Source organism: Limimaricola cinnabarinus (assembly GCF_047631075.1).
Taxonomy (GTDB): domain Bacteria; phylum Pseudomonadota; class Alphaproteobacteria; order Rhodobacterales; family Rhodobacteraceae; genus Limimaricola; species Limimaricola cinnabarinus.
This window is the reverse complement of sequence record NZ_JBLHYX010000003.1, coordinates 168,294-222,182: the sequence shown is the minus strand read 5'-3', so window position 1 is coordinate 222,182 and position 53,889 is coordinate 168,294. Positions and strand designations below refer to the sequence as shown.

The window sequence follows — 53,889 nt, the reverse complement described above, 5'->3', positions numbered from 1 at the left end:
GACCGTGTCGTCCTTTTCGTTGGTCACCCAGATTTCGCCCTGACCTTGGGCGAAAGCGGGCGCGGCCATGAGGGCGAAGACGATGGCGTGTCTCATGCGGTATCCTCGAAAGCGGTGCAGGTGGTTTCGGGCGCATCGGTGCCGAGCGTGTCCATCTCGCTCGACGGGTGCAGGAAGCCTTCGAGCGGGGCCATGGCGACGACCGCCCGCTCGGTGACGAGTGGGATAGGCTGGCGCATCTGACCGTCCCAGGCACGAAAGCTGAGCGGACTTCCCAGAAAGCCGCCGAGTTCGAAGGCAGGCCCCAGCAGGAAGGCCCGCAGAATGGCGGGATCGGCAGAGCCGGTCCGGGTCACGGCCTCGCCGATGGCGCGCATCGCGGCCCAGGCGGCAAAGTCGCGCGGGCGCATCTCGCGGTCAGACTGCGCGCGGAACCGCGATTGCAGCTGTGCTGCGCCCCACGCCTCGACCACCGGGGCCCAGGCGACGGGGCGCAACCCTTCCGAGCCCGCGAGCGGGCGCGGCGTCCACGTGTTATAGGCGACGTAGCGCGCGAAATCCCCCGCCTCGTCGGCCACCAGAAGCACGTCGTGTTCGGGCAGGGCTTGGGTGAAGACGGGCACCTCCTGCCCGGCGTTGCGGCGGATATCGGCATCCGCCAGCCACGGCGCTTCGGTGCGCAGCTTCAGCCCGAACTTGGTGAGCGATCCGCGCAGGCTCTCGGCGAAATCCGCATCCTCGGACCGCGCGCCCGTGACCATCGCCAGATCGTCCCAGCGCCGCTGCAGCAGGAACTGCGCGAGGGCGTCGGTGCGCATCGCGGTCGAGGGCAAGGTATGCAGCACGGCGGCGCGGCAATCCACGCCGCGCAGCCGCGCCTCGGGCGCGGCGGTGTTGAAGATGAGCGCGCCGCGCGCCTCCGGCAGATCGGCCACCGCCAGCATCGCTTCGGCGGGCATGTCGAGGATCAGCGGACCGCCGCGCGCAAGCGCGGCTTTCGCGGCCTCCATGAGGTCTCCGCCCGGCGGCACCGAAAGGGTGTGGAGCCTATAGTCATGCCCGAGAAAGCGCCCGGTGGTCGCGTTGTCCGCAAGGCCGAGCGCCGCGCCTGCGCGGCCCTCGTCCTCGGGCCACGTGTCGAGGTTCGAGCGCACCGGAGGGCGGTCGATCTCGGCCCGAAGCCATGTCACCGGCACCTCGATGCCGGCCTGCGCCGTCCCGGCCCAAAGGCCCAGCGCCAAGATGCGTGCCGCGTGACGGATCATCGGTATCCTCCCAACCCCGAGGCTAGCAGCGCCCACGCCCGCCTTCGAATACGACCATGGTCGCGGCCCCGCCGAAGGTCGCATATGCCCCCCCGCGCCGGACGGCTAAGGCTGGAGACGACATTCGCAGGAGGACCCACCATGCCCCGCAAGACCCGCATTCTCGCGACGCTTGGCGCCATCGCCGCCGCCGTCAGCATCGCCCAGGCCGCCGGCCTGCCGCTCGATATCCAGGCGGTGAACACCGACGCGCTGCCCGAGCTCGAGGAGGAATGGCTGACCGTGAACCCCTACCGCGACCAGGGCGAAGAGGTCTGGCAGCAGGCGATCGAGATCGGAGCCTCGGGCTACAACCAGAACTGCGCGCGTTGCCACGGGCTCGGCGCGGTCTCGGGCGGGCTTGCCCCGGACCTGCGGTTCCTCGAGGCCGAGGAGTATGGCGACGAGTGGTACATGGAGCGGTTCCGGCATGGCTTCACCCAGAACGGCGTCACCCGGATGCCAGCCTTCGGCGAGCTTCTGGGCCAGAAGGCCGCATGGGCGATCCGCACCTATCTCGAAACCCGTCCCGACGAGGAAGCGGTGAGCGCGAAGTCCGCCGAGCTGAAGGCGCTTCGCGACACGCTCTCCGATGGCGGCGATCTCGACGCGGAGGCGATCCGGGCCGAGCTATCGGGCATCGCCGAGGAGATCGAGACGCTGTCCGGCGCGCCGATCGCCGATTCCATCGCCTACCGCGCCGCCCATGTCATCGACGGCACGCCCGAAAGCTACCACAAGGCGGCGGAGACGCTGACCGTGGGCCTTTCGGCGGCTCAGTGATGCGCCGCGCGGGCCGCGTGCTGGCCTTTGGCCTCGCCCTCACCTTCGGTGGCGGGTCCGCGCTCGCGCGTTGCGAAGATTACGTGCCGCAGCCCAAGCCCCAGAACGCCGACCGCGACTATATGGGCCAGACCCTCGACGAGATCCTCGATCGGGGCTTCGTCGAATTCGCGGTCTATGCGGATTTCCCGCCATGGTCCTTCGCCGAGGGCGACACCGCCGCGGGGGTCGACGTGGAGATCGGGCGGCTGATCGCCGATGGCATGGGCGTCGAGGCGCGGTTCCGGCTGGTGGCCGCGGCCGAGGACCTCGCCGCCGATCTGCGCAACTGGGTCTGGAAAGGCCCGCTGGTGGGCGGCGGCGTCGCCAACGTGATGCTGCACGTCCCCTATGACAGCGATTTCACCTGCCGCATCGAGCAGGTGATGTTCACCGGTCTTTACGATGTCGAGACCCTCGCCATCGCCTATGACGGGGCGGTGTTTCCCGACGATGCCCCCCTGCCCGCCTATTTCCGGATGCACCGGGTCGGGGTCGAGAACGACTCGATCTCGGATTTCTACCTCTCCGCCATGGCGGGCGGGCAACTCGGTCCTAACATCTCGCGATTTGCGACGCTGGAGGGCGCGATGGCGGCGCTGGCGGCGGGCGAGGTGACGGCGCTGATGGGGCCGCGCGCGCAACTCGAGGCCGGTCTCGGCGGCGCCTTGCTGCATGTGCCGCCCTTTCCCGGCCTGATGAAGCCCGACTGGCCGATCGGCCTCGCGGTGCATCACAGCCACCGGGATCTGGGCTACATGATCGAGGGCATCGTCGCCGAGGCCGTGGCCGACGGGCGGATCGGTGCGATCTTCGAGGCCCGTGGGCTGAGTTGGACCGCGCCCGAGTGGTGAGCACCTAGAGCGTCACCATGTCGCCCGCGCGGTCCACCAGCCTGACCTTGCGCAGCCCCTCGACGCGCAGGCCCTCAATCTCTTCGCGCGGCATCAGGCACATCGCGGTCGACAGCGCGTCGGCCAGCGCAGCCGTATCGGCCTCGACGCTGACGCTCGACCACAGCGGCTGCGCGAGACTGCCGCTCAGCGGGTCGAGGATGTGGCTCGCGTCACCCGGAAGGAGAAGCGCATCGGGGCTGGAGGTGGCGATGGCCCCGCCCGAGAGGCTCACCTGCCCCATGAGCCCTTGCGCGTGGTCCTCGATCCCGATGCGCCACGGCCCGCCCAGCGCCCGCATCTCGCCGATATCGACCAGCGCGCGGCTGAACCCCACCGCTGCCAGCCCCTCGGCCACGCGGTCGCTGGCGAAACCCTGCGCGATGCCGTTGAGCGTCAACGCCTGACCTCTCCCGAGCCGGATGCCGGGCGCGGTCGTCACCCGGCCCCAGCCAATGCGCGCGGCAGCGTCGCGCGCGTCTCCGCCCTCGGCCAGGGCGCGCCACAGCGGCTGCACCGTCGGGTCGAACCGCCCGCCCGTCGCCGCGACGGCCCGGTCGCACAGCGCCATCAAGTTCGTGAAATCGGCGTCGGGCGCCTCGATCCGCCCCGTGGCGTTGAGCCGCGACAGCGCGCTGTCCTCGCGGTAGAGGCTGAACAGCGCCTCCATCCGCTCCAGCGTCTCGCGCGCCGCCGCAAGAGCGGGTTCGACCCGGTGGCGCGGCCCCAAAAGCGTGATCGCGGCGGTGGCCCCCAGCGCGGTGCCGCGCCATGTGGCGGCATGGCCCGCACCGGGGGCCGCGATGGCTGCGGCGGCGATGGCGAGAAAGCGGCGACGGCTCGGCATGGCGGTCCTCATTCGGCGATGAGCGGGGCGGCGGAACGGGCGCGGGACGGGCGGCGCGCATCGAGCACCAGCGGCACGCAGCGCGCCGGATCGTCGTGGATCGACACGCAATCGAGGCATCCGAAGCATTCGGAATAGTTGACGTGGCCTGACTTTTCGATCGCCCCATAGGCGCATTTCACCCGGCACAGCTGGCACGGCGATCCGCATGGCGCCCGCCGCGCGATCCAGTCACGCCCGCGCAGCAGGCCGCCGATCGCCATCACCGCGCCGAGCGGACAGAGATAGCGGCAGAACCCTTTGAACAGCACCGTGCCGAGCAGCAGCCAGAAGGCCGCATAGGCGACGTAATACCATTCGCGCAGGAAGAAGGTGGTGATCGCGGTTTTGAAGGGTTCGATCTCGGCGGCCTTGTCGACGTGATCGGGCGCGAGGATCACCAGCAGGACGAGGCCCGCGAGAGCGATGTATTTCAGCGATTTGAGCCGCCGATCCCAAGTAGCGGAGGGCCGGATCTGCGGCAGGCGCAAAAGCCGCCCCGCATGATGCGCGAACTCCTGCAGCGCGCCGAAGGGGCACAGCCAGCCGCAAAACAGCGCCCGCCCCCAGATCACGAAGCCGAGGATGGCGGCGCCCCAGACCGCAAGGCCGAAGGGGTCGTAGAGCAGAAAGGCGAAACTGCCGCCCTCGATGGCGGTGCGGATCACGCCGAGCACGGTGACGATCGACAGCTGCCCTTGCCCCCACCAGCCGACGAACCCCGTGACCAGCACCAGCGCCGAAAGACGAAACGGCGTCAGCACCTCGGCCGAGGCCGTCCGCCGCAGCCCTGGCCAGAGCGCCGCGAAGAGCGTGGCAAGCAGCAGAGCCAGCAGGCCCAGATCGGCGGTACGCGCGCGCAACGCCTCGCGCCACGGCGATTGGGGCACGGGCTGGGCGGGTCGCTCGAAGAAACGTTCCGGCGTGGCATGGGCGATCTCGAAGCTGGCCGAGCCGATCTCGGGGCGCAGCATCCCATGTTCGCGCAGCGCCAGCACGTTCAGCGTCCATTCCGCCGAAGGGTCGAAACCGAGCCGCCGGTCGGCGCGCAGGATCATCGCGCGGCCCTCCGGCATGCCCGGCGCCAGTTCCACGAAGATGTCGCTGTCGCGCAGCGCCACCGGCAGGCCGCCTTGATGCGCCGAAAGGAGGTCGGGCGCGGTGTTGCGCACGAAATCCTCGCCCACCAGCCCGTGCCGGGCGGATTCGATCAGCAGGATCGGCTCGTCATGCGGCGCGATCTCCGCGAACCGTGCCAGTTCGGCCAATGTTTCCTCGGAGAGCGCCGCGTGGGCGATCGAGGGCGGGCCGAGATCGACCATCCAAAGGTCGAGAAACGCCGCGTCGGGGGCGGCGCGCGCCTCCGGGTCGTCATGGCTCCAGATCGTGCCGGCAAAGCGCGCGTCGAGCTCGGCGTTGCGCACCACGGCATGAGTGGCGATGTCCTGCGCCACGAGGTCGTCCCATGTCAGCGCCTCGACATGGTCGGGGTCGGGCCGCGACGGCGGGGCCGAGGCGATGCCCTGCATCTTCTCGCGTGCCACCTTCAGCGCGGCGGCGAGGATCGACTCGTGGGCGATCCGCACGCTCGCCGTCGCCTTGGTCACCCCGTCGAGATAGACCAGCGAAGAGCCCGCCCCCGCTGCCCCGTAAGGCGTGCCGACCACCAGGCTGTCGGCGATGGACAGCCCGCCATATTGCTCGAGAAACCCGCGCAGCGGCGCTTCGCCCAGACCCGAGACGAAGATCGGCTCGTTCTGCGAGACCAGCCGCACGTCGATGAAGCGCCCTGCGAGATCGAGCGTCACCAGCATGTCGATCGGCGCACCCGAAAACCCCGGCAGCGGCGCGAGAGGCTCGGTCTGGAACACGTAGCCCGCCTGCGTCCCGCCCGAGTTCAGCAGGCTCCAGACGCCGTCCTCGCCGATCGGATCACCCAGAGAATAGGGCGGCACGATCATCTCGGCCAGCGCCTCGCGCGGCAGCGTGCCGAGACGATGCGTATCGGGCGCAGCGAGGCCCGGCACGGCAAGGGCGGGCGCGAGGAGAAGTTGCAGGAGTACGAGAACGAGGCGCATGTCCAACTGCTACGCCCGGCGACCGCGCCGCGACATTCGACCTTGGTGCCGGAGCGCGGTCATGAGACCTTTGGCCTATGTCTGGTCCGCGCGCAGCCTGATAGCCTGACCGGGACGCACCAACGGAGCGGGATCATGGCGCAGGAGAAGCTACAGGCCGAGACGGCGTTCCGCCACGCGCTGGTAATCGACGACCATCCGCTGTTCTGCGACGCGCTCGGACTGACGCTGCGCCATTTCGCCGGGATCGAGCGGATCGACACCGCCGACCGGCTCGAGGCGGCGCTGGCGCGGCTCGGCGCGGGCGAAAAGCCCGATGTGATCCTGCTCGACCTGCACCTGCCCGACGTGTCGGGGCTCGACGGGCTGGTGCGGCTGCGCCGGGTCGCGGGGTCCGCGCCGATCGTCGTGGTCTCGTCTCTCGCCGACCGGCAGGTGGTCTCGGCGGCGATCCGCGCCGGGGCACGCGGCTTCGTGCCCAAGCACAGCGACCGCGAAATGTTCCTGACCGCGTTCCGGATCATCGCGGCGGGCGGGCTCTACCTGCCCGAAGGGATGGACCTGCCCGACGCGCCGGGGCGCGGTTACGAGGACGCGCTCGACCGGCTGGCGCAGCTGACGCCGCAGCAGGCGACGATCCTGCACAGGATCTGCTGCGGCGCGATGAACAAGCAGATCGCCTACGACCTGTCGATCGCCGAAACCACGGTGAAGGCGCATGTCACCTCGATCATGCGCAAGCTGGGCGTCCAGACCCGGACGCAGGCGGTGCTGCTCGCCAAGGAGGCGAGCTTTGGAAACATGTTGCCTGACCCACCGCTGCGGCAGTAGCCTCCGGCCGAGGGAGGACGAGGGATGGAGCTTTGCGCCACCGCGCCCGGGGAGGGGCGCCTCGGCGACGCCACGGTGATGCGCACCGCCAGCGTCTCGGCCTTCGAGCCTGAGGCGGCGCAGGCGTTGATGCGCGCCCTTGGCCCCGGCCCCTTCGCATTGGTCATGATCTTTGCCGCGCCGCGCGCACCGCTCGAGGACATCGCCCGCGCCGCCCGCGCCTGGCCCGGGGCCAAATGCGTCATCGGCTGCACCACGGCGGGCGAGATCACCGGCGCGGGCTATGCCGAGGACGAGATCGTCGGCATCGGCCTGCCTGCCGAATTGTTCGAGGCCGAGATCATGGCGATCCCGGATCTCGCCCGGATCGGTGGACGCGACATGGTCGGCGACATGACCCAAATCCGTCAGAGGCTCGAGGGCCGCCGCCGCGACTGGCCTTCGGAATTTGCGATGCTGCTCGTCGACGGGCTGTCGCGGCGCGAGGATGCGCTCGCCGCCGCGCTGTCGGCGGGGATCGGGCGGGTGCCGCTGTTCGGCGGATCGGCCGGCGATGGAGAAGCCTTCGGCGAGACCCGGGTGCTGATCGACGGCGTCTGGCAGCAGGACGCCGCCGTGCTGGCCTTTGTGCGCACCGCCTGCGGCGCCTCGGTGTTCAACCTCGACCATTTCGACCCGACCGAGGAACGGATGATCGTCACCGAGGCCGACCCCGAGGCCCGCGTGGTGCGCCGTCTCAACGGCGAACCCGCCGCGCGCGAATACGCCCGTGTGCTGGGGTTCGACCACGCGCAGCTTTCGGCCTTCACCTTCGCGGCGCATCCTCTGGTGGTGCGCATCGGCGGGCGTCACCACGTCCGCGCGATCCAGCGGATCGGTGAGGCAGGTGAGCTGATCTTCTATGCCGCGATCGACGAGGGCATGGTGCTGTCTCTGGCCGAGCCACGCGACATCGCCCAGCATCTCGACGCCGCCTTTGAGGAGATGGCGCGCGAGGCCGGGCCGCCCGCCGCGATCCTCGCCTTCGACTGCATCCTGCGTAGGCTCGAAGCCACTGAAAAGCAGATGGGCGGCCAGATGAGCGCGGTGCTGCGCAAGCACCGCATCGTCGGCTTCTCGACCTATGGCGAACAGATGAACGGCCTTCACGTGAACCAGACGATGACGGGCGTGGCCCTCTACCGCCCGTGACGCAGGACGCGGCCGCCACCCATGCGTTCCTCGATCCCGAGGACAGCCTCGAGCGGCAGAACGAGAAGCTGATCCAGATCGTCGATGCGCTGGTGCGGCAAGTCGAGCGCGGCGGCTCGGGCTCGGGCGAGGCCTATGCCCAGTTCCGCCGCGCCGCCCTGCTCGAGGAGCAGGTGCAGGCGCGCACGGTCGAGCTTGAAAACGCGCTGGAGATGCTCAACCGTTCCAACGCCCGTCTGGCACAGGCGATGCGCGAGACCGAGGCCGCGCGGCGCGACCTGTCGACCGCGATCGAGACGGTGCAGGAGGGCTTCGCCATGTTCGACCTCTCCGGCGCCATGGTGATGTGCAATTCCCGCTTTGGCATGCACATGGAGGATCTGCGCGATACGCTGCGTCCCGGCTTGCGCTTCGACGACTACATCGCCCATGTCGCAGGCTCGCGTTCGCTGTCCCTGCCGCCCGGCGAGACGCCGCAGATGTGGCAGGCGCGGCGGCTGGCGCGGCACGACGACCGGCACGCGATCTTCAACGTCTCTCTGGCGGGCGACCACTGGGTGCAGGTGAGCCAGCACCGCACGCCCGGCGGCGGCACGGTGATCATGCAGACCGACGTGACCGACATGATCCGCGCCGAGCGGCAGGCGCGCGAGCGGATGCTCGACGACCAGTCGCGCATGGCGCGCGCCACGCTCGACCACATCAAGCAGGGGATCTGCATCTTCGACGGCAGGCTGCGGCTTGCGGGGTGGAACGACGGTCTGAGCCAGCTCATGGGCGTGCCGACGCCGCGGCTCAGGCGCGGACTGCAGTTTCCGGCGCTGTGGCGGATGATCGACCAGGATTTCGGCCTTGATGGAGACATGACGATGCAGCGGCTCACGACGTGGGTCGAGGCACCGGTGGCACGCCAGCCGCTGCGGTTCCGGATGCGCAGCGAAGACCAGCGTTTCATCGACGCGAGCGCCCAGCAGATGCCCGATGGCGGCTTCGTCTTCAGCTTTACCGACATCACCGCCGAACGCCGCGCGATCCGTGACCTCGCACGCACCAACGAGGCGCTGGAGGAGCGGGTCCGCGCGCGCACGCTTGAACTCGAGGACGCGCTGGAGCGGGCGGGACGCGCCAATGCCAGCCGCTCACGCTTTGTCGCCGCCACCAGCCACGACCTGCTGCAGCCTCTCTCGGCGGCGAACCTGTTCCTGTCGGCGCTGGCGTATGACGACCCGGCCAACCGCGAGGTGCTGGGCAAGGCGCATGACGCGCTGCACAGCGTCGAGGCGATCCTGCACGCGCTTCTCGACATCTCCAAGCTGGAGCTGGGCCACGCCTCGATGGATGTGGGCCCGGTGGCGCTCGGGCCGGTGCTGGCGCAGCTGCACGACCAGTTCGCGCTGCAGGCGCAGGCCAAGGGGCTCAGGCTCGACATCGTGCCCACCGGCCTCGTGGTGTCGAGCGATCGGACCTATCTCAAGCGGGTGCTGCAGAACCTGATCGGCAACGCGGTGCGCTATACCGGGACGGGCCGCGTCCTCGTCGGTGTGCGGCGGCGCGGCGGCGCGGCGGTGGTCGAGGTCTGGGACACCGGACCCGGCATCGCCGAAGAGGACATGCAGACGATCTTTCGCGAATTCTCGCGGCTCAATGCCCGCGCCAGCGCCTCCGAGGGCATGGGGCTGGGCCTCGCCATCGTCGAGCGCGCCTGCGCGATCCTCGGCCATCCGCTCGACTTGGCCTCCGAGCCGGGCCGCTTCACGCGGTTCAGCGTCGGCGTGCCCGTCACCATCGCCCGCGCCCCCGACGCCGAGGCCCCGGGCCGGGCGCTGTCGGAGACGGGCGGCGGGCCCGAGCAGGTGGCGCTTCTGGTCGAGAACGACGCCGAGGTGCGCCGTGCCATGTGCCACCTGCTGGAGCGCTGGGGTCTCACCGTGCTCGACGTCGAGAGCGGCGAGGCGGCGCTGATGCTGCTCGATGAGACCGGGGCCGAGCCGGATTTCCTGCTCGTGGACCAGCAGCTCGGTGCCGGGATGACCGGGCTCGACACCATCGCGGCGCTGCGCCTGCTCCTGCCCGACCGCCCCTTGCGCCTCGTCACCGCCGACCGCTCGCCCGAACTGCGGGACGCGGCGCGGCAGGCCGGGGTGACGATCCTGCCCAAGCCCGTCTCCACCCATGATCTGCGCCGCTTTCTGGGGCGCGGCGGCTAGGCCCACCTTGGTCGTACGACCATGGCCGCATTTCTGGATCGCACCGCTTTGGGCATCCTCGACCGCAGACGCCGCCCCCCGCACCGATGCGGGGTCCGGCGTTCCTGTAGGGAGGACATCATGAACATCCAGACGCAGACCGCCCCGAGCCGCCAGGTCAGCTCCGCGCTCGACACCAGCCATCTCGGCGTGCCGTTCCCGTTCAAGTCGCGTTACGGCAACTTCATCGGCGGCCGGTTCGTCGAGCCGCGCTCGGGCCGGTATTTCGAGAACCCGACCCCGATCACCGGCGAGGTGATCTGCGAGATCGCGCGCTCCAACTCCGACGACGTGGAGGCCGCGCTCGACGCCGCTCATGCCGCCTTCCCGACCTGGGGCAAGACCTCGCTGGGCGAGCGGTCGAACATCCTCAACAGGATTGCCAACGTCATGGAGGAGAACCTGCAACTCCTCGCCGCCGCCGAGACCATCGACAACGGCAAGCCGATCCGCGAGTCGGTCAACGCCGACCTCGCGCTGGCCGTCGATCACTTCCGCTATTTTGCGGGCGTCATCCGCGCCGAGGAAGGCTCGATCGCCGAGATCGACGCCAACACCTATGCCTACCACTTCAATGAGCCCTTGGGCGTGGTCGGCCAGATCATCCCGTGGAACTTCCCGCTCCTGATGGCGACGTGGAAGATCGCGCCCGCGCTGGCTGCGGGCAACTGCGTGGTGCTCAAGCCCGCCGAACAGACCCCCGCCTCGATCATGGTGCTGATGGAACTGATCGGCGAGCTGCTGCCGCCGGGCGTACTCAATATCGTGCAGGGCTTCGGGCTCGAGGCCGGCAAGCCGCTCGCGCAATCCGACCGGATCGCCAAGATCGCCTTCACCGGCGAGACCACGACCGGCCGGTTGATCATGCAATACGCCTCGCAGAACCTGATCCCGGTGACGCTGGAGCTCGGTGGCAAGTCGCCCAACGTCTTCTTCGAGGACGTGATGCAGGCCGATGACGCCTTCTTCGACAAGTGCCTCGAAGGCTTCACCATGTTCGCCCTCAATCAGGGCGAGGTCTGCACCTGCCCCTCGCGCGCGCTGATCCAGGAATCGATCTACGACGACTTCATCGCCCGGGCCATCGAGCGCGTTGGCAAGGTGGTGCAGGGCAACCCGCTCGACATGAACACGATGATCGGCGCGCAGGCCTCGACCGAGCAGATGGAGAAGATCGGCTCCTATCTGAAGCTCGGCCGCGACGAGGGGGCCGAGGCGCTGATCGGCGGCGAGGTGGCCAAGATGGGCGCGGGGCTCGAGAACGGCAACTACATCCAGCCCACGGTCTTTCGCGGCAACAACAAGATGCGGATCTTCCAGGAGGAGATCTTCGGGCCGGTGCTCTCGGTCACGACTTTCCGCGACGAAGCCGAGGCGCTCGAGATCGCCAACGACACGCTCTACGGCCTCGGCGCCGGTGTCTGGACGCGCGACGGCTCCCGCGCTTTCCGCATGGGCCGGGCGATTCAGGCGGGCCGGGTCTGGACCAACTGCTACCACCAGTACCCCGCCCACGCGGCCTTCGGCGGCTACAAGCAGTCGGGCATCGGGCGCGAGAACCACAAGATGATGCTCGACCACTACCGCCAGACCAAGAACCTTCTGGTCTCCTACGACCAGAATGCGCTGGGCTTCTTCTAGAGCTGGCTCCTCCCCCCGGACCGGCGAGCTCCCGCGTCGGTCCGGGCCCCTCCCCTTTTACCGGAGACGAGGCCCATGGCCGACACGACAGCGGAAACGAGCGGTGCGGGCCGCGCGATGGTGAGCGCCACCGACGCCGCGCTCGACCTTCTCGCCGAGATCAAATCGCGCCACGGCGACGACCTGCTGTTTCACCAATCGGGCGGTTGCTGTGACGGCAGCGCACCGATGTGCTTTGCCGCCTCGGACTACATGGTGGGGCCGCAGGACGTCTGCCTGGGGCGCATCGGCAGCGTGCCCTTCTACATGAACCGCGACCAGCACGACCGTTGGAAGCACACCACCCTGACTATCGACGCGGTCGCGGGCATGGGTGGCATGTTCTCTCTCGACAACGGCACGGGGCGGCGGTTTCTCACCCGCTCCGAGGTCTGTCTCTGATCCCCATTCCCGACCAAAGGATGACCCCGATGCGCCTGACCGCAGCCCTCGTGCTCGGCCTCTTCATGGCCACCCCTGCCCTCGCCGAGACCCATCTGGTCCAGATGCTCAACCGCAATGCAGCAGGCGACATGATGATATTCGAACCCGCCTATCTGGAGATCGCGCCGGGCGACAGCGTCACCTTCGTGCCGACCGAACGGTCGCATAACGCCGAAAGCGTGGACGACATGCTGCCCGAAGGGGCCGAAAGCTGGGTCGGCAAGCGCGACGAGGAGATCACGGTGAGCTTCGACCAGCCGGGCTACTACGGTTTCAAGTGCAAGCCGCACGAGGCGATGGGCATGGTCGGGCTGATCCGCGTCGGCGATCCCGACACGGTACCCGGGATCGGCAAGCTGCGCGGCAAGGGCGACGACCGGATGCAGGCGCTTCTGGCGCAGGCCGGGGGCTAGGTGCGCTTTGGCAATCCGTGCAGGCGGCACGTCTCGTAATCTCTGCCGCCTCACGCATGGCCGCCGAGGCCCCGGGTCGGCAGTCGCCAAGGCCCCCGCGGCAGGGCGGTGATGGCGTTCAGCGCGCGATATTCACTTGGGCGAGCTGCCAGATGCTCCGGGCGAAGGTCGCTTCGGTGCGATATTGCGCGCCGCGATCATAGGGATAGACAAGCCAGTAGGGTCCCTTGTCGCGCACCTGCATGGTTTCGCCGTTCACCCGGGTTGCCACCATGGGCGAGGTCGCGTCGATCTCGTCTATCGGAATCTCAATCCGGTAGTCATTGAGCGCGACCAGTTCGACCTGTTCGGCCTCCCCCGACTCGGTGCCGACGGATTCGATGAGCGCCGCCAGCGGCACGCCCGAAAAGCGCGTCTCGCCGTCGGTCCAGATCGTGCCGGTCACGAACTCCTCCTGCGGCAGCGCGTCGAGCGCCGCGAGGTCGAGTTCCACCACGGCCCGGTCCGGGCCGGTGACCCGCAGCGCCAGCGGCTGCGCAAAAGCGGTGCCGGCCAGCATCGAGAACACGGTGGCGGCCATGGCGGTTGCATGGGTTCTGATCATCACGAATCATCCCTCGGCTATGCTCGAAGCACCTTGGGACAGGTCCCGGATTCGAACCACATCGCTTCCGAACAGGAACCTATCCCATGAGATAGGGCTGCTCTCCGGTTGGTGAATCCGCTCTGATTTTAGAGAAAACCGGACCCTGACGCACCGTCATACGGCTTTGGCTGGCCTGGGAGCGCCGAAACTTCCCGAAACGGCAACGAATCTGGGGCATGATCGAAATGGCCTGTCAGGGCCTTGTGAGCAACAACCGGAGACCCCGATGCGTATCCTGATCGCGGATGACCATGACCTCGTGCGGGAAATGATGGCTGCCTATCTCGAACGGGATGGCGGCATGCAGGTGATGCAAGCCAACAGCTTGGAGGCGGCACTGCGCGAGATACGGCGCAGCGGACCGTTCGAACTGGTGCTGCTCGATTATCTGATGCCGGGCATGCGCGGCCTCGAAGGGTTGAGTGCCGCGCTCTCGGAAAGCGGCGGCAACCCGGTGGCGCTCGTCTCGGGCACCGCGGGGCGGGGCATCGCGGAGACGGCGCTCGCGGCGGGGGCCGCGGGGTTCCTGCCCAAGACGATGCCTGCTCGCTCGCTGGTCAACGCGGTCCGGTTCATGGCGATGGGCGAGACCTATGTTCCGCATGATTTCATGGTCGGCCGCGACGAGGAGAACCCGTCGCTGTCGCACCTAACCCCGCGCGAGAGGCAGGTGCTTGAAGGTCTCACGCAGGGCAAGTCGAACAAGGAGATCGCCATCGACCGCGAGATTCAGGAGGTGACGGTCAAGCTCCATGTCAAAACCCTGTGCCGCAAGCTGGGAGCCCGCAACCGCACCCAGGCCGCGATGATGGCCCGCGATCAGAGCCTGCTCTAGACCTCGGCCTCGCACTGGATCGGAAGGAGGGGGCATGGAAACCATCCGTCTTCCGGCATATCATGGTCGGGGCTTGGAAAGTCGGGATGTGGTTCGATGACAGCGGTCTTGCGCAACAACGTGGATGTGGACGGACCTGTCAGCGCCGGACCGATGGTGTTCGTGCATGGCTTCGGCTGCGATCGGTCGATGTGGCGCGACGTGGCGCCCGCTTTCGTGCAGACGCACCGCATCGTCACCTATGATCTCACCGGCATGGGCGGCTCGGATCTGTCGGCCTACGAGCCGCGGCGCTATGCCGATCTTCAGAGCCATGCCGACGATTTGCTGGAAATCCTCGAGGCGCTGTCGCTGCGGGACGTCTGCCTCGTCGGGCATTCGATCGGGGCTTCGATCGCGCTTCTGGCGGCCAACCGCGCGCCCGAACGGGTGTCGCGGCTGGTCATGGTGTCGCCCAGCCCGGCCTTTCTCGATGATGCCGAGGCCGGGTACCGGGGCGGCTTCGCCCGCGAGGAGATCGAGGGGCTGGTCGGACTTCTCGAGGAGAACCAACTCGGTTGGTCCATGCAGATGGCTCCGACCATCACCGGCCAACCCGTTGAGGCGCCATCGACCGAAACGCTCACGCAGAGCTTCTGCCGCACCGATCCCGAGATCGCGCGCCATTTCGGTCGGGTCACCTTCTTTTCCGACCGTCGCGCCGATTACGAGCGCGCGGCCTGTCCGGTCCTTATCCTGCATTGCAGCGACGACGCGCTCGTGCCCATGAATGTGGCCAGTTGGATGCGCGACCGGATGCCGGACGCCACGCTCGAAGTACTCGAGGCGAGCGGTCATTCCCCGCACATGACTGTGCCGGACAAGGTCGTGAAGACGATCCGCCAGCATCTTGGGACAACCTGATGTCCTTCGAAAGGGGGGACGGCCTCGATGTGGCGACGGAACTGATCGAGGACGCCCCCTGCGGCATCGCCGTCACGGACCCCGACGGACGCCTGCGCTATGTGAACAAGACCCTGACCCAATGGCTCGGGCTGCCGCCTGGGGGCGATCCCTCGCGCGCGACCTTTGCCTCGCTGCTCACCGGGCCGGGGCGGATATTCTACGACACCCACATGGCGCCGATGATGCGGCTTCAGGGCTTCGTGCGCGAGATATCCTGCACACTCGACGTGCAAGACGGCTCGCCCTTGCCGGTGATACTCAGCGGTGTCGCCCGGCGCGACGCCCAAGGGGTCTGCACAAGGTTCGACTACACCGTCTTCGACGCGCGTGAACGGCGCGCCTACGAGGAGGCGCTGCGCCGCGCCAAGCGCGAGGCGGGCGAGTTGGCGGCGATCGTCAGCAGCTCACCCAATGCCATCCTGCGCGTCGATTCCGGGGGATGCGTGCGCAGCTGGAACAACGGCGCGGTCCGGCTTCTGGGACGTTCGGCCGAGCAGGCGATGGGTCGGCCCGTCGCCGAGGCGATCCAGCTGCTGGACCGGCCCGACTGGTTCATGCGCGAGGCCCGCGCGCTTCGGGACGAGGCGGAGATCTCGTTCGAGGCCCGGCATGCCAGCGCGCGCGATTTCGAGGTCACTCTCGCGCCGATCGGCGAGCGCGGCCTGCCCGGTGCCTCCGAGGACTGGTCGGTGATCCTGCGCGACGTCACGCGCCGCAAGCAGGCCGAGCGCCGCCTGCAGGTGATCTTCGACGAGATGCGGCACCGCATGAAGAATACGCTCGGCGTCGTCGCGGGCATCGCGCGCCAGACCCTGCCGCGCCCGAGCGCCGAGCAGCTCGTCTCGCGGCTTCAGGCCCTGTCCTCGGCCCATGACGCCCTGATCCGGCCCGATGATGACATCGGATCAGAGCCAGTGGTCGAGATCGGCGCGCTGCTGGCGTTCTCCTGCAAGGCGGCGGGCGGATCCGCACGGTTCGTGATCCAAGGACCACGGGTGCGGCTTTCGGCCCGGCAGGCGACCTCGATGTCGATGGCGCTGCACGAGTTGGTCACCAACGCGCTGAAATACGGCGCTCTTTCGAGCGAACAGGGACAGGTGCGGGTCGATTACACCTTGGACGGCCCCGGCGAAACCGGGCCCTTCCGGTTGCGCTGGCGCGAGGTCGGGGGTCCGCCGGTGACGCCCCCGACGCGGCAAGGCTTCGGCTCCAAGATGATCGGCCTCGTGCTGCAGGCCGAACTGGGGGCCGAGGTCCGCTCCGAATTCGCCCCCGAGGGGTTTCGCTTCGAGGTGGCCTTCACGGCGGGCTGAAGGAACGCGGACGCCTCAGCCGAGCGCCGCCGCGATGTCCTCGCGGCTCGCCCCCTGCCCCAGCAGCACCGACAGCAGCAGACGCGCCTTGAGCCCCGACAGCGTGCCGGTCAGCAGTGCGCCCGCGGCAACCATCGTGGCACCGCCGCTATCGGCGCCATAGACCGCATGGGTGCGTCCCTCGACGCAGCGCGAGGCCAGCAGCACCGGCACCCCGGCCTGCGTGAGCCGTGCCACCACGGGCGCGAAACCGCGCGGGGCGTTGCCGCGGCCGAAACCTTCGACCACCACGCCGCGTGCGCCATTGGCCTCGCAGAACTCGAGAAAGGCCGGGGTCGTGCCAAGCGCGAGCTTGACCAACTCGACCTCCGCGACCAGCCCCGCATCTGCCAGCACCCGGCGCGGGCCGGGCTGGCGATAGACATGCACCTCGCCGAGATCCACCTCGCCCAGCTTGCCCAGCCCGGGGCTGCGGAAGGTGTCGGTGCGCGCGCTGTGCATCTTGGTCACATCGCGCGCGGCGTGAATCTCGCCCTCGAAGACGATCACCGCGCCGATGCCGCGCGCTACGGGAGACGCGGCGACGCGGATCGCATCGGCGATGTTGCGCGGCCCGTCGCTGTCGGGATCGCCCGCGTGGCGCTGCGCCCCGGTGAAGACGATGGGCTTGTCCCCCACCACGAGGAGGTCGGCAAGATAGGCACTCTCCTCCATCGTGTCGGTGCCGTGGGTAACGACGACGCCCGCGCAATCGGGCCGCTCCAGCGCCGCGCGGATCGCCGCCACGAGACCGTGGGCATCCGCGAGGGTAAGCGCGAAGCTGTTGAGTTCGCGATACGCCTCGACCCGGACCTCGATGCCGTTCAGCGGATCGTGCAGCATCTCCATCAGGGCCGCGCCGGGCAGAGAGGCGGTGACCGCGCCTTCGGCCTCGGAATGGCGCGAAGCGATGGTGCCGCCGGTGGAGATCAAGGTGACTCCGGTCATGATCCGTCCTTCAACTGCTTGAGACTTGGTGCCCGTGGCCGGACTCGAACCGGCACGCTCCGAAGGAGCAAGAGATTTTAAGTCTCGTGTGTCTACCATTTCACCACACGGGCCTGGGGCGAGACTTACGACGCCGTGCGCGGACGGTAAAGCACCGGGAGGAGATCGGTGGGGTCAGATGTCGGTACCCGGCGCTTCGATCAGCCCGCGTTCGGGCAGCCAGGGGTTGCGCGCCAGCGCGGCATCGAGGGCGCGGCGCGCCTCGGCGTCGCGGCCCAGCGCCATGAGCGCCAAGGCCCGTCCGGCCAGCGCTCCGACATGGCCCGGCTCGCGCGCCAGCGTCGCGTCGAGACCGGCAAGAGCCACCGCATGCGCGCCTTGCAGGTAATGAATGAAGGCGCGCTGGTTCCAACCTTCGGCATAATCCGGACACTCCTCGACGAGTTGGTCGAGCAGCGCCAGCGCCTCGTCGCCCTGTCCCGCCGCGCGCCGCTCCATCGCCCGGTCGAGCAAGTCCTGCGCGCGCGCATCGGGGGCATCGAACCACAGCGCCCAGAGCGCGTTCATCAGACGCTGCGCCTGCACCGGATCGCCCGCCCGCGCCAGCCGGTCGAGCAGGGCCGAAATTTCGGCCGCATGGTCGGGCGGCGGTGGACAGTCACGGCCCCATGCCGGAGCGGCGAGTATCAGGCCAAGCACCATGGCGGTCACGCGGATCATGCGCCATGCTGCGCCAGCGCCTCACCGCGCGTCAAGATCCGCAGCCGAGGCCCCGATGTTTCCGATCCGCGACCACAACCCTTCGACCGGCACGCCCTATGTCACATGGAGCCTGCTCGTGCTCAATGTCGCGATCTATCTGTGGATGGTGGTCGCGCTCGACACTGGCGACGATCTCGCGCGGCTTTACTTCGACTGGGCGATGATCCCGGCGCGGATCTCGGCGGCCGAGAACCCGGTCTCTGTCGTCAGCTCGCTGTTCTTGCATGCCGGCCTGTTCCATCTTGCGGGCAACATGCTGTTCCTGTTCATCTTCGGCGACAACATGGAGGAGCAGATGGGCCATGGCGTCTTCGCGGCCTTCTATCTGGCCTCCGGCGTCGCGGCCAACCTCGTGCAGTTTGCGGCCGAGCCGTTCTCACCGGTCCCCACCATCGGCGCCTCGGGCGCGATCGCGGGCGTGATGGGGGGCTATTTGCTCATGTTTCCGCGCGCGCGGATCGACATCCTGATCTTCCTGATCGTGTATATCCGGCTGGTGCCGGTGCCCGCCTGGCTGGTGCTGGCGGTCTGGTTCGGGTTGCAGGTGCTGGGCGGGCTCGGGGCCGATGCGAGCGTCGGCGGAGGCATCGCCTACTGGGCCCATGCGGGCGGCTTTGCGGTGGGGCTGGGACTGGCGCTGCCGGTCTGGCTCAGGCGCGGCGGCCCGGCTTTCTGGGCGCGCACCCACGGGGTGCCGCCACACGCCCCCGCGCCGCCCTTGGCGCGCAGCAACATCCCGACCGTGAGGAGACGCAGATGACGATCCCCGAGCCCCATCACCGGCTGACCTGCCACTGCGGCGCGGTCGAGCTGTGCGTGCATCTTGCCGAGGGGCTGGCCACCGCACGGCGTTGCGACTGCTCGTTCTGCCGCAGGCGCGGCGCGATCGCGGCGACGGTGCGTCTGGGAGAGCTGGAGGTGGTGCGCGGAGCCGACAGGCTCACGCTCTATCAGTGGGGCACCGGCACGGCGCAGCACTGGTTCTGTGCCACCTGCGGCATCTACACCCATCACCGCAGGCGGTCGAACCCGAACGAATACGGGGTGAATGTCGGCGCGCTGGAAGGGGTGAACCCCGCCCATCTGGGCGAGATCCCGTGGTCGGACGGGGTGAACCACCCCTCCGACCGCTAGGGGCCTCAGGCCTCGCGGGCGCGGACCAGCTTGGCGAACTTCTCGAAAATGTCGGCGTTGGCCGCGACCACATCGCCATGCTCGAGCGGATCGTGCCCGTCGCGGATGGCACCGACGAAACCGCCGGCCTCGGTGACGATGATCATACCCGCCGCCATGTCCCAGATCTTCAGCTCGCGCTCCCAATAGCCCTCGGTGCGGCCCGCCGCCACATAGGCCATGTTGAGCGCGGCCGAGCCGTATTGCCGGACACCGGACACTTCGGGGGCAATCCGGGCGAGATCCTGAATCATCGCCGGCAAGGTGCGGCGCCCGGCGCAGGGCACGCCGGTCGAGAAGATCGATTCGACAAGCCGGTGACGCCCCGAAACCCGCAACCGGCTTTCGTTGAGCCAGGCGCCTTCGCCCTTCTCGGCGTGGAACATCTCGTCCTTGACGGGATCGTAGATCACGCCGGCGACGATCTTGCCCTTGTGTTCGAGCGCGATGGAGATCGCCCAATGCGGCATGCCGTGCAGGAAGTTGGTGGTGCCGTCGAGCGGATCGACGATCCAGCGCCGGGTCGGGTCCTCGCCCTCGACCGGGCCGCCTTCTTCGCCCAAGAAACCATAGGAAGGCCGCGCTTCCATCAGCGCCTCGCGCACGGTCTGCTCGGCCTGACGGTCGGCACGGGTGACGAAGTCGCCCGGCCCCTTGGTCGAGACCTGCAGCTGCTCGACCTCGGCAAAGTCCTTGAGCAGCGCGCGACCGGCGCGGCGGGCGGTCTTCATCATCACGTTGAGATTGGCGGAACGGGCCATCGGGGCCTCCTCTGGCTTGGGCTGTCAGGCCCACGGGGCCCTGAGATGTCACGGATCAAGGGGCCATAGCCGCTCCGTGCCATCCGGGCAAGGGGCCAAGCGGCGCCGCCTAGCCCCTTTGCAGCTTCACCGCCTCCTGCCGCGCCAACCGGGTGAAATGGGCGATATAGGGCCACGCCGTGTCGTCCGAGCGGGTCGCGGCAAAGAGCCTGCGGGTCTTGCCCTCTGCCGTCAGCGGCCGGGTCACGAAATCGGCGTTGTGCCGCAGCTGTCGCACGACCCAATCGGGCAGCACCGCGACCCCGCGGTTCGAGGCCACGAGAAGCAGGATCACCGCCGTCAGCTCGACCTGCCGGATGGCGGCAGGCTCCACCTTCGCGGGGAGCAGAAGCTCGGTGAACACGTCGAGCCGGCCGCGCTCCACCGGATAGGTAATCAACGTCTGCTCCGCGAAATCGCGCGCCTCGACAAAGGGCTTCTCGGCCAGCGGGTTCATCGACGAGGCGACGAAGACCGGCTCGTAATCGAAAAGCGGCGTGAAATCGGTCTCGGGCAACTCTTCGGGATCGGAGGAGATCACCAGATCGACCATCTCGCGCCTGAGCGCGGGCAGCGCGTCGAAGGCGAGGCCGGGGCGGATGTCGACATCGACCTCGGGCCAGGCCTTGCGGAATTGTTCCAGCACCGGCAGCAGCCATTCGAAGCAGGCGTGGCATTCGATCGCGATATGCATGCGCCCAGACTTGCCCGCGACCAGCCCGGCAAACTCGGCCTCCAGATCGGCGACGCGCGGCAGGATGTCCTCGGCGGCGGCCAGAAGCTTCATCCCGGCGGCCGAGAGCTTGAGCGGCTTGGAGCGGCGCACGAAAAGCTCGACCCCGGCCTGATCCTCGATCCCCTTGATCTGATGCGACAGCGCCGATTGTGTTATGTTGAGCAAGTCGGCCGCCCGCGCCAGACCGCCGGTGTCATGGATCGCCTTGATCGTGCGCAGATGGCGGAACTCGATATGCAAGTGAAACTCATGATCGTGGTGAGGGTTATGAATTTGTCTCACACCACCTCATCTGCGACAAGGTCCACAGCCCATAGGAGACCGTCCATGACCCGCCCCGCCGTCAGTTTCGAATTCTTTCCGCCGAAGAACATCGAAGGCTCGTTCCGTCTTTGGGACACGGTTCAGGCGCTTGCGCCGATGGGGCCGGAGTTCGTCTCGGTCACATACGGCGCGGGCGGCACGACGCGGCAGCTCACCCACGAAGCGGTGGACGCGATCCACAAGAAGGCCGGTCTGCGCGTCGCGGCGCATCTGACCTGCGTGGAGGCGACGCGCGCCGAGACGCTCGACATCGTCAACGGCTATGCCAAGGCGGGCGTCGAGGAGATCGTGGCCCTCAGGGGCGATCCGCCGAAAGGGTCGGGCGGGTTCACGGCGCATCCGCAGGGCTTCTCGGGCTCCGTCGAGCTGATCGAGACGCTGGCCGCGATGGAGAAGTTCCGCATCCGCGTCGGCGCCTATCCCGAGCGCCATCCCGATGCCGCACACGAGCTTGCGGATGTCGAGCATCTCAAGCGCAAGTTCGACGCGGGCGCCCACAGCGCCATCACCCAGTTCTTCTTCGAGGCGGACACCTTTTTTCGGTTTCGCGACGCCTGCGAGAAGGCGGGCATCAAGGGCCAGATCATTCCCGGCATCCTGCCGATCGAGAATTGGAAGGGCGCGCGCAAGTTCGCCGCGATGTGCGGCACCTCGATCCCGCAAGTCGTGGCCGACGGCTTCGAACATGCCGCCGATCAAGCCGAGGCCGACATGCTGGCCACGGCGCTCGCCACCGAGCTATGCGACAAGCTGATCGCGGGCGGCGCGGAGCATCTGCACTTCTACACGCTCAACAAGCCGGATCTCACGCGCGACGTCTGTCATGCCTTGGGCATCACGCCGAAGGCCGCGCTCAGCGAAGTGGCCTGAGAGACCCCTCCCCGCGATCCATGATGAGGCCGGCGTCCCGACGAGGCGCGCCGCCTCCCGCACTTCACTCCCGAAATACTCACTACCCGGCCCTGTCCCCCGCGCTACCCTCGGGGTCATGAGCGATCTTCTGACATTCACCGATCGGGGCATCTATTGCGAAGCGGGCGATTTCCACATCGACCCGTGGCAACCCGTCGACCGCGCCCTCGTGACCCATGGCCATGCCGATCACGCGCATGAGGGCATGAACCACTACCTCGCCACCGACATCGCGGCCCCGGTGATGCGCCACCGCCTGGGCGACATCTCGCTCGACACGATCTGCTATGGCGAGACGCGCCGCATAGGCGACGTCACCGTGTCGTTCCATCCGGCAGGCCACGTGCCCGGCTCGGCGCAGATCCGCATCGAGCGCCGGGGCGAGGTCTGGGTCGCTTCGGGCGATTACAAGACCATCGATGACGGGCTTTCGACCCCGTTCGAGCCGGTGAAATGCGACGCCTTCATCACCGAGTCCACCTTCGGCCTGCCGGTGTTCAAATGGACCCCGCAGGACGAGCTGGCGCGCGATCTCAACGCGTGGTGGGCTGCCAACGCCGCCGAGGGGCGGTTTTCCCTGATCGGAGCCTATGCTCTGGGCAAGGCGCAGCGCATCCTGACGCTGGCCGACACCTCGATCGGCCCGATCCTCACCCATGGCGCGGTCGAGAACACCAACGCGGTGCTGCGCGCACAGGGCATAGCACTTCCCGATACGATCCGTGTGACGCCCGATATCGATCTCAAGGCCTATCCCGGCGCGCTTGTCGTCGCGACGCCGTCGGGGCTTGGCGGGCCTTGGTCGCGGCGGTTCGGCACGGCGGCCAATCCGGCCTCGACCGCCTTCGCCAGCGGCTGGATGGCGCTTCGGGGCGTGCGCCGCCGCCGTGCCGCCGACCGGGGCTTCATCATGTCGGACCACGCCGATTGGCCGGGGCTGAACGCCGCGATACGCGAGACGGGCGCGAGCCGTATCTTCGTCACCCATGGCTACACTTCCGTCTTTCGCCGCTGGCTGGAGAGCGAGGGCTATGACGCAGCGATCGTCTCGACCGAGTATTCGGGCGAGAATTTCGATGCCCCGGATGAGGGCGAAACCGGGGGCGAGGCCGCATGAAGCGCTTTGCCGAGTTGTTCCGCGCCGTCGACCAGACCACCCGCACCACCAAGAAGGTCGCGGCGATGGCGGAGTATTTCCGCGAGGCGCCCGACGCCGACAAGCTTTGGACCATCGCGCTCTTCTCTGGCCGCCGTCCGCGCCGGACCATTACTGCCACGGTACTGCGCGAATGGGCGGCCGAGAGGGCGGGCATCCCGCTTTGGCTGTTCGAGGAGGCCTACCCGATCGTCGGCGATCTGGCCGAAACCATCTCCCTCGTCTTGCCCCCCGCCGAGGCCGAGGAGGATCGCCCTCTCAGCCACTGGATCGCCGAGATCCGCACGCTTTCGAAGCAGGACGACGCTGCGCGCAAGTCTGGCATCCTCGCGGCGTGGGACGGACTCGGTCCGACCGAGCGGCTCCTGTTCACCAAGCTGCTGACGGGCAGCTTCCGCGTCGGGGTCAGCCAGAAGCTGATGACCCGGGCGCTGGCGCAGGCCACCGAGATCGACGAGGCCGAGCTGACGCATCGGCTCATGGGGTCGTGGACGCCCGACGACATCACTTGGCACAGTCTCGTGCATGCGCCCGACCCCACCGCCAGCCTGTCGCGCCCCTATCCTTTCTACCTTGCCTACCAGCTCGACGATCCCGAGGCCCTGGGCGATCCGGGCGACTGGATGGCCGAGCGCAAGTGGGACGGCATCCGCGGCCAGCTGATCCTGCGCGGCGGCGACCATCACCTGTGGTCGCGCGGCGAAGAGCTCATGACCGACCGGTTTCCCGAACTGGCGCGGATGAAGGATTTCCTGCCGATGGGTACGGTGATCGACGGCGAAGTGCTGGGCTGGGGCGACGAGGTGCCGCTGTCCTTCAACGCGCTGCAAAAGCGGATCGGCCGCAAGACGGTGCCCAAGAAGCTGCTCACCGAGGCGCCGGTGATCCTCATGGGCTACGACCTGCTGGAGCATGATGGTGAGGATATCCGCGCCCTGCCCTTCTTCGAACGCCGCGCCCGGCTCGATGCGCTGGGCCGCGATCTTCCGCCCGAAGCCCCCTTCCGCCTGTCGCCGCTCGTCCCGGTCGAGAGCCTCGACCAGCTTGCCGGGGAGAGGGCGAAATCGCGCGACCTGATGGCCGAGGGGCTGATGCTCAAGCGAGCCGCCTCGCCCTATCTCGCGGGGCGCAAGAAGGGTGACTGGTGGAAATGGAAGGTCGATCCGCTGACCATCGACGCGGTCATGGTCTATGCGCAGGCCGGATCGGGGCGGCGGGCCAACATGTTCACCGACTTCACCTTCGCGGTAAAGGACGGCAACGGGCTGGTGCCCTTCACCAAGGCCTATAGCGGGCTCACCGATGCCGAGTTTCGCAAGATCACCGCATGGGTGCGCAAGAACACGCTCGAACGCTATGGGCCGGTGCGTCACGTCAAACCGGAACATGTGTTCGAAATCGGCTTCGAAGGTATCCAACCCAGCCCGCGGCACAAGTCGGGCGTGAGCCTGCGGTTTCCGAGAATGCTGCGCTGGCGGCACGACAAGCCTCTCGACGAGATCAACACGCTCGACGATCTCAAGGACATGCTCGCCGCCTATGGAGGAGACAACACCGCATGAGACACGCCTTTGCCATTATCGCGGGGGTCGGCCTGTTGCTGCTGGCCATCGCCTCGCTGCTGCCACTTCTCGAAACCGATGCCTGGTGGGTGCGGTATCTCGACTTTCCGCGAATGCAGTTCGCCGCCGGACTAGTCGTGCTGTGGGTGCTGATGGTGGCCTTGGGTGGCATCGGGCGCGGGGCGGCCCGCTGGCTCACGGTGCTTGCACTGATCGCGCTGGGATATCACGGCTGGAAGCTCTGGCCGTATCAGCCTCTCGCGGCCAAGATGGATCCCGGCACCGCCACCTGCGGTCCCGAGGCGAGGCTGAGCGTCATGGTCGCCAATGTGCAGCGCAAGAACCGTCAGGCCAATGAGGTGATCGCGCTGGCGCGCGAGCAGAACCCGGACCTGTTCTTCGTGCTGGAAACCAATGGCTGGTGGGACGAGGCGTTGTCGGCGCTCGATGCCGATTACGACCACCACCTGCAGGACATCCCGTCTGACGCCACCTATTACGGGATGCACGTCTTTTCGCGGCATCCCTTTGCCGACACCGAGATGCGGTTCCCCTTCGGCGCGGACACGCCACTCTTTGTCGGCACGCTCGACCACCCGGCCCGGCAGATCCGGGTCTTTGGCATCCATCCGCGCCCACCGCATTACTTCCAACCCTCCACCCTGCGCGATGCGACGGTGCTCGAGGCGGCGATCGAGGCGCGTGACGGCGATCTGCCCGCCCTGCTCGCCGGTGATTTCAACGCCACCCCGTGGGAGCGCACCTCGCGCCGGGCGTTGCGCCTCGGCGGGCTGATCGATCCCCGCGCGGGACGCGGGCCGCTGATCAGCTTCGATGCCAATTCGTGGTGGATGAAATGGCCGCTGGACCAGATCCTGTGGCAACAGGGGCTCGCCATGACGGGTTTCGAGGTGCTGGATGGCCTCGGTTCGGATCATTACCCGGTGCTCGCCGAGCTGTGCGTCACCGACGGGGTCGATCTGCGCCCGCTTGCCCCGCGCGACAGCGACGACGCCGAGGCCCGCGCCACCCTCGAGAAGGCCCGCGCCATGCCGGATGCCGCCTTCGACGGCTGACATGGGTTGAGCCGAGCCGTCCGCGACCATATCTTTCGCCTCCGAGACACAGGACAGAAAGCAGCCCCATGACCCAAGCCCCCCGCTTCGACGCCGCGACCGAAACCGGGGGCCGCCCTTTGGGCAACCTGCCGGAATGGGACCTGAGGGACCTCTATCCCGCGCCGGATTCGGCCGAGATCAAGAACGACATCGACTGGCTCGAGAAGGCCTGCGCCGAGTTCGCCGCCGATTACGAGGGCAAGCTCGCCACGCTCGACGCGCATGGGCTGCTGGAGGCCGTGCAGCGCTACGAGCGCATCGACATCGTGGCGGGCCGGATCATGTCCTATGCGGGGCTGCGCTATTACCAGCAGACCACCGACAGCGAACGGGCCAAGTTCATGTCGGATTGTCAGGACCGGATCACCGCCTATACCACGCCTCTCGTCTTTTATGGCCTTGAGTTCAACCGGCTCGACGAGGGCCACCTCGAAACCCTGCTCGGCCAGAGCCAGGAGCTGAACCGCTACCGCCCCGTTTTCGAGCGGATGCGCGCGATGAAACCCTACCAGCTCTCGGACGAGCTGGAGAAGTTCCTGCACGATCAGTCGAGTGTCGGTGCGGCCGCTTGGAACAAGGTCTTCGACGAGACCATCGCCGGGCTGACCTTCACGGTGAACGGCGAAGAGCTTGGCATCGAGGGCACGCTGAACCTTCTCACCGATCGCGACCGGGCCAAGCGCGAAGCGGCGACGCATGAGCTGGCGCGCGTGTTCAAGACGCAGATCCGCCTGTTCTCGCGGATCCACAACACGCTCGCCAAGGAAAAGGAGATCGAGGATCGCTGGCGCGGCATGCCGACGCCGCAGACCGGGCGGCACCTGTCGAACCATGTCGAACCCGAAGTCGTCGAGGCGCTGCGCGATGCCGTGGTGGCCGCCTATCCGCGCCTGTCGCACCGCTACTACGCGCTGAAGGCCAAGTGGCTCGGGCTTGAGCGGATGCAGGTCTGGGATCGCAACGCGCCGCTGCCGATGGAGACCGACCGCATTGTCGGATGGGACGAGGCGCGCGCCATGGTCGAGGAGGCCTACGGCGATTTCGACCCGCGCATGGCCGAACTCGCGAGGCCCTTCTTCGACGAAGGCTGGACCGACGCGGCCGTGAAGCCGGGCAAGGCGCCGGGCGCCTTCGCGCATCCGACCGTCTCGACCGTGCATCCTTATGTGATGCTGAACTATCTCGGCAAACCGCGCGACGTGATGACGCTGGCGCATGAGCTGGGCCACGGCGTGCACCAGCGCCTCGCGGCGGGTCAGGGCGAACTCTTGTCCTCCACCCCCCTGACGCTGGCCGAAACGGCGAGCGTGTTCGGCGAGATGCTGACTTTCCGCAAGCTGCTCGCCAAGGCCAAGGACGCCAACGAGCGCAAGGTGTTGCTCGCCGGCAAGGTCGAGGACATGATCAACACGGTCGTGCGCCAGATCGCCTTCTACGATTTCGAATGCAAGCTGCATGCGGCGCGCGCGCAGGGCGAGCTGACGCCCGATGACATCGACGCGCTGTGGATGAGCGTTCAGGCCGAAAGCCTCGGGCCTGTCTTCGACTTCGCGCCGGGCTATGAGAGTTTCTGGGCCTATATCCCGCACTTCGTGCACTCGCCCTTCTACGTCTATGCCTACGCCTTCGGCGACGGCCTCGTGAACGCGCTCTACGCGGTCTACGAAGAGGGCGGCGAGGATTTCCAAGAGAAGTATTTCGACATGCTCAAGGCGGGTGGTTCGAAGCATCACAAGGAGCTTCTGGCGCCCTTCGGCCTCGATGCCTCGGACCCCGCCTTCTGGGACAAGGGGCTGTCGATGATCGAAGAGCTGATCGACGAGTTGGAGAAGATGGAGGGCTGAGCCTCTGTCTTTCGACATGCACGAAGGGCCGGGGATCAATCCCCGGCCCTTTTCATGTCAGAGCAGTCGGTAAGGCTAGACCGGCTCAATCATCGTCGTTGTCATCGTCGTCATCATTTTCATCTTCATCATCGTCATCATCGTCGTCGTCGTCGTCATCACGCCCACGACGCTTCCCGGCCTTCTTCTCTTCCCGCTCACGGCGGTCTTCGGCCTTGTCTTCATCGCGCTCGCGACGGTCTTCGGCCTTGTCCTCCTCGCGCTCGCGGCGATCTTCGGCCTTTTCCTCCTCACGCTCGCGGCGGTCTTCGGCCTTCTCCTCCTCGTGCTCGCGGCGGTTTTCGGCTTCTTCCTCACGCTCACGCCGATCTTCCGCGCGATCGTCCTCGTCCTCTTCGTCCTCGTATTCCTCTTCCACGACATTGCCGACGGCATCGAACTCGCGCTCAACCGAAGTGCCCTTGCTGCTGCGGCTTTGCTCCTCGAACAGGCGGCTGCCGTCGCCGCTATAGACGCGCTCGGTCTGACCCGCTGCGCCAGTGGCCTCGACGACAAGGGTATCGCCGCTCGGGCGGATGCGGATCTCGCCGCTGTAGCCTTGTGCCACGAGCTGCGCCACGACCGCGTCGATGGCCGCCTGACTGGGTGCCGCAACGGCGGGCGCGCCCGCCATGATGGCAACTGTCGAAAGCCCTGCCATGAAATGTCTTCGAATGCTCACCGAAATCTCCCGTTCCCTGCCTACGCACCTATCCCTTGGTATAGGTATCGTCGTCTCGGCAAATATGACGGAGGATTCGGACAGGAATATGGCCCGATCAGGCCAGCATTTCCCTGACCACTTCGAAGGACGAACTCAGATCTTCGGCCTCTTGCCGCGCGATGGCTGGGGTCTGGCGGATCCATTCGCCGCTCTCCACGCAATGCAGCATGAAATGTGCCAGATCGGCGTGGCGGGTGCGGATCAGATCCTCGGGAATGACGTCGGGCACCACCACGTAATCGCCGGTCAACGGCTCGGGCAGCAGCCATCCGGGGCGCACGGCGGTCCAGTCCAGGCTGCTCGCGCGCAGCATCTCCTCCATCTCGCCCATCTGGTGCAGCACCCGGGTCAGGGCCGGGATCGCGGTGGTGCGAAACAGCAATGGGCCGCGGTCATGCGTGACCACGAAGCTCGCCGAGATCGTCACCAGCCGCGTCACCCCGCGCGCGTTCATCGCATCGATGAGCTTGGTCGTGCCGGTGGTGTAGAGCGGCGGCGGATCCAACAGCGTCGCGGGATCGCCCGGCACGCCCAGCGCCGAGATCACGGCATCGACGCCATCGACGACCGGGCCGAGGTCGTCCTCGATCACGTTCGCCGTGGCCCGTTCAACATTGTGGCCCGCCGGCGGGGCATCGTCGGGCCATTTCATTTCGGCAGCGCGGACGTGATGCCCGCGCGCCACCGCCTGCTTCACGACCTCCTGCCCTGTCACGCCATGCGCGCCGAGCACGAGGATTGTCTTGGGGTCGGCCATCGCGGTTGCCTCCGGTGATATTACCGGGAACAACCGCCGATCCGCTCAGCCGTTCCCGCCCTTGGCATAGACCATGTCGATCATCGCCTGCGTGCCGCGGCTGAACTCCAGCGGGCAGGCATAGGCCGCGCCGCCGATCGCGGCCCCGAAGGCCTCGACCTGAAGCTTGTAGTGGTCGATGCCGGGCCAGCGTTCATGCACGACCCGCATCCCTTCGGTCTCGAGCGTCATCTCGGCCTGACCGAAGCTGTTGGCATTGAACGGGCAGAGCATCTTCAGCACGCCCTTGTCACCGTGAAAGGTCACCTCCTGCCGCGGATGCAGCCGCATCGACACCATGCCCGCATATTCGAAGCTCTCGAACCGTGCTGCGACCTGCGCATAGACATCGACTCCGTTCTCGTAGCGGATGTTGGCGTGGCGGATCTCCTGCGGCTCCTGCCCGGTGACGAAGCGCACCGAGCCGAAGGCATAGACGCCGATATCGGGCAGCCCGCCGCCGCCGGTTTCGGGCCTGTTGCGGATGTTGTCGGTGGCGGCGGCATTGTTGAAGCTGAACGCCGCCTCGACCTGGCGCAGCTCGCCGATCGCGCCGCCTTGCACCAACTCCTTCGCGCGGATCCATTGCGGGTGATGCACGATCATGTAGGCCTCGGCCGCCATCAGCCCGGTCGCGTCGCGCTTGGCGATCACCGCGTCGAACGCTTCGGCTTTCATGGCCAGCGGCTTTTCGCACAGCACGTGCTTGCCCGCGTCGAGCGCCTTGAGCGTCCATTCCACATGCATGGCGTTGGGCAGCGGGATATAGACCGCATCCACCTCCGGGTCGTCGAGCAGCGCCTGATAATCGAGATGCACGCGCAGACGCGGCTGGAACGCCCGGAACGGCGCGGCCTTGTCCTCGGAGGAGGTGGCCAGCGCCGCAAGTTCGGAGCCCTCGGCGGAATGGATCGCGCGCGCCATGGCGCCCAGCGCGAATTTGGAGGCGCCCAGCACGCCCCAGCGGATCGGTTCACTCATCACGGTCTTTCCCTGCCTGCGGGAAAGAAAAACCCCTCCCCGTTTCCGGGGAAGGGTAATCATCGCGGCGCCAAGTGCAACTTGCTCAGGCGCCTTCGAGCATGCCTCGCTCCTTGGCGAGTTCCTGCATCCGCTTTTGCAGCTTCTCGAAGGCGCGCACCTCGATTTGGCGGATGCGCTCGCGGCTCACCTCGTATTGGCCCGACAACTCCTCGAGCGTCACGGCCTCGTCCTGAAGCCGGCGCTGGACGAGGATGTCCTTTTCGCGGTCGTTGAGCACGCCCATCGCCTCGGCCATCAACTCGCGGCGCGCGTCGAGCTCGTCGCGCTCCTCGTAATCGGTGGCCTGATCGGCGCTGTCGTCCTCAAGCCAGTCCTGCCACTGGGTGGCGCTGTCGGCATCCGAGCCAACCATGGCGTTGAGCGAAGCATCGCCGCCCGACATGCGCCGGTTCATCGAGACGACCTCGTCCTCGGTCACGCCGAGATCGGTGGCGATGCGCTTGACGTTTTCGGGGCGCAGATCGCCTTCTTCAAGCGCGCCGAGCCGGGCCTTGGCCTTGCGCAGGTTGAAGAACAGCTTCTTCTGGCCGGATGTGGTGCCGAGCTTGACCATCGACCACGACCGCAGCACGTATTCCTGAATCGAGGCGCGAATCCACCACATCGCGTAGGTGGCGAGGCGAAAGCCCTTTTCCGGGTCGAACTTTTTGACGGCCTGCATCAGCCCGACATTGGCCTCGGAGATGACCTCGGCCTGCGGCAGGCCATAGCCCCGGTAGCCCATGGCGATCTTGGCCGCGAGGCGCAGGTGCGAGGTGACAAGCTGGTGCGCCGCGCCTGCGTCCTCGTGATCGACCCAGCGCTTGGCCAGCATGTATTCCTGCTCGGGCTCGAGCATCGGGAACTTGCGGATTTCCTGCAGGTAACGGTTCAGCCCCTGCTCCGGCGACGGGGCGGGAAGATTCGTATAGGTCTCTGCCATGGGCCCCTCCTTTCGGATGTCTCTTGGATCGGTCAGCGATACGGCGTCGTGCCTAGCGGGGCAAGCGCCGCCTACCGCGATATCCTTGTGCAATGATGAACCCTTATCCCCAGCCCGGCGAGGGGGTGCGACAGAGGTTCAGTGACAAGTGAATTTCGTTACGGCCCTTCAACCGCGCAACGCCGCGAGGAGTTCCGCCATGTCGGCGGGCAGCGGGCTGTCGAAGCGCAGCTTTTCGCCTGTGGCCGGGTGGGTGAAGCCCAGCGAGGCCGCGTGCAGCGCCTGCCGTCCGAAGCCGGCGGCCAGCATCACCGCCCGGGCCGAATGGGTCTTTTCCGACAGCTTGCGCCGCCCCCCATAGACCGGATCGCCGATCAGCGCATGCCCCGCATGCGACATGTGCACCCGAATCTGGTGCGTGCGCCCGGTCTCCAGCCGGCACTCGACCAGCGCCGATGCCGCGAAGGCCTCCATCACCTTGACCCGCGTCACCGCGTGGCGGCCTTGGTCGAAGCTCACCGCCTGCCGCTGCCGGTCGGTGCGGTGACGGCCCAGCATGGTCTGGATCTTGAGCACCGAACCCGGCTCGAAGCTTGCCCCCTTCACGCCGCGCAGGCGCGGGTCGTTGGGGTCCGGCATGCCGTGACACAGCGCGAGGTAATGCCGCTCGGCCGAATGCTTCTCGAACTGGATCGCGAGGCCCTGATGCGCGCGGTCGGTCTTGGCGACGACCAGAAGCCCCGAGGTGTCCTTGTCGATGCGATGCACGATGCCAGGCCGCTTCGCCCCACCGACGCCCGACAGATCGTCGCCGCAGTGATGGATCAGCGCGTTGACCAGCGTGCCGTCGGGGCTGCCGGGGGCGGGATGCACCACCATGCCCGCGGGCTTGTCGATGACGATCAGGTCGTGGTCTTCCCAGACCACGCTGAGCGGGATTTCCTGCGCGCCGATATGGCTCTCGGCGGCCTGCGGCACGGTGATCTCGACCTCGGCCCCTTCGGCGACGCCCGCCTTGGCGTCTGTCGCCACGACGCCATCGACGCGCACCGCGCCCTCGGCCAGAAGCTTGGCGATGCGCGAGCGCGACAGCGTGGCCTGCTCTGGCACATCGCGGGCCAGCGCCTTATCAAGACGCGCCGGCGGATTTTCGTCGATGATGAAGCGGACGACAGTGGAGAGATCGGCCATGAAGGCTCCCGAGACAGACGGCCCGGTCCTGATCCCGCCCGAGCTGAAATGGCTCAAATGGCTGGTGATCGCTCTGGCGGGCGTGATGATCGCAGGCTTCCTAGTGCTGATCGCGGCGATTGTCATCCGTCTCGATACGGCACCCCGGCCCGCCGCGCTGCCATTGCCCGAAAGCCTCGCCCTGCCCGACGGCACCGAGGCCATGGCCTTTACGCAAGGCGGCGACTGGATCGCAGTGGTGACGACCGATGACCGCGTGCTGATCTATGGCCGCGACGGGGCCTTGCGGCAGAGCATGAAGATCGACCGCGCGGACTAGGCCCGCGCGGCCGGAGGCGTCAGGCGTGGCCGCCCTCGTGCGGGAGCAGGTGCGTCCAGAGCGCCGCGATGGCGAGCAGCGCCCCGAACAGCACGGCGTTCCATGAGGGCACCGCCATCGCGGTGAAGCCCAGCACCCAAGGCGACGCGACCACGAGCACCGCGACCACGGCCACGGCGTAGTCGATCCAGTCCCGCGCATCGGCCTGCATCAGGCCGATGGCGGCCAGGATCATGGTCAGCGCACCGAGCACGACCATGCCCCACATATCGGCCCCCGCCATGCCGAGAGCCCATGGCGACACGATCAGCCAGACGCCGATCACGCCATAGATCCAGTCTTGCCAATGATGTCGATGTGTCATCTGCATCCTCCCTCGCCGGGTCGGAGCGCAGGCCCGCGCGGGCCTTTCCGACCCAGAGATTCGCGACCCGTCCGGACCGCCCATATCGAGGGAAGCGGTCCTCGGGCCACGAGAGCCATATCCTGGCCCTGATAGAAAGATGGCGATCGGCGTGGCCCCGAGGAAGACGGAGCGACGATCACATTTTCAGGACCGGCAGGAGAGGAGAGGTGGTACCGCCTTCCTGGCTTGAACAGGAGACCTCTGGATCCACAATCCAGCGCTCTAACCAACTGAGCTAAGGCGGCACTGGCGCGGGAATTAGCGCCAGCGCGCGTGGAATGCAACCCCCCTGCCCCGGTTTTGGACCCGCTTCCGCGAGGTCGTCCACCTTGCCCGGCGCGCGTCCCGGCGCTAGGGACATGCCAGCTTGGAAAGGAACCGACATGGGCATCGACACCGAACGCGACATCGAGGCGAACCTGCAGATCGGGCCGACCGATCAGGGCATGGTGCGACTGTTCATCGAGGCGGGCGCGACCGAGATCCCGATGGATTTCGACCCCGAGGAGGCCGAAGACATCGCCGAGGAGATCATGGCCGCCGCCCGCGCCGCGCGCGCGCTCAAGAAGAAAGGGTGATCGCCGGATCGCGCGCCTTGTGCCAGCGCAACGCGGCATGGCGCGCGAACTTCTGCAGCATCACCTTGCGCCGCGCGCCCGAGAGCTTGGCCTCGGGCGCCATGGTCACGATCTCGGCGTCATAGCCGTCGGCGATGATGACCCCCGTCTCCTCGGGCAGAAGCTCGCGCGGGAAATCGTCATCCACCGCCCAGAAATAGCGGTCGCAATAGTCGAGATAGCCCTGCCACTTGCGGTCGGAGGTGAAATCGGCCCGGCTCGACTTGCACTCAATCACCCATAATTCGCCCTTGGGGCCGAGCGCCATCACGTCGACGCGCAGGCCCGAGGCGGGCACGAATTCCTCGACGGTGACGAAGCCATGGCCCAGCAGGTGGCGGCAGACGCCGCGAGCGAGGATCTGGCCGGGCTGCGGCGCAGCGCGCGGGCGCGACAGCGCTTCGGTCGAAAGCGCGTCGTCCGGCAGGGCCGCGACGCGGCGCTCGCCCTTTTCCCAGTCGTCCCAGTCGTTCCATTCATCCGGCATGGGCGGCATCATGAACATATCGGCAACATGCTTCAAGACGCGAAAGCCCCGGCGCGGCCCCTTGTCACGCCCGGCGCGCGATCCTAGATGTGATCGCGGCGGGTTCTGCTCTTCTCGTGTCACGGTACAATTCCAGTGGCCTTAAGCAATTCCACGGGAGCTGGCTCTGTGCGGACCCTGGTTCGTTTACCTGGCGCCCACCTGTATATACAGGTCCCCGGGAATTTTCACCCCACGGTCGCTGCGGTTCCCGCCACATCATCCCCGCATGAAAAAGGGGCGCGGCCTGTGCCACGCCCTCCTGATCCTTCGGCCTCTAGGCGCTTCAGAACGCCTCGGGCCGCGCCTCCCGCGCCATGTGGTCGAGCACGCCATTGACGAATTTCGGCTCCTTGCCATCGGGATAGAACGCCTTCGCGATCTCCACGAACTCGACGATCACCACCTTGGGCGGCGTCACCTTGCCGAGGAACTCCGCGCCCGCCGCGCGAAACAGCGCGCGCAGCGTCGGATCGATCCGCGCGATCGGCCATTTCGCGACCAGCGCGCGATGCGTCATCTGGTCGATCTTGGCCTGCTCGTCGACCGCGCCCTCCATCAGGCCCCGGAAGGTGGCGAGGTCGCCCTCCTCCCATTCGCCTTCCTCGTAGGTTGCGCCGAAGCGGTGCGTCTCGAATTCGCGCATGACGCTATCGACGGACTGGCCAGAGGCTTCCATCTGGAATAGCGCCTGCACGGCATACATGCGCGATGTGGAGCGCATGCGCCGCTTCTGGTTGTTCGATTCGGCCATCAGCATTCTCCCAGCCGATCGGCGGTGAAGCCGAGGCCCTTGTCCTTGCGCCCGAGCTTGCGCGACAGCGCCACGAGATGCAGCGCCGCCGCGGCCGCGCCGCCGCCCTTGTTCTGGCCCTCCGGGTCGGCGCGCACGGCGGCCTGCTCGTAATTCTCGACCGTCAGGATGCCGTTGCCGATGCAGATCCCTTGCAGCCCGAGCAGCGTCAGCCCGCGCGAGCTGTCGTTGCACACGGTGTCGTAATGCGTGGTCTCGCCGCGGATCACGCAGCCAAGCGCGACGAACCCGTCATATTCGCCCATGCGCGCGGCGATGCCGATCGCCGAGGGCAACTCCAGCGCGCCGGGCATCTCGACGACCTCGTAGCTGCCGCCCACGGCCTCGACCTCGGCCATGGCACCGGCGACGAGCCCGTCGGCGATGTCCTTGTAATAGGGGGCGACGACGATGAGGATCTTCGGGGCCTCGTCGAAGGCGGGACGCGCGAGCGCGTGGTGGGTGGGGCCGGCCATCATCCGATCTCCGAGATCTTGCGGGTGCCGGTGATCTCGAGCCCGTAGGCGTCGAGCCCGACCACGCGGGGTTGGGGGGAATTGGTCAGAAGAACGATCTTCGACAGACCGAGCGCCGAGAGGATCTGCGCGCCGAGGCCGTATTGCCGCAGCACATGCGGCGAATGCTCCTCAGTGGTGGCGAGCTTCATGTGCAGATCGCGCAGCAGCACCAAGACGCCGCGCCCTTCGTCGGCGATGGCCTGCATGGCGTCGCCGAATTCGCGGGCCCGGCCCTTGGGCCCGGTGCCCACCACGTCGAGCATCGGATCGAGCGTGTGCATCCGCGTCAGCACCGGCGCGTCGCCCGAAAGGTCGCCCTTGATGAGCGCGATGTGCTCGGCACCTTGGGTGGTGTCGGTATAGACGCGCAGGGTCCAGTCGCCGCCGAACTCGCTTTGGATCTGCTGCTCGTCGCGCAGCTTCACGAGGTTGTCGTGGCGGCGGCGATAGGCGATCAGGTCGCTGATCGTGCCGATCTTGAGCGCGTGCTTCTGTGCGAAAGCCACGAGGTCGGGCAGACGGGCCATGGTCCCGTCCTCCTTCATGATCTCGCAGATCACGCCAGAGGGGTTGAGCCCGGCAAGCCGCGAGATGTCGACGGCCGCCTCGGTATGGCCCGCGCGCACCAGCACCCCGCCCTCGCGGGCGCGCAGCGGAAACACGTGGCCCGGCGTGGCGATGTCGGCGGCGGTCTTGGAGGCGTCGATGGCCACCGCGACGGTGAGCGCGCGGTCATGCGCCGAGATGCCCGTGGACACGCCCTCGCGCGCCTCGATCGACACCGTGAAGGCAGTCTCGTGGCGCGAAGAGTTGTTGGTGGACATGAGCGGCAGGCCCAGAGCGTCGATCCGCTCGCGCGGCAGCGACAGGCAGATCAATCCGCGCCCATGCGTGGCCATGAAGTTGATCGCATCGGGCGTGGCCATCTGCGCCGGGATCACCAGATCGCCCTCGTTCTCGCGGTCCTCGTGATCGACGAGAATGAACATGCGCCCGTTGCGCGCGTCGTTGATGATCTCCTCGATCGGGCTGATCGCGTCGGACCAGTCGCGCTCCACGGGGCCTGGGGTCTCGAAGCTTTCGGTCACTGGCGATTCCTGACGATTTTGGGGCCGGGGCGGGAATGTTGGTGCAGATAACGGCTGGGGGCGGTTTTGCAAAGCCCGCAAGGGCCCGCGCGGCGTTGACCTCGCGCAGAGAGATTGTGCGGCCATGTCCGCCCCGCGTGGCCTAGCGTGGGGGCCAGCAGGCGGTGGCCGCGCCGAGACCCGCGATCACCGCGTCGAGCGCCGCGCGCGGCGCGATGGCGAGCATCAGGGGCGCGGAAGGGCGCAGCACCACCCGCCCCGTCACCTGGTTCGACGTGCCGACCCGCCCGGCGGGCGAGAACCGGATGCCGTCCGTGGCCCAGCGCAGCCCCACGGAGGCGCAGCCCACCACTCCCATGGGAAACAGCGAAAAAGGCGTGCCCGGCACGAGGTCGAGCCCGATCTCGGGCGGGCACAAAAAGACGAGGCTTTCGGCCCCGATCAACAGGCAGCGCCGGTCGGGCCGCGCGGCCAGCACGTGGAACGCGGCCAGCTCGTGGTCGAGCCGCCCGCCGGTGAAGCCCACCGCCAGCACCAGCGGCGCGTCGATGTTGCGCAGGGCCTTGTCGAAATCGGTGCTGTCCTGCTCGGCGATCTCGTGCAGCCGGTCGGCATAGCGCGCCGCCGCCGCGCCGATGCTGTCCATGTCGCCGATCACGGCCTGCGGCGTCTGCCCCACGGCGGCGGCATGACGCGCGCCGCCATCGGCCGCCACGAGGATCGGCGCGCGCGCCAGCGCGAGCGCCAGATCCCCCTCGCCCAAGGACCCGCCGCCCAGCAAGGTAATCGCATCAATGCACTGGACAATTGCCATGCTCGCCCTTCATCATCGCCACAAGCCGAACGGTTCGCCGCAGTCTTGCCATGAAATCACCCCATGGCCACCCGGATCGCGGTCCTGATTCAAACCCATTCACTGCTACATCAGCGTGGACAGGGTAGAAAGCGAGCGCTGAGATGGTTGGATCAAGCAAGATACTTACGGTGTCCTACGGGACATTTTCCTGCACGTTGGAGGGGTTCGACGACTCCTTCGGCACGATGAAGGCCATTGCAGAGTATTTCCGCGATCTGGCATCGGACGACCGGTATTTCGGGGCCGAACCGCCGACGCCGGATGCCGAGATGCTGGCCCGCATCGCCGAACGCGAAGTGGCCCGCAGGGTCGAGGCCCGCACCGAGAGCAGCGGCATCGTGTTGCGCACCGGTCAGGCGCTGCCGCCCATGGCGCAACCTGCTCCTCAAGCGCAGCCCGCACAAGAGGCGCGACCCGCTGCCGAGCCGCAGCCTGCTCTTGCAGCGCAGCCTGTGGCGGAGAGCGTCGAATCGACCCGACATGCCGAGGCGGCTCCGGAACCGGCCGCACAGCCCGCCCCCCGTGCCGCCGAAGCGCCGCGTCAGGTCCAATCCGGGACGCCCGCTGTCGCGCCGGTCATGCCCGAGCCGGTCGATGCCGCGCCGGTCGAGACCGAGACGCAAGAGGCCGTAGCTGAGCCCGAAACCGAATGGTCCACACCGGCGCCGCAGACCGCTCGGCCGCGCACGGCGCAGGACGGCGATAGCGTCGCGGCCAAGCTGCAGCGCATCCGCGCCGTGGTTGGCCGCCAAACCGGTTTCGCCGACGACGAGGAGGAGGACATCGCCCCCGCCGCGCGGCGCCCCGCCGCCGGCATGTTCGACACCGCCCCCCAGCGTGCCGCTGCGCAGTCGTCGCGCTCCACCGAGAATGCCGCGAAAGCCCCTGCCCCCGTCGAGCAGACGGAAGAAGTTGGCACCGAGGCTCAGCCTGAGGCAACCGTTGCGCATCCGACGCGTGCCCGTGTCGTGCGGATGCGCAAGGCCGATTTCGACCGCGCCCTCGTTCGTGGCGAAGCCCACCGCATGATCGAAGCCGAAGCCGCGTCGATGCCGCCGGTATCGCACGAACAGCCCGATCCGGCCGCAGCCGAGACGGATGCGGCTGAACCGCAGGCCGCATTGAGCACCGCTGCGCCGCAGACGGCCCAGGCGGAGACCCGGTCCGACGGGGCGACGCCCGAGACCGATGATGCCGCAGCCCCCGAACACGTTGTCCCCGCGCAAGCCGAGCCTGCGGCAACGGCCGAACCGGACAGCGATCCTGCAACGCAGAGTGCCGCGCCCCGCACCGACGCCCAGCTTTCCGAGGATGCCGAACGCGCCCTTCTCGAGGAGCTCGCGGCGCTGGAGCGGGAAATGGGCTTCGATCAGGAGGGCCCGGCAAGCCAGGAGATCGCGCAGGCAGACGACGCCAAACAGAGCGAGCCTGCCTTCGATGAGGCCGCGCTCGACGCCCCCGACGAGACTCCGGCCGAGCCCGACCAAGCCGAAGAGGACCGGGCTGAGGACGATCAGGCCGAAGACGCCTTCGGCATGCCGAAGGAGTTCGTTTTCAACATCGACGACCGCTCTGACACGGAACGCGATGTTGCGCATGACCGACGCCATGAGGATGCGGCAAAAGCCGAGGGCGACACGCCCGAAGACGAAGATACCGGATCGGACCGTCCCCTCGGAGCGCAGTCGCTCGGCACCGACGAGGCGGACATGTCGCGCCTGATGTCGGCCACGGCCGAGCGGATGGACGATCCCGAGTCGGGCCGCCGCCGTGAGGCGATCTCGCAGCTCAAGGCCGCCGTCGCCGCCACCGAGGCGGCACGTCAACTGGGAGAGGTCGAGCAGCGCCAGAGCGCCGAAGAAGCCTTCCGGGACGATCTGCGTCAAGCCGTCCGCCCCCGGCGTCCCGTTCTGCCCGTGCAGGGCACCGAGACCGCCGATGCCGCCCCGCAGCCCCGCCCCGACCGGCCCCGCCCGGCGCCGCTCAAGCTCGTCGCCTCGCAGCGCGTCGACATCGCCGACGAGCCTGCCCAGAGCCGCAGCGTTCCCGTGCGGCCCCGCCGCGTCGCGGTCGCCGGGATCGAACCCGAGACCGAGAGCAGCCCCCGGACCGGTTCGGACGGCGCGCCTGAGGCGACGCCCGCCCCCCGGACCGTGGACAGCGCCTCTGCCGGTGCGGAGAGCTTCAGCGATTTCGCCACCCGGATGGGGGCGCATGATCTGGGCGATCTGCTGGAGGCCGCGGCGGCCTATACCGCTTTCGTCGAAGGAGCCGAGGACTTCTCGAGGCCGCAGTTGATGGACCGGGTGCGTGAGGTCTGCCCCGAGCCGATCAGCCGCGAGGACGGCCTGCGCAGTTTTGGCACGCTGTTGCGGCAGGGCATGCTCAAGCGGGTGCGCAGCGGCCGTTTCGCCGTCGCCTCGTCGAGCCGATTCAACCCCGAGCGCCGCGCCGGGTAAAGCGGTCCGGTCGCAGGCACTATCCCCAACGAAAAGGGCGGCACCGGAAGGCGCCGCCCTTTCTCGTCTCGACTACGAAAGACCGGATCAGCCGTCGTCGCGGTCTTCGTTCGGATCGGCCTTGCCGACGCCGAGAAAGATCCGCCGGAACGGCAAGGCCCAGAGAAAGCCCAAGCCCACGTAGATCGCCAGTTCCACGAGGATCGAGGGCCGGTCGAACAGCCCCACCAGCGTGATCGCCACGATGATGTAGCCCGGCAGGCCCACCAGCAGGATCAGCAGCGACAACCGTCGCCGCGCCTTGATCGAGAGCTTGCGCGCCATCAACCCCGCCCCCTCAATCCGCGAACGGATCGGTGACGAGGATCGTGTCGTCACGCTCGGGGCTGGTCGAAACCATGGCCACCGGGCACTGGATCAGCTCCTCGATACGGCGGATATACTTGATCGCCTGCGCCGGAAGATCGGCCCACGACCGCGCACCGGCGGTTGATTCCTGCCAGCCGGGCATCTCCTCATAAACCGGCACGCAACGCGCCTGACGGTCGGCGGCGGTCGGCAGGTAGTCGTAGCGTTCGCCATCCAGCTCGTAACCGGTGCAGATCTTGAGCGTCTCGAACCCGTCGAGCACGTCGAGCTTGGTCAGCGCGATGCCCGACACGCCGGAGGTCGCGCAGGTCTGGCGCACGAGGCAGGCGTCGAACCAGCCGCAGCGGCGCTTGCGGCCCGTGGTGGTGCCGAATTCGTGGCCGCGTTCGCCCAGACGCTGGCCGTCCTCGTCATGCAGTTCGGTCGGGAACGGACCTTCGCCGACGCGGGTGGTATAGGCCTTGACGATACCTAGCACGAAATCGATGGCATTCGGGCCGACGCCGGTGCCGGTGGCCGCCTGCCCCGCGATGACGTTCGAGGACGTCACGAAGGGATAGGTGCCGAAATCGATGTCCAGAAGCGCGCCCTGCGCGCCTTCGAACAGAATCCGCTGCCCGGCACGACGGCGCTCTGTCAGCACCTTCCAGACGGGTGCCGCGTATTTCAGGATCTCGGGCGCGATTTCGCGCAGCTGATCGAGCACGGCGTTGCGGTCGATCTCGGCCAAGCCGAGGCCCGCCCGCAGCGCGTTGTGATGCACGAGCGCCCGGTCGAGCCGCAGCTGAAGCGTCGCGTCGTCGGCGAGATCTGCGACGCGGATCGCACGGCGTCCGACCTTGTCCTCATAGGCGGGGCCGATGCCGCGCCCGGTGGTGCCGATCTTGGCGACGGTGCTGAGCCCTTCGCGCGCGCGGTCCAGTTCACCGTGGAACGGCAGGATCAACGGCGTGTTCTCGGCAATCATGAGCGTCTCGGGGGTGATCTCCACGCCTTGGCCGCGGATGCCCTCGATTTCCTTCAGCAGGTGCCACGGGTCGAGCACAACGCCGTTGCCGATGACCGAAAGCTTGCCGCCGCGCACCACGCCCGAGGGCAGCGCATGCAACTTGTAGACCTCGCCGCCGACGACCAGCGTATGGCCTGCGTTGTGACCGCCCTGAAAGCGCGCGATCACGTCCGCCCGCTCGGACAGCCAGTCCACGATCTTGCCCTTGCCCTCGTCGCCCCACTGGGTGCCGACGACCACCACATTCGCCATGGACGTACCCTCTCCGGTCTTGCAATCCGGCGTCCCTATAGCGCCGGGCGCGGCTTGGCGAAACCGCAAACTGGCTTTGACCCTCTCGCGGGCCCACTTCGGGGTTGCGACACGGGCCGCCCTCTTCTAGATACGGCGCGTTCCGCCACACCCCGTCGCTCGCAGAGGTCCGCATGGAAAACGTCGTTCTGATCGTCCACCTGATCCTCGCGCTGTCGCTGATCGGCGTGGTGCTGCTGCAGCGTTCCGAAGGGGGCGGCCTCGGCATGGGCGGCGGCGGTGGCGGCGTGATGTCGGGCCGGGCCGCGGCCACGGCACTGGGCAAGGTCACCTGGGGCCTCGCGGCGGCCTTCATCGTCACATCGATCGCACTGACGATCATCGCGGCCGAAAACTCGGCGGGCGGATCGGTACTTGACCGGTTGAGCGGCTCGGCACCGGCGCAGGACAGCGCACCCAGCACCGATCTCGGCGGTGGCAGCCTGTTGCCGCCCTCGGCCTCCGACGGACCCATCGTGCCGCAGGCCGAGTAAAGCCACCCACAACCACTGGGCGTCGGCCGAATTCGGCCACATGATCTTGCGCCCCCGGTTGCGGTCACGGGCCGAATCCGGGTATCCTCAAATCCCGTGATGCCGCGAAACCCACGTTTCGCGGCAGTCTTCCATTCGATGCTCATTCGACGATCACGGGGTACTTCCGACCATGGCGCGTTACATCTTCATCACCGGCGGCGTTGTCTCCTCGCTCGGCAAGGGACTGGCCTCGGCGGCGCTGGGTGCGCTCCTGCAGGCCCGCGGCTACACGGTCCGGCTGCGCAAGCTCGATCCCTATCTCAACGTCGATCCGGGCACGATGAGCCCGTTCGAGCACGGCGAGGTCTTCGTTACCGATGATGGCGCCGAGACCGATCTCGATCTGGGCCATTACGAGCGGTTCACCGGCGTTGCGGCACGGCGCACCGACTCGGTCTCGTCGGGGCGGATCTATTCGAACGTGCTCGAAAAGGAGCGCCGCGGCGACTACCTCGGCAAGACGATCCAAGTGATTCCGCACGTCACCAATGAGATCAAGGATTTCCTCTCGATCGGCGCCGATGAGGTCGATTTCCAGCTCTGCGAGATCGGTGGCACGGTCGGCGACATCGAGGGCCTGCCCTTCTTCGAGGCGATCCGGCAATTCGCGCAGGAGCGCCCGCGCGGTCAGTGCATCTTCATGCATCTCACCCTGCTGCCTTATGTCGCCGCCTCCGGAGAGCTGAAGACCAAACCGACGCAACACTCGGTCAAGGAGCTGCGCTCGATCGGCATCGCGCCCGACGTCCTGGTCTGCCGCTCCGAGCATCCGATCCCGGAAAAGGAGCGCGAAAAGATCGGTCTCTTCTGCAACGTGCGCAAGGAGAGCGTGATCGCGGCCTACGACCTCAAATCGATCTACGAGGCGCCGCTGGCCTATCACCGCGAGGGGCTCGACCAGGCCGTGCTCGACGCCTTCGGCATCGCGCCCGCGCCCAAGCCCAACCTCGCGCGCTGGCACGATGTGAACGACAGGCTGACCCATGCCGAGGGCGAAGTCCGCGTCGCCATCGTCGGCAAATACGTGCAGCTCGAGGACGCCTACAAGTCGATCAAGGAGGCGCTGACCCATGGCGGCATGGCCAACAAGGTCCGCGTCAAGGTCGAATGGGTCGACAGCGAAGTCTTCGACCGCGAGGACCCGGGCCCCTATCTCGAAGGCTACCACGCGATCCTCGTGCCCGGCGGCTTTGGCGAGCGCGGCACCGAGGGCAAGATCAAGACCGCGCAATTCGCACGAGAGCGCGGCATCCCCTATTTGGGGATCTGCCTCGGGATGCAGATGGCGGTGATCGAGGCGGCGCGCAACGTCGCGGGCTTCAAGACCGCCGGATCGGAAGAGTTCGATCATGAGGCGGGCAAGCGCCGGTTCGAGCCGGTGGTCTATCACCTCAAGGAATGGATCCAGGGCAACCACGTGGTCGAGCGCGCGATCGGCGACGACAAGGGCGGCACGATGCGCCTCGGCGCCTACACGGCGGCCCTGACGGAAGGCTCGAAGGTGGCCGAGGTTTACGGCGCCAGCCGCATCGAGGAGCGGCATCGCCACCGCTACGAGGTCGACACCAAGTACCGCGAGGCGCTCGAAGCCAAGGGCCTGTGCTTCTCGGGCATGTCGCCCGACGGCCGCCTGCCCGAGATCGTCGAGTGGAAGGATCATCCGTGGTTCATCGGCGTGCAGTTCCACCCCGAGCTGAAGTCCAAGCCCTTCGCGCCGCACCCGCTTTTTGCGGATTTCGTGCGCGCCGCCGTGGAAACCTCGCGGCTGGTCTGAGGCGAAACGCCGGATCGTGACAGGGCCGCTCCTTCGGGGGCGGCCCTTTGCGTCAGCGGTAGAGGATGAAGTAGAACTCGATCGCCTTGCGCGCGGTCAGATCGCGCTGGCACTCGGCACCGTAGATCACCCGGATCGAACCGCCACCCGCGCGGTCATAGGCGCGTCGGCATTCGGCATCCCGATCCTTGATCCATTGACGCTGCGCGGCAAGCAGGCGTTCCCAGCTGCCATTCGCCTGCGCCCGCGCCCGCATGGATCCCCACCAAGCGTTCAGCCAGCTGTCCCAAGCGCCGGCCTCGCGCATCACGCAATCGGCGATCTCGATCGTGGTCTGGCTGCGGCAGCCTCCCGCAATGATGTCCGTGCATTGCGACAGCACCTGCGACCGCGAGCCACGCGCGGCGGCGGCCTGCACGCAGGCGCCGACGCGCGACACCTCCTCGCGGCTGGGTGTCGTCTGGGCGGTGGCGGGCCCGCCGAAGGCGAGCGCCGCAAGAAGGATGGCAAGACGAAACATGGGAAGAGCCCTCCCGTTACCGATGACATAGGCTCCAAGCCTACCACGGATGAGGGTTTTTCCCGCCAGCAAAGAGGCCGCGTGGCGCGGCGCCGCCTCAGAACCGGAAATCGACCTCTCGGGTGAGACCCAGCCGCGCGCCGAACTGGTCGTCGTCGAGGCTGATCGGGCTGTCGGCGGCGTCGTTCATCAGCCGTTCGTAGGTCACGGCCCCGTCGAGGCCCCAGCTGTCGCTGAACTCGTAGATCGCGCCCAGCTCGGCCCCGGCCGAGATCAGGCCGCCATCGGCGGTGTAGCCCGGCGTGCCGAAATAGGTCTGTGCATAATCGTCGTCACCAAACAGCACGCGCGGGCCCGCGCGCAGCGTCAGCCGGTCGGAGGGGCGCAGATAGGCGTCGGCCCCAAGCTCGGCCACGTAGCTTTCATGTCCGCCGAACCCGCGCCGCACATCGGCGAAGACGCCGAAGCTCTCGGTGTCGTAGGAGGCGCCCAGACCCAATTCGAGCGCGGCGTCGATATCGTCGAGCCCGGCCACGTTCTCGACGTCGCTGCCCTCGCGCTCCCCGATGTAGCGAAACGAGCCGCGCAGGCCGAAGCCTGTGGAGACAAAGCCCGGATCGTCGTTGCCGATGTCGAACGGGCCGAACCGCAGCCGGTCGAGCGCGAAGCCCAGATCCGGCCCAACCTCGTATTCGTCCGAGCCGAAATAGGTGGGCGAAGCCGCCAGACCGCCGCGCAGAGTGAAGCCCAGCGCCCGGCCCGGTGCTGCCGGAGCGGGCACGATCATCGGTTCGACCATCGGCTGGTCGAGCGCGCCGGCCATGGCGGGGAGCGGGGAAAGAGCGAGAGCGGCAAGCAGGAGGCGGCGCATGGGCGGGTCCTTTCGGGTGGATCTAGTCTAGCAGATACGTCGCGTGCGCCGGTAAGCAAATCTTGCGCGCAGTTCGCCGCCGGGCGTGGCGCGCGGGCCACGGCTTGCCCCGCCCCCGCCCCGCCGCTAGTCGGTGAGGTGTCGCCGAGGGGCCGAAGGAGACGTTCATGCTGTCCTACCAGCACGCCTATCACGCGGGAAACCTCGCCGATGTGCACAAGCACGCCGCGCTCGCGTGGATGCTCGACTACATGGGCCGCAAACCCAAGCCCCTGAGCTATCTCGAGAGCCATGCGGGCCGCGCGCTCTACCGGCTCGACGCGTCAGAGGCCGCCAAGACCGGCGAGGCGGCGCAGGGCGTGGAGCGCGTGGCGGGATGGTTCGACACGCAGCACCCCTATCGCCGCACGCTGGAGGCGACCCGCGCGGAACATGGCGCCAGAGCCTACCCCGGATCGCCCGAGATTGCAGCAAGGCTTCTGCGCGCAAGCGATGCGATGCACCTCGCCGAGTTGCACCCGCAGGAGCACGCGGCGCTGGCCGCACATTTGGGTGACCGGGCCAAGGTGCACCGCCGCGACGGAATCGAGATGGCGGTGGCGCTGACCCCGCCCGAGCCGAGACGCGGCCTGCTGCTCATCGATCCGAGCTGGGAGATCAAGGAGGATTACCGCGCCATTCCGCAGGCGATCCGCCGCATCTCCAAGAAATGGGGCGTGGGCACGATTGTGCTGTGGTACCCGATCCTGCGCGACCGGCCCCATGCCCCGATGCTGCGCGCGTTGGGGCGCGATATCGCTGATGGCGTGCGCCACGAGGTCGCCTTTCCGCCCGCGCGGGAGGGTCACGGCATGACCGGTTCGGGGCTTTTCGTAGTGAACCCGCCGTTCGGCTTTCACGAACAGGCGCAATGGCTCTCGGCGCGCTTTGCCTCGCTGGCCCCGCAGCCCTGACGCCCGGCCTCGTGATCCCAAGGGCCTTCCCCTCGCCGCAGGGCCTTCTATATTGGCCCCATGTTCGCAGATCTCCTCCGCCGCCTTACCGATCCCGCGCCCGAGCGCCTTCCCGATGCCGACGCGCGTCTTGCACTCGGCGCGCTGCTGGTGCGCCTCGCACGTGCCGATGGCCATTACAGCCCCGAGGAGGCGCGGCGCATCCTGCGCATCCTGCGCACCCGCTACGCGCTGGACGAGGCCGAGGCCGAGGCCCTGCGCGCCGATTGCGAGGTGATGGAGGCCGAGGCCCCCGACACCGTGCGTTTCACCCGCGCCATCAAGGACGCGGTGTCCTACGAGGACCGCGAGGCGGTGATCGAAGCGCTTTGGGAGATCGCACTCGCCGATGGGCAGCGCGAGGCCGAGGAGGACGCGCTGATGCGCATGGTGGCCCCGATGCTGGGCGTGTCGGACCCCGACAGCGCCCGCGCGCGGCAGCGCGCCGCCGGACGGATGCAGGGCTGAGCGAAACCGGTTTTCCGTGGCGTAGCTGACGCCGGGGCAGAGGCGCAGTCCCCGTTGCATTTCGTGTGAAACTGTCCCCTACTCGGTCGCCAGACAGGGGACATGAGAGCACGTGAGCGACAGCAAGCCGGTCATTGAAATCCGCAATCTGCACAAGTCCTACGGGACGCTCGAAGTGCTCAAGGGCGTGGACATCACCGCGCCCGCCGGGCACGTCGTGTCGATGATCGGATCGTCGGGATCGGGCAAGTCGACGCTGCTGCGCTGCTGCAACCTTCTGGAGGACAGCCAGCAGGGCGACGTGATCTTCGAGGGCGAGCCGGTGCGCTGGAAGGGCAAGGGCCTCGATCGCCGCCCGGCCGATGCGAAACAGGTCACCCGGATCCGCACCAACCTTGCCATGGTGTTCCAGCAGTTCAACCTCTGGGCACATATGACGATCCTGCAGAACGTCATGGAGGCGCCGGTGACGGTGCTGGGTCGGCCCCGCGCCGAAGTCGAGGCCAAGGCCCGCGAGTACCTTGCCAAAGTCGGCATCGGCGACAAGGCCGACGCTTGGCCCGCGCAGCTTTCTGGTGGCCAGCAGCAGCGCGCCGCGATCGCCCGCGCGCTGTGCATGGAGCCGCGCGCCCTGTTGTTCGACGAGCCGACAAGCGCGCTCGACCCCGAGCTGGAGCAGGAGGTGGTGCGGGTGATCAAGGATCTGGCCGAGGAGGGCCGTACCATGATCATCGTCACCCATGATATGCGCATGGCGCATGACGTGGCCGATCACGTGGTGTTCCTGCACAAGGGGTTGATCGAGGAGCAAGGCCCGCCCGCCGAGCTGTTCGGCAACCCGAAATCCGAGCGGCTGCGGCAGTTCCTGTCGCACTCCGCCCCGCATCCGCAGCCCGCCTGAGAGCGGGCACGGCCCTTTCCCCAACAGGAGACCACAACACGATGAAGACCCTGATCCTTTCGACCGCGCTTCTGGCGCTGGGCTCCGGCGCCGCGCTGGCCGAGAGCCACATGCAGACCGTTCGTCTGGGCACCGAGGGCGCCTACCCTCCGTACAACTTCCTCAACGATGCGGGCGAGGTCGACGGCTTCGAGCGCGAGGTTGGCGACGAGATCTGCGCGCGCGCCGAGCAGACCTGCGAATGGGTTACCAACGACTGGGATTCGATCATCCCCAACCTCGTATCGGGCAACTACGACACGATCATCGCCGGGATGAGCATCACCGACGAGCGTGACGAGGTCATCGACTTCACCCAGAACTACTTCCCGCCCGCCGCCTCGGCCTATGCCGCGCCCTCCGAGGACGTGGACCTGACCGGCGGCGTCGTCTCGGCGCAGGCCACCACTATTCAAGCCAGCCATGTCGCCGACAGCGGCGCGGCGCTTCTGGAGTTCGCCACCCCCGACGAAGCGGTGGCCGCGGTGCGCAACGGCGAGGCCGACGCGATCTTCGCCGACAAGGATTTCCTCGTGCCGATCGTCGAGGCGTCGGGTGGCGAGCTGATGTTCGTGGGCGACGACGTGCCTCTCGGTGACGGCATCGGTGTCGGCCTGCGCGAGAGCGACGGCGAACTGCGCGACAAGCTCGACGCGGCGATCCAGTCGATGAAGGATGACGGCTCGCTCAACGAGCTGCTGATCAAGTGGTTCGGCGAAGAGACCCAGACCTTCGAATAAGCCTATCCGCCGAATGACAACCGGGGCGGCCCCGCGCCGCCCCGATCGAAAGCTCCCATGTTCGCATCCTGCGCCGATCCCGAAACCCTCTCCGGCCTGAGCTGGCTCTGGTGCTACCTGACCACGGGCAAGCATCTCGCCTTCTACGGGGCCTTCGGCACCGTGCTGCTGCTGCTTGCGGTGACAGCCCCCGTGGCGCTGGCCTTCGGCTTTGGCGGCGCGGTGGCGGCGCGGTCGCGTATCGCGCCGCTGTACTGGCTGGGCCGCGCTTATATCGCCGTGGTGCGCGGCGTGCCCGACATCGCCTTCTTCCTGTTCTTCGTGATCGCGCTCGATCAGGGCATCGAATGGCTGCGCCACAAGGCCAAGTGCCCCGACTGGGATCAGCCGATCCGGCAAGGCAGCGACTTCGTCGTCTGCGCCGAGGCCAAGATGCCGCTCTCGACCTCGGCCCAATGGGTGCACGAGGTCTATGGCTTCTGGCTCGCCGTCTTCACCTTCGCCCTCGTCTTCGGCGCTTTCGCCGCCAACGTACTCTACGGTGCGATGCGTGCCGTGCCGCAGGCGCAGATCGAGACCGCCGAGGCTTACGGCATGACCCGCCGTCAGGTGTTTCGCCGCATCACCGTGCCGCAGATGTGGGTCTATGCCCTGCCCGGCCTGTCGAACCTCTGGATGGTGCTGATCAAGGCCTCGCCGCTGCTGTTCCTTCTGGGCGTCGAGGACATCGTCTACTGGGCGCGCGAACTGGGTTCGACCAAGACGCCGCAATTCACTGCCTATCCGCATGGCGACTGGCGGATGTGGTACTTCCTGTTCCTTCTGGTGTTCTACCTCGCCTTCACCCGGATCTCCGAGATCGTGCTCGACCGGATCATGCTGCGGCTTACCCATGGGCAGGCGACGCTTGGAAGCCACAAGCGCACCGGCCCCGTCGGCATAAACAAGGCGGGCCCGCCATGAGCTGCTACGACACCCTCATGGAGTACGGGCTGCGCTCGCTGGGCTATGGGGAGCGGCTGCTGCCGCGCTCGGACTTCACGCTGTGCCAGCAGGTCGTGCTGATCGGCTCGGGCATGATCTGGAACGTCTATTTCGGCGTCGTGGCGCTCTTGTCGGGCTTTGCGCTGGCCACCGCTCTCGCGGTGGGCAAGGCGTCGCGCTCGGCATGGTTCCGCAAGCCCGCCCAATGGGTGATCTTCCTGTTTCGCGGCTCGCCGCTCTTCATTCAGTTCTTCTTCGCCTATTTCCTGTTCTTGTCGCTCAAGGGGCAGGTTCCGGCCTTCGACGCGCTGACCTCGGCATGGCTGGGCGCGGCCGTGGTGCTGTTCTTCAACACCGCCGCCTATTCGGGCGAAATTTTCTACGGCGCGCTGCAATCGGTCCCGAAGGGCGAGGTCGAGGCCGCCGACGCCTACGGGCTGTCGGGCTGGTCCAAGTTCCGCCGCGTGGTCTGGCCCACGACGCTCAGGCTGGCATGGCCCGCCTATACCAACGAGGCGATCTTCCTGTTCCATGCGACGACGCTGGTGTTCTTCTCCGGCTTTCCGGCCTCGCGGCAGCAAGGCGACGCGCTTTACTATGCCTCGTATTTCGCGGACAAGACCTTCAACCCCTTCGTGCCCTATCCGATCCTAGCGGGATATTTCATCCTGCTGACCTTGGTGGTGATCGGCGTGATGGGGCTGATCGGGCGCCGTCTCAACCGACATCTCCCCGATGCCGCCGGCGCCCGGCGACGCGGTGGTTTCAGGACGATATTCAGATGAGCTGGCTCGACGAGCATCCCGATGTCCGCAACATCCGCGTCGGTGCCGCCGACCTCAACGGTCAGGCCCGCGGCAAGCGCGTGCCCGTCCGCTTCGCGCGCAAGATCGAGGAGGAAGGCACGCGATTTCCGCTTTCGGTGCTGAACCTCGACATCTGGGGCGAGGACGTGGAGGACAGCCCGCTGGTGTTCGAGATCGGCGACCCCGACGGCGTGCTGCGCCCGACCGAGCGCGGCTATGTGCCGATGCCGTGGCTGTCGATCCCCTCGGCGCTTCTGCCCTTGTGGATGTACACCGAGGATGGCGAGCCCTTTGACGGCGATCCGCGCCACGCGCTGGGCCGCGTCGTCGAGCGTTACAAGGCGCGCGGGCTGAACCCTGTGGTGGCGACCGAGATGGAGTTCTATCTCATCGACGACAGCGGCAAGGAGATCCGCCAGCCCAAGAGCCCGCGCTCGGGCAAGCGCCGTGCCGGGGCCGACATCCTGAGCCTGCGCGCACTCGATGCCTTCGACATCTTCTTCAACGATCTCTACGACGCCTGCGAGCTGATGGACATTCCCGCCGAGGCGGCGATCTCCGAGGTGGGGCTGGGCCAGTTCGAGGTCAACCTGATGCACGTCCCGGACGCGCTCAAGGCCGCCGACGACGCATGGCTGTTCAAGATGCTGGTGCGCGGGCTGGCGCGCAAGCACGGCATGGCCGCGAGCTTCATGGCGAAACCCTATGAGGAGTTTGCCGGAAACGGGCTGCACACCCATTTCTCGGTGCTCGACGAGGCCGGAAACAACATCTTCGCCGATGGCAGCCATGACGGCACGCCGGTGCTGCGCCATGCCATCGCGGGCTGTCTCAAGGGCATCCCCGACTGCGCTCTGGCCTTCGCGCCGCATGCCAACAGCTATGACCGGCTGGTGCCCGACAGCCATGCGCCCACCGGCATCTGCTGGGCCTATGACAACCGCACCGCTTCGGTGCGCGTGCCCGGCGGATCGCCCGCCGCGCGGCGGATCGAACACCGGGTCGCGGGGGGCGACGTGAACCCCTATTTATTCCTCGCCGCCGTGCTCGGCTCGGCGCTGGTCGGCATCGAGGACGCGATGACCCCGCCCCCGCCCATCGTCGGCAACGCCTACGAGCAGGAAATGGCGCAGATCCCGCAGACCTGGGGCGCCGCGATCGACGCCTTCGAGAATTCGGAGATGGTCCGGCGCATCTTTCCGCAGCTCCTGATCGACAATCTGGTGATGACCAAGCGCCAGGAGCTGCACTACATGGCCGAGCTCAGCCCCGACCAGCAACTCGAGCTCTATCTCGACACGGTCTGATCCGCTTGCCCCGGCCCCTCTCGCGGACTAGCTTCCGGGTATTCCTAGACACGGTGCTTCATGCAGATCGGCATTCTTGAGACCGGCCACGCGCCAGACGCGCTGCGGCCGGAGCTTGGCGACTATTCGGACCTGTTCGAGCGGCTGCTCGATGGGCATGGCTTCGTCTTCCGCCGCTACGACGTGGAGGCGATGGATTTCCCCCGAAGCGTTGGGGAGTGCGACGGCTGGCTCATCACCGGCTCCCGGCATGGCGCCTATGAGGATCACGCCTTCATCGCGCCCCTGGAGGCGCTGATCCGCAAGATCCACGCCGCTGGGACACCGCTCGTCGGCGTCTGCTTCGGCCATCAGATCATCGCCCAAGCCCTTGGCGGCCGGGTCGAGAAATTCGTCGGCGGCTGGTCGGTGGGCCGCAAGAGCTATGATTTCGAGGGGCGCGAGATCGCGCTCAACGCCTGGCATCAGGACCAGGTGGTGACGCTGCCCGAGGGGGCGCGGATCTGTGCGGCCAACGACTTTTGCGCCCATGCCGCACTGGCTTGGGGCGATCATGTCTTCACCGTGCAGCCTCACCCCGAGTTCGGCGCGCGCTTCATCGAAGGTCTCGCCACGACCCGCGCCATCGGCGTCGTGCCGCAAGAGCACATCGACCACGCGCTCGCCAACCTCGACAAGCCGGTGGACGCCGATGTTCTGGCCGAGCGCATGGCCCGCGTGCTGAAGGGGGCCGCATGAGCTGGATCGACGAGATCCCCGAAGCCGCCCGCCTCTATCTCGATCAGCACCGCCTCGACGAGGTGGAATGCGTGATCGCCGATCTGCCGGGCATTGCCCGTGGCAAGGCGGTCCCCGCGGCCAAGTGGGAGCGCCAGCAGTTCTTCCACCTGCCCAACTCGATCTTCTTTCAAACGATCACCGGTGACTGGGGCGAGGCGGCGGGCCCCGAGGGCTTTGTCGAGCCCGACATGGTGCTGCGGCCCGACCTCGCCACAACCACCGCCGCGCCGTGGGCCGCCGATGGCACGCTGCAGGTGATCCACGACGCCTATGACCAGAAGGGCCGCCCCGTCGGATGTTCGCCGCGCAACGTGCTCAAGCGCGTGGTCGATCTCTACAAGGCCGAGGGCTGGACCCCGGTGATCGCGCCGGAGATGGAGTTCTATCTCGTCGGTCGCAACGTCGATCCGGCCAAGGCGATCGAGCCGATGCTGGGCCGCACCGGTCGCCCTGCCGCTGCGCGGCAGGCCTATTCGATGACCGCCGTGGACGAATACGGCCCCGTGATCGACGACATCTACGAATATGCCGAGATACAGGGCTTCGAGATCGACGGTATCACGCAGGAGGGCGGCGCGGGCCAGCTCGAGATCAACCTGCGCCATGGCGATCCGGTGAAGCTCGCCGACGAGGTGTTCTTCTTCAAGCGGCTGATCCGCGAGGCGGCGCTCAAGCATGACTGCTTCGCCACCTTCATGGCCAAGCCGATCGAGGGCGAGCCCGGATCGGCGATGCATGTCCACCACTCGATCATCGACGCCAAGGGGCGCAACCTGTTCACCGGGCCGCAGGGTGGCGAGACCGACGCCTTCTTCAACTTCATCGGTGGCCTGCAGGAGCATATGCCGAGCGTGATCGCGATGATCGCGCCCTATGTGAACTCGTTCCGCCGCTACGTGCGCGACCACGCCGCCCCGATCAATCTCGAATGGGGCCGCGACAACCGCACCACCGGCATCCGCGTGCCGATCTCGCCGCCGCAAGCGCGCCGCGTGGAAAACCGGCTCGCCGGGATGGACTGCAACCCGTATCTCTGCATCGCCGCCTCCCTGGCCTGCGGATATCTGGGCATGAAAAACGAGATCTGGCCGGACAAGCGGTTCCGAGGCGACGCCTACGAGGCCGCCGACGAGATCCCGCAGGGGCTCTATGCCGCACTCGACCTCTTCGACAGCGCCAAGGAACTGCACGACGTGCTGGGGCCCGAGTTCGTGCGCGTCTACTCGATCGTCAAGCGCGCCGAATACAACGAGTTCCTGCAGGTGATCAGCCCGTGGGAGCGCCAGCACCTGCTGCTCAACGT

The 53,889-nt window shown here is 67.5% G+C and carries 56 protein-coding genes, 2 tRNA genes and 1 other RNA gene (2 of these 59 running past the window's edge); 33 read left to right on the top strand and 26 right to left on the bottom strand.

All coding sequences use genetic code 11. The features are described 5' to 3' along the window. Together ACJASC_RS04380 and ACJASC_RS04375 are read right to left on the bottom strand one after the other, a co-directional pair. On the bottom strand, window positions 1-96 hold the beginning of the coding sequence (locus ACJASC_RS04380; protein ID WP_415143858.1) for a YVTN family beta-propeller repeat protein. 882 nt of this gene lie to the left of the window's left edge; the window shows 96 of its 978 coding nt (coding positions 1-96); it begins with the start codon at window positions 94-96; its stop codon lies beyond the left edge, outside the window. Further along, a complete protein-coding gene (locus ACJASC_RS04375; RefSeq protein WP_415143856.1) occupies window positions 93-1,265 on the bottom strand; it encodes an ABC transporter substrate-binding protein in 1,173 nt (390 codons plus the stop codon). The genes ACJASC_RS04380 and ACJASC_RS04375 overlap by 4 nt, the downstream gene beginning before the upstream one ends. A gap of 141 nt (window positions 1,266-1,406) precedes the next feature. On the opposite strand from ACJASC_RS04375, the gene pedF reads away from it, so the two are divergent. After that, on the top strand, window positions 1,407-2,087 hold the full coding sequence (gene pedF, locus ACJASC_RS04370) for a cytochrome c-550 PedF (protein WP_415143854.1): 681 nt from the start codon (window positions 1,407-1,409) through the stop codon (window positions 2,085-2,087). Further along, a complete protein-coding gene (locus tag ACJASC_RS04365; RefSeq protein WP_415143852.1) occupies window positions 2,087-2,980 on the top strand; it encodes a substrate-binding periplasmic protein in 894 nt (297 codons plus the stop codon). The genes pedF and ACJASC_RS04365 overlap by 1 nt, the downstream gene beginning before the upstream one ends. A gap of 4 nt (window positions 2,981-2,984) precedes the next feature. Here the strand turns inward: ACJASC_RS04365 and ACJASC_RS04360 are convergent, their stop codons facing one another. After that, window positions 2,985-3,866 carry an FAD:protein FMN transferase gene (locus ACJASC_RS04360; RefSeq protein ID WP_415143850.1) on the bottom strand — a complete coding sequence of 294 codons (882 nt, stop codon included), beginning with the start codon at window positions 3,864-3,866 and terminating at the stop codon, window positions 2,985-2,987. Between the two features lie 8 nt (window positions 3,867-3,874). Next, window positions 3,875-5,983 carry a 4Fe-4S binding protein gene (locus ACJASC_RS04355; RefSeq protein WP_415143848.1) on the bottom strand — a complete coding sequence of 703 codons (2,109 nt, stop codon included), beginning with the start codon at window positions 5,981-5,983 and terminating at the stop codon, window positions 3,875-3,877. Between the two features lie 135 nt (window positions 5,984-6,118). On the opposite strand from ACJASC_RS04355, the gene ACJASC_RS04350 reads away from it, so the two are divergent. The 6 genes from ACJASC_RS04350 (at window position 6,119) to ACJASC_RS04325 (ending at window position 12,788) form a co-directional block, all read left to right on the top strand. Beyond that, a complete protein-coding gene (locus ACJASC_RS04350) occupies window positions 6,119-6,814 on the top strand; it encodes a response regulator (protein ID WP_415143846.1) in 696 nt (231 codons plus the stop codon). A gap of 24 nt (window positions 6,815-6,838) precedes the next feature. Further along, on the top strand, window positions 6,839-8,005 hold the full coding sequence (locus ACJASC_RS04345) for an FIST N-terminal domain-containing protein (RefSeq protein ID WP_415143844.1): 1,167 nt from the start codon (window positions 6,839-6,841) through the stop codon (window positions 8,003-8,005). Then, window positions 8,002-10,212, top strand: a complete 2,211-nt coding sequence (locus tag ACJASC_RS04340) for a hybrid sensor histidine kinase/response regulator (RefSeq protein ID WP_415143842.1) — start codon at window positions 8,002-8,004, stop codon at window positions 10,210-10,212. The genes ACJASC_RS04345 and ACJASC_RS04340 overlap by 4 nt, the downstream gene beginning before the upstream one ends. Window positions 10,213-10,332: 120 nt before the next feature. Then, on the top strand, window positions 10,333-11,892 hold the full coding sequence (gene exaC / locus ACJASC_RS04335; RefSeq protein WP_021694716.1) for an acetaldehyde dehydrogenase ExaC: 1,560 nt from the start codon (window positions 10,333-10,335) through the stop codon (window positions 11,890-11,892). 75 nt (window positions 11,893-11,967) lie between these two features. Beyond that, window positions 11,968-12,333: a DUF779 domain-containing protein gene (locus tag ACJASC_RS04330; protein ID WP_415143839.1), complete on the top strand. Its 366-nt coding sequence runs from the start codon at window positions 11,968-11,970 to the stop codon at window positions 12,331-12,333. Window positions 12,334-12,362: 29 nt separating this feature from the next. Further along, window positions 12,363-12,788, top strand: coding sequence for a pseudoazurin (locus ACJASC_RS04325; RefSeq protein ID WP_415143837.1), 426 nt, complete (start codon window positions 12,363-12,365; stop codon window positions 12,786-12,788). A 118-nt stretch (window positions 12,789-12,906) separates the two neighbouring features. On the opposite strand, the gene ACJASC_RS04320 is transcribed toward ACJASC_RS04325, so the two are convergent. After that, a complete protein-coding gene (locus ACJASC_RS04320) occupies window positions 12,907-13,392 on the bottom strand; it encodes a putative pterin-binding protein (RefSeq protein WP_415143835.1) in 486 nt (161 codons plus the stop codon). 268 nt (window positions 13,393-13,660) lie between these two features. Between ACJASC_RS04320 and ACJASC_RS04315 the strand changes: the two genes are divergently transcribed. The 3 genes from ACJASC_RS04315 to ACJASC_RS04305 all read left to right on the top strand — a co-directional run bounded on the left by ACJASC_RS04315 (window position 13,661) and on the right by ACJASC_RS04305 (window position 16,527). Beyond that, window positions 13,661-14,269: a response regulator transcription factor gene (locus tag ACJASC_RS04315; protein WP_415143833.1), complete on the top strand. Its 609-nt coding sequence runs from the start codon at window positions 13,661-13,663 to the stop codon at window positions 14,267-14,269. 96 nt (window positions 14,270-14,365) lie between these two features. After that, window positions 14,366-15,172, top strand: coding sequence for an alpha/beta fold hydrolase (locus ACJASC_RS04310; RefSeq protein ID WP_415143831.1), 807 nt, complete (start codon window positions 14,366-14,368; stop codon window positions 15,170-15,172). Then, complete coding sequence (locus tag ACJASC_RS04305) at window positions 15,172-16,527, top strand: sensor histidine kinase (protein ID WP_415143829.1); 1,356 nt, start codon at window positions 15,172-15,174, stop codon at window positions 16,525-16,527. The genes ACJASC_RS04310 and ACJASC_RS04305 overlap by 1 nt, the downstream gene beginning before the upstream one ends. Window positions 16,528-16,542: 15 nt before the next feature. On the opposite strand, the gene ACJASC_RS04300 is transcribed toward ACJASC_RS04305, so the two are convergent. The 3 genes from ACJASC_RS04300 to ACJASC_RS04290 all read right to left on the bottom strand — a co-directional run bounded on the left by ACJASC_RS04300 (window position 16,543) and on the right by ACJASC_RS04290 (window position 18,234). Then, entirely contained in the window at window positions 16,543-17,514 is a 972-nt protein-coding gene (locus tag ACJASC_RS04300) for an asparaginase (protein ID WP_415143827.1), read from the bottom strand. Between the two features lie 26 nt (window positions 17,515-17,540). Beyond that, a tRNA-Leu gene (locus ACJASC_RS04295) sits at window positions 17,541-17,627 on the bottom strand. 61 nt (window positions 17,628-17,688) lie between these two features. Next, on the bottom strand, window positions 17,689-18,234 hold the full coding sequence (locus ACJASC_RS04290; protein WP_415143825.1) for a tetratricopeptide repeat protein: 546 nt from the start codon (window positions 18,232-18,234) through the stop codon (window positions 17,689-17,691). A gap of 55 nt (window positions 18,235-18,289) precedes the next feature. Here ACJASC_RS04290 and ACJASC_RS04285 point away from each other — a divergent pair, with 55 nt between their 5' ends. Together ACJASC_RS04285 and ACJASC_RS04280 are read left to right on the top strand one after the other, a co-directional pair. After that, a complete protein-coding gene (locus ACJASC_RS04285) occupies window positions 18,290-19,036 on the top strand; it encodes a rhomboid family intramembrane serine protease (RefSeq protein WP_415143823.1) in 747 nt (248 codons plus the stop codon). Then, window positions 19,033-19,410 carry a GFA family protein gene (locus ACJASC_RS04280; protein ID WP_415143821.1) on the top strand — a complete coding sequence of 126 codons (378 nt, stop codon included), beginning with the start codon at window positions 19,033-19,035 and terminating at the stop codon, window positions 19,408-19,410. The genes ACJASC_RS04285 and ACJASC_RS04280 overlap by 4 nt, the downstream gene beginning before the upstream one ends. A 5-nt stretch (window positions 19,411-19,415) precedes the next feature. Here the strand turns inward: ACJASC_RS04280 and ACJASC_RS04275 are convergent, their stop codons facing one another. Next, window positions 19,416-20,210, bottom strand: coding sequence for an inositol monophosphatase family protein (locus ACJASC_RS04275; protein ID WP_415143819.1), 795 nt, complete (start codon window positions 20,208-20,210; stop codon window positions 19,416-19,418). 109 nt (window positions 20,211-20,319) lie between these two features. Then, complete coding sequence (locus tag ACJASC_RS04270; RefSeq protein ID WP_415143817.1) at window positions 20,320-21,225, bottom strand: LysR family transcriptional regulator; 906 nt, start codon at window positions 21,223-21,225, stop codon at window positions 20,320-20,322. An 87-nt stretch (window positions 21,226-21,312) separates the two neighbouring features. Here ACJASC_RS04270 and metF point away from each other — a divergent pair, with 87 nt between their 5' ends. From metF to ACJASC_RS04245, 5 genes are all read left to right on the top strand, one after another. Continuing rightward, window positions 21,313-22,179: a methylenetetrahydrofolate reductase [NAD(P)H] gene (gene metF / locus ACJASC_RS04265; protein ID WP_045319910.1), complete on the top strand. Its 867-nt coding sequence runs from the start codon at window positions 21,313-21,315 to the stop codon at window positions 22,177-22,179. Window positions 22,180-22,297: 118 nt separating this feature from the next. Further along, window positions 22,298-23,338 carry a ligase-associated DNA damage response exonuclease gene (locus ACJASC_RS04260; RefSeq protein WP_415143814.1) on the top strand — a complete coding sequence of 347 codons (1,041 nt, stop codon included), beginning with the start codon at window positions 22,298-22,300 and terminating at the stop codon, window positions 23,336-23,338. Beyond that, window positions 23,335-24,939: an ATP-dependent DNA ligase gene (locus ACJASC_RS04255; protein ID WP_415143812.1), complete on the top strand. Its 1,605-nt coding sequence runs from the start codon at window positions 23,335-23,337 to the stop codon at window positions 24,937-24,939. The genes ACJASC_RS04260 and ACJASC_RS04255 overlap by 4 nt, the downstream gene beginning before the upstream one ends. Beyond that, a complete protein-coding gene (locus tag ACJASC_RS04250; RefSeq protein ID WP_415143810.1) occupies window positions 24,936-26,015 on the top strand; it encodes an endonuclease/exonuclease/phosphatase family protein in 1,080 nt (359 codons plus the stop codon). Before ACJASC_RS04255 ends, ACJASC_RS04250 begins: the two co-directional genes overlap by 4 nt. A 68-nt stretch (window positions 26,016-26,083) precedes the next feature. Beyond that, window positions 26,084-27,901 (top strand): M3 family oligoendopeptidase, encoded by a 1,818-nt coding sequence (locus tag ACJASC_RS04245; RefSeq protein ID WP_415143808.1) that lies wholly within the window; start codon window positions 26,084-26,086, stop codon window positions 27,899-27,901. Window positions 27,902-27,986: 85 nt separating this feature from the next. On the opposite strand, the gene ACJASC_RS04240 is transcribed toward ACJASC_RS04245, so the two are convergent. The 5 genes from ACJASC_RS04240 to ACJASC_RS04220 all read right to left on the bottom strand — a co-directional run bounded on the left by ACJASC_RS04240 (window position 27,987) and on the right by ACJASC_RS04220 (window position 32,617). After that, a complete protein-coding gene (locus tag ACJASC_RS04240) occupies window positions 27,987-28,601 on the bottom strand; it encodes a hypothetical protein (RefSeq protein ID WP_415143806.1) in 615 nt (204 codons plus the stop codon). A gap of 118 nt (window positions 28,602-28,719) precedes the next feature. Next, complete coding sequence (locus ACJASC_RS04235; RefSeq protein ID WP_415143804.1) at window positions 28,720-29,421, bottom strand: NAD(P)-dependent oxidoreductase; 702 nt, start codon at window positions 29,419-29,421, stop codon at window positions 28,720-28,722. Between the two features lie 45 nt (window positions 29,422-29,466). Next, window positions 29,467-30,441 (bottom strand): Gfo/Idh/MocA family protein, encoded by a 975-nt coding sequence (locus ACJASC_RS04230; RefSeq protein WP_415143802.1) that lies wholly within the window; start codon window positions 30,439-30,441, stop codon window positions 29,467-29,469. Window positions 30,442-30,526: 85 nt separating this feature from the next. Continuing rightward, on the bottom strand, window positions 30,527-31,426 hold the full coding sequence (gene rpoH / locus ACJASC_RS04225; protein ID WP_415143800.1) for an RNA polymerase sigma factor RpoH: 900 nt from the start codon (window positions 31,424-31,426) through the stop codon (window positions 30,527-30,529). Window positions 31,427-31,594: 168 nt separating this feature from the next. Continuing rightward, the gene (locus tag ACJASC_RS04220) at window positions 31,595-32,617 is read right to left on the bottom strand and encodes an RluA family pseudouridine synthase (protein ID WP_415143798.1); all 1,023 of its coding nucleotides are present in this window, start codon (window positions 32,615-32,617) and stop codon (window positions 31,595-31,597) included. Here ACJASC_RS04220 and ACJASC_RS04215 point away from each other — a divergent pair. Next, window positions 32,616-32,936, top strand: a complete 321-nt coding sequence (locus tag ACJASC_RS04215) for a DUF6476 family protein (protein ID WP_415143796.1) — start codon at window positions 32,616-32,618, stop codon at window positions 32,934-32,936. The genes ACJASC_RS04220 and ACJASC_RS04215 overlap by 2 nt on opposite strands. 19 nt (window positions 32,937-32,955) lie before the next feature. Here ACJASC_RS04215 and ACJASC_RS04210 read toward each other — a convergent pair whose 3' ends face one another. Continuing rightward, window positions 32,956-33,300, bottom strand: coding sequence for an SPW repeat domain-containing protein (locus ACJASC_RS04210; protein ID WP_158497373.1), 345 nt, complete (start codon window positions 33,298-33,300; stop codon window positions 32,956-32,958). A gap of 210 nt (window positions 33,301-33,510) precedes the next feature. Next, window positions 33,511-33,587 (bottom strand) — tRNA-His (locus ACJASC_RS04205). 138 nt (window positions 33,588-33,725) lie between these two features. On the opposite strand from ACJASC_RS04205, the gene ACJASC_RS04200 reads away from it, so the two are divergent. Beyond that, the gene (locus ACJASC_RS04200; protein WP_021693849.1) at window positions 33,726-33,920 is read left to right on the top strand and encodes a DUF6324 family protein; all 195 of its coding nucleotides are present in this window, start codon (window positions 33,726-33,728) and stop codon (window positions 33,918-33,920) included. On the opposite strand, the gene ACJASC_RS04195 is transcribed toward ACJASC_RS04200, so the two are convergent. Then, entirely contained in the window at window positions 33,904-34,446 is a 543-nt protein-coding gene (locus ACJASC_RS04195; RefSeq protein ID WP_415143793.1) for an MmcB family DNA repair protein, read from the bottom strand. The genes ACJASC_RS04200 and ACJASC_RS04195 overlap by 17 nt on opposite strands. Before the next feature lie 99 nt (window positions 34,447-34,545). On the opposite strand from ACJASC_RS04195, the gene ssrS reads away from it, so the two are divergent. After that, a non-coding RNA gene (gene ssrS / locus ACJASC_RS17420) (6S RNA) lies at window positions 34,546-34,700 on the top strand. Window positions 34,701-34,771: 71 nt separating this feature from the next. Here ssrS and nusB read toward each other — a convergent pair. The 4 genes from nusB to ACJASC_RS04175 form a co-directional block, all read right to left on the bottom strand. Continuing rightward, window positions 34,772-35,239, bottom strand: coding sequence for a transcription antitermination factor NusB (gene nusB / locus ACJASC_RS04190; protein ID WP_415143791.1), 468 nt, complete (start codon window positions 35,237-35,239; stop codon window positions 34,772-34,774). Continuing rightward, the gene (locus ACJASC_RS04185; protein ID WP_415143789.1) at window positions 35,239-35,754 is read right to left on the bottom strand and encodes a 6,7-dimethyl-8-ribityllumazine synthase; all 516 of its coding nucleotides are present in this window, start codon (window positions 35,752-35,754) and stop codon (window positions 35,239-35,241) included. The genes nusB and ACJASC_RS04185 overlap by 1 nt, the downstream gene beginning before the upstream one ends. Continuing rightward, window positions 35,754-36,884: a 3,4-dihydroxy-2-butanone-4-phosphate synthase gene (gene ribB / locus ACJASC_RS04180; protein ID WP_021693853.1), complete on the bottom strand. Its 1,131-nt coding sequence runs from the start codon at window positions 36,882-36,884 to the stop codon at window positions 35,754-35,756. Before ribB ends, ACJASC_RS04185 begins: the two co-directional genes overlap by 1 nt. Before the next feature lie 142 nt (window positions 36,885-37,026). Then, window positions 37,027-37,698 (bottom strand): thiamine diphosphokinase, encoded by a 672-nt coding sequence (locus ACJASC_RS04175; protein ID WP_415143786.1) that lies wholly within the window; start codon window positions 37,696-37,698, stop codon window positions 37,027-37,029. Between the two features lie 170 nt (window positions 37,699-37,868). Between ACJASC_RS04175 and ACJASC_RS04170 the strand changes: the two genes are divergently transcribed. Next, window positions 37,869-40,199, top strand: a complete 2,331-nt coding sequence (locus ACJASC_RS04170) for a hypothetical protein (protein ID WP_415143784.1) — start codon at window positions 37,869-37,871, stop codon at window positions 40,197-40,199. Between the two features lie 87 nt (window positions 40,200-40,286). On the opposite strand, the gene ACJASC_RS04165 is transcribed toward ACJASC_RS04170, so the two are convergent. Next, the gene (locus ACJASC_RS04165) at window positions 40,287-40,523 is read right to left on the bottom strand and encodes a DUF2842 domain-containing protein (RefSeq protein ID WP_021693857.1); all 237 of its coding nucleotides are present in this window, start codon (window positions 40,521-40,523) and stop codon (window positions 40,287-40,289) included. Window positions 40,524-40,536: 13 nt separating this feature from the next. Further along, the gene (locus ACJASC_RS04160) at window positions 40,537-41,829 is read right to left on the bottom strand and encodes an adenylosuccinate synthase (protein ID WP_021693858.1); all 1,293 of its coding nucleotides are present in this window, start codon (window positions 41,827-41,829) and stop codon (window positions 40,537-40,539) included. Window positions 41,830-42,002: 173 nt separating this feature from the next. Here ACJASC_RS04160 and secG point away from each other — a divergent pair, with 173 nt between their 5' ends. Together secG and ACJASC_RS04150 are read left to right on the top strand one after the other, a co-directional pair. After that, window positions 42,003-42,362 carry a preprotein translocase subunit SecG gene (gene secG / locus ACJASC_RS04155; protein WP_021693859.1) on the top strand — a complete coding sequence of 120 codons (360 nt, stop codon included), beginning with the start codon at window positions 42,003-42,005 and terminating at the stop codon, window positions 42,360-42,362. 172 nt (window positions 42,363-42,534) lie between these two features. Continuing rightward, window positions 42,535-44,178, top strand: coding sequence for a CTP synthase (locus ACJASC_RS04150; protein ID WP_021693860.1), 1,644 nt, complete (start codon window positions 42,535-42,537; stop codon window positions 44,176-44,178). Between the two features lie 52 nt (window positions 44,179-44,230). Here ACJASC_RS04150 and ACJASC_RS04145 read toward each other — a convergent pair whose 3' ends face one another. Together ACJASC_RS04145 and ACJASC_RS04140 are read right to left on the bottom strand one after the other, a co-directional pair. Next, window positions 44,231-44,698: a lysozyme inhibitor LprI family protein gene (locus ACJASC_RS04145; RefSeq protein ID WP_415143781.1), complete on the bottom strand. Its 468-nt coding sequence runs from the start codon at window positions 44,696-44,698 to the stop codon at window positions 44,231-44,233. A gap of 97 nt (window positions 44,699-44,795) precedes the next feature. After that, window positions 44,796-45,569, bottom strand: coding sequence for a MipA/OmpV family protein (locus tag ACJASC_RS04140; RefSeq protein ID WP_021693862.1), 774 nt, complete (start codon window positions 45,567-45,569; stop codon window positions 44,796-44,798). A 167-nt stretch (window positions 45,570-45,736) separates the two neighbouring features. On the opposite strand from ACJASC_RS04140, the gene ACJASC_RS04135 reads away from it, so the two are divergent. The 9 genes from ACJASC_RS04135 to ACJASC_RS04095 form a co-directional block, all read left to right on the top strand. After that, window positions 45,737-46,522 carry a 23S rRNA (adenine(2030)-N(6))-methyltransferase RlmJ gene (locus ACJASC_RS04135; RefSeq protein ID WP_021693863.1) on the top strand — a complete coding sequence of 262 codons (786 nt, stop codon included), beginning with the start codon at window positions 45,737-45,739 and terminating at the stop codon, window positions 46,520-46,522. Window positions 46,523-46,582: 60 nt separating this feature from the next. After that, window positions 46,583-47,029, top strand: a complete 447-nt coding sequence (locus ACJASC_RS04130) for a tellurite resistance TerB family protein (RefSeq protein ID WP_021693864.1) — start codon at window positions 46,583-46,585, stop codon at window positions 47,027-47,029. A gap of 112 nt (window positions 47,030-47,141) precedes the next feature. Then, entirely contained in the window at window positions 47,142-47,930 is a 789-nt protein-coding gene (locus ACJASC_RS04125) for an ABC transporter ATP-binding protein (protein WP_415143778.1), read from the top strand. A gap of 41 nt (window positions 47,931-47,971) precedes the next feature. Next, entirely contained in the window at window positions 47,972-48,709 is a 738-nt protein-coding gene (locus ACJASC_RS04120) for a transporter substrate-binding domain-containing protein (protein ID WP_415143776.1), read from the top strand. A 57-nt stretch (window positions 48,710-48,766) separates the two neighbouring features. Continuing rightward, window positions 48,767-49,672, top strand: a complete 906-nt coding sequence (locus ACJASC_RS04115) for an ABC transporter permease (RefSeq protein WP_415143774.1) — start codon at window positions 48,767-48,769, stop codon at window positions 49,670-49,672. After that, on the top strand, window positions 49,669-50,478 hold the full coding sequence (locus ACJASC_RS04110) for an ABC transporter permease (RefSeq protein ID WP_021693868.1): 810 nt from the start codon (window positions 49,669-49,671) through the stop codon (window positions 50,476-50,478). The genes ACJASC_RS04115 and ACJASC_RS04110 overlap by 4 nt, the downstream gene beginning before the upstream one ends. Beyond that, the gene (locus ACJASC_RS04105) at window positions 50,475-51,806 is read left to right on the top strand and encodes a glutamine synthetase family protein (protein WP_021693869.1); all 1,332 of its coding nucleotides are present in this window, start codon (window positions 50,475-50,477) and stop codon (window positions 51,804-51,806) included. Before ACJASC_RS04110 ends, ACJASC_RS04105 begins: the two co-directional genes overlap by 4 nt. Before the next feature lie 60 nt (window positions 51,807-51,866). Continuing rightward, entirely contained in the window at window positions 51,867-52,544 is a 678-nt protein-coding gene (locus ACJASC_RS04100) for a type 1 glutamine amidotransferase (protein WP_415143772.1), read from the top strand. Further along, window positions 52,541-53,889, top strand: partial view of a glutamine synthetase family protein gene (locus ACJASC_RS04095; protein WP_415143770.1) — the 5' portion only. The gene runs 4 nt beyond the window's last position; only the first 1,349 of its 1,353 coding nucleotides appear in the window; the start codon lies at window positions 52,541-52,543; its stop codon lies beyond the right edge, outside the window. The genes ACJASC_RS04100 and ACJASC_RS04095 overlap by 4 nt, the downstream gene beginning before the upstream one ends.

Bases quoted from the DNA above. Each gene is read 5' to 3' on its own strand.
- ACJASC_RS04135 (WP_021693863.1), top strand. From the start codon at position 45,737: ATGCTGTCCTACCAGCACGCCTATCACGCGGGAAACCTCGCCGATGTG.
- ACJASC_RS04230 (WP_415143802.1), bottom strand. From the start codon at position 30,441: ATGAGTGAACCGATCCGCTGGGGCGTGCTGGGCGCCTCCAAATTCGCG.
- rpoH (WP_415143800.1), bottom strand. From the start codon at position 31,426: ATGGCAGAGACCTATACGAATCTTCCCGCCCCGTCGCCGGAGCAGGGG.
- ACJASC_RS04185 (WP_415143789.1), bottom strand. From the start codon at position 35,754: ATGGCCGGCCCCACCCACCACGCGCTCGCGCGTCCCGCCTTCGACGAG.
- ACJASC_RS04315 (WP_415143833.1), top strand. From the start codon at position 13,661: ATGCGTATCCTGATCGCGGATGACCATGACCTCGTGCGGGAAATGATG.
- ACJASC_RS04240 (WP_415143806.1), bottom strand. From the start codon at position 28,601: ATGGCAGGGCTTTCGACAGTTGCCATCATGGCGGGCGCGCCCGCCGTT.
- ACJASC_RS04215 (WP_415143796.1), top strand. From the start codon at position 32,616: ATGAAGGCTCCCGAGACAGACGGCCCGGTCCTGATCCCGCCCGAGCTG.
- ACJASC_RS04115 (WP_415143774.1), top strand. From the start codon at position 48,767: ATGTTCGCATCCTGCGCCGATCCCGAAACCCTCTCCGGCCTGAGCTGG.
- ACJASC_RS04130 (WP_021693864.1), top strand. From the start codon at position 46,583: ATGTTCGCAGATCTCCTCCGCCGCCTTACCGATCCCGCGCCCGAGCGC.
- ACJASC_RS04360 (WP_415143850.1), bottom strand. From the start codon at position 3,866: ATGCCGAGCCGTCGCCGCTTTCTCGCCATCGCCGCCGCAGCCATCGCG.
- ACJASC_RS04165 (WP_021693857.1), bottom strand. From the start codon at position 40,523: ATGGCGCGCAAGCTCTCGATCAAGGCGCGGCGACGGTTGTCGCTGCTG.
- ACJASC_RS04365 (WP_415143852.1), top strand. From the start codon at position 2,087: ATGCGCCGCGCGGGCCGCGTGCTGGCCTTTGGCCTCGCCCTCACCTTC.
- ACJASC_RS04275 (WP_415143819.1), bottom strand. From the start codon at position 20,210: ATGGCCCGTTCCGCCAATCTCAACGTGATGATGAAGACCGCCCGCCGC.
- ACJASC_RS04195 (WP_415143793.1), bottom strand. From the start codon at position 34,446: ATGCCGGATGAATGGAACGACTGGGACGACTGGGAAAAGGGCGAGCGC.
- ACJASC_RS04300 (WP_415143827.1), bottom strand. From the start codon at position 17,514: ATGACCGGAGTCACCTTGATCTCCACCGGCGGCACCATCGCTTCGCGC.
- ACJASC_RS04350 (WP_415143846.1), top strand. From the start codon at position 6,119: ATGGCGCAGGAGAAGCTACAGGCCGAGACGGCGTTCCGCCACGCGCTG.
- ACJASC_RS04310 (WP_415143831.1), top strand. From the start codon at position 14,366: ATGACAGCGGTCTTGCGCAACAACGTGGATGTGGACGGACCTGTCAGC.
- ACJASC_RS04345 (WP_415143844.1), top strand. From the start codon at position 6,839: ATGGAGCTTTGCGCCACCGCGCCCGGGGAGGGGCGCCTCGGCGACGCC.
- ACJASC_RS04145 (WP_415143781.1), bottom strand. From the start codon at position 44,698: ATGTTTCGTCTTGCCATCCTTCTTGCGGCGCTCGCCTTCGGCGGGCCC.
- pedF (WP_415143854.1), top strand. From the start codon at position 1,407: ATGCCCCGCAAGACCCGCATTCTCGCGACGCTTGGCGCCATCGCCGCC.
- exaC (WP_021694716.1), top strand. From the start codon at position 10,333: ATGAACATCCAGACGCAGACCGCCCCGAGCCGCCAGGTCAGCTCCGCG.
- nusB (WP_415143791.1), bottom strand. From the start codon at position 35,239: ATGGCCGAATCGAACAACCAGAAGCGGCGCATGCGCTCCACATCGCGC.
- ACJASC_RS04175 (WP_415143786.1), bottom strand. From the start codon at position 37,698: ATGGCAATTGTCCAGTGCATTGATGCGATTACCTTGCTGGGCGGCGGG.
- ACJASC_RS04150 (WP_021693860.1), top strand. From the start codon at position 42,535: ATGGCGCGTTACATCTTCATCACCGGCGGCGTTGTCTCCTCGCTCGGC.
- ACJASC_RS04100 (WP_415143772.1), top strand. From the start codon at position 51,867: ATGCAGATCGGCATTCTTGAGACCGGCCACGCGCCAGACGCGCTGCGG.
- ACJASC_RS04120 (WP_415143776.1), top strand. From the start codon at position 47,972: ATGAAGACCCTGATCCTTTCGACCGCGCTTCTGGCGCTGGGCTCCGGC.
- ACJASC_RS04320 (WP_415143835.1), bottom strand. From the start codon at position 13,392: ATGATCAGAACCCATGCAACCGCCATGGCCGCCACCGTGTTCTCGATG.
- ACJASC_RS04140 (WP_021693862.1), bottom strand. From the start codon at position 45,569: ATGCGCCGCCTCCTGCTTGCCGCTCTCGCTCTTTCCCCGCTCCCCGCC.
- ACJASC_RS04200 (WP_021693849.1), top strand. From the start codon at position 33,726: ATGGGCATCGACACCGAACGCGACATCGAGGCGAACCTGCAGATCGGG.
- ACJASC_RS04220 (WP_415143798.1), bottom strand. From the start codon at position 32,617: ATGGCCGATCTCTCCACTGTCGTCCGCTTCATCATCGACGAAAATCCG.
- ACJASC_RS04355 (WP_415143848.1), bottom strand. From the start codon at position 5,983: ATGCGCCTCGTTCTCGTACTCCTGCAACTTCTCCTCGCGCCCGCCCTT.
- ACJASC_RS04290 (WP_415143825.1), bottom strand. From the start codon at position 18,234: ATGATCCGCGTGACCGCCATGGTGCTTGGCCTGATACTCGCCGCTCCG.
- ACJASC_RS04260 (WP_415143814.1), top strand. From the start codon at position 22,298: ATGAGCGATCTTCTGACATTCACCGATCGGGGCATCTATTGCGAAGCG.
- metF (WP_045319910.1), top strand. From the start codon at position 21,313: ATGACCCGCCCCGCCGTCAGTTTCGAATTCTTTCCGCCGAAGAACATC.
- ACJASC_RS04255 (WP_415143812.1), top strand. From the start codon at position 23,335: ATGAAGCGCTTTGCCGAGTTGTTCCGCGCCGTCGACCAGACCACCCGC.
- secG (WP_021693859.1), top strand. From the start codon at position 42,003: ATGGAAAACGTCGTTCTGATCGTCCACCTGATCCTCGCGCTGTCGCTG.
- ACJASC_RS04330 (WP_415143839.1), top strand. From the start codon at position 11,968: ATGGCCGACACGACAGCGGAAACGAGCGGTGCGGGCCGCGCGATGGTG.
- ACJASC_RS04160 (WP_021693858.1), bottom strand. From the start codon at position 41,829: ATGGCGAATGTGGTGGTCGTCGGCACCCAGTGGGGCGACGAGGGCAAG.
- ACJASC_RS04210 (WP_158497373.1), bottom strand. From the start codon at position 33,300: ATGACACATCGACATCATTGGCAAGACTGGATCTATGGCGTGATCGGC.
- ACJASC_RS04285 (WP_415143823.1), top strand. From the start codon at position 18,290: ATGTTTCCGATCCGCGACCACAACCCTTCGACCGGCACGCCCTATGTC.
- ACJASC_RS04280 (WP_415143821.1), top strand. From the start codon at position 19,033: ATGACGATCCCCGAGCCCCATCACCGGCTGACCTGCCACTGCGGCGCG.
- ACJASC_RS04235 (WP_415143804.1), bottom strand. From the start codon at position 29,421: ATGGCCGACCCCAAGACAATCCTCGTGCTCGGCGCGCATGGCGTGACA.
- ACJASC_RS04250 (WP_415143810.1), top strand. From the start codon at position 24,936: ATGAGACACGCCTTTGCCATTATCGCGGGGGTCGGCCTGTTGCTGCTG.
- ACJASC_RS04375 (WP_415143856.1), bottom strand. From the start codon at position 1,265: ATGATCCGTCACGCGGCACGCATCTTGGCGCTGGGCCTTTGGGCCGGG.
- ACJASC_RS04105 (WP_021693869.1), top strand. From the start codon at position 50,475: ATGAGCTGGCTCGACGAGCATCCCGATGTCCGCAACATCCGCGTCGGT.
- ACJASC_RS04110 (WP_021693868.1), top strand. From the start codon at position 49,669: ATGAGCTGCTACGACACCCTCATGGAGTACGGGCTGCGCTCGCTGGGC.
- ACJASC_RS04245 (WP_415143808.1), top strand. From the start codon at position 26,084: ATGACCCAAGCCCCCCGCTTCGACGCCGCGACCGAAACCGGGGGCCGC.
- ACJASC_RS04325 (WP_415143837.1), top strand. From the start codon at position 12,363: ATGCGCCTGACCGCAGCCCTCGTGCTCGGCCTCTTCATGGCCACCCCT.
- ACJASC_RS04305 (WP_415143829.1), top strand. From the start codon at position 15,172: ATGTCCTTCGAAAGGGGGGACGGCCTCGATGTGGCGACGGAACTGATC.